Below are 56,281 nucleotides of genomic sequence, written 5' to 3'. Positions count from 1 at the left end.
CGCTGCAATCGACCGTCAGCACGCGGTTCACGCGCGTTTTCCAGTTGCCCGACTCCACCAGCAGCGGTACGACCACGATCACGTATGGCCCTTGCGCTTCACGCTGTTCGCGTTCGGTCTCCGCACGGATCAACGGATGCGTAATGCCTTCGAGGCGTTTGCGGGCACCGTCGTCGCTGAACACCAGCGTGCGCATGCGGGCGCGGTCGAGCGAGCCATCCGCGGCAACGAACGAATCGCCGAACTCCGCGGCGATCTGGGGCATTGCGATGCCGTGCGGCGCCGTAATGCGGTGCGCAATCACGTCGGTGTCGACAAGCGGTACGCCGTGCGCAGCGAACAGGTCGGCCACAGTGGATTTACCGCTGCCGATGCCGCCGGTCAGTCCCACAACAAACATGCTTCAGCCTCCCAAGGCCAGATAAAGCGGTGTGCCGAGAAACAGCGTAACAGCACCGCCCGCTGCGAGAAATGGCCCGAACGGCAGCGGCTCTTCAAAGCGCATGCGACCGCGCCATGTCGCCGCGAGGCCGACCACGGCACCGGTTACCGCCGCGATCAGGATGATCTGCGGAAGCGCTGCCCAGCCAAGCCATGCGCCGAGCGCAGCCAGCAGTTTGAAGTCACCATAACCCATCCCTTCAATGCCGCGCACCAGCCGGAACAGCCAATGCACGGCCCACAGCACGAGATAGCCGAAGATCGCGCCCAGCACGGCATCGTGGAGGCTTGCGAACACACCGTTGAAATTCACGATCAGGCCGGCCCACAGGAGCGGCAGCGTCATCGAGTCCGGCAGCAGATGCGTGTCGATGTCGATCGCGCTCATTGCCAGCAGCGCGGCGCATAGTCCGAAGGCCGCGAGTGCCGTGCCGGTCGGCCCATACAGTGCGAGCGCCCCTGCCGCGAAGGCTGCGGTGGCGATTTCGAGCAGCGGGTAGCGCAGGCTGATGCGAGTTTTGCACGCGGAGCAGCGTCCGCGTAACAACAGGTAGCTCAGCACCGGCAGGTTTTCCCATGCGTTGAGCACATGGCCGCAGTGGGGGCATGCGCTGCGTGGCACCCACAGGTTGTAGCGGGCGGGTAGGCCGTCGTTTTCAAGCGGTTGTTCGGTGGCCTCGCTGACCTCTTCGCGCCACGCGCGCTCCAGCATGATCGGCACGCGGTGCACCACCACGTTCAGGAAGCTGCCGATCACCAGGCCGAATACGATTGCGAATGCAATTTGCAGGCCTTCGGGCAAGCTGCCGAACGCGAGTTCGAGCCTCGTTGCCAAGTGGCCGGACAACAGACCCGAAAGCAGGCTGGAAGAGGTATCTGACACGAGCGGAATGGTGGCCTGCATATAAAAAGGGTGGGATTCGGCTGCGATGCTACACCACGTTGCCGAGTTGAATAATGGGAAGATACATCGCGATCACGAGGCCACCGACCAGCGTACCCAGCACGATGATGACGAGAGGCTCGCACAGACCCGAGAGCGTGCCGATCTTTTCGTCTACCTGACGATCGGCGAGCGACGCCACATCGATCAGCATGGTGTCGAGCGCTCCGGACTCCTCGGCAACCGCGACCGGTTGCACGACCTCAGGTGGAAAGCAGTGCGCTGCTCGCATTGCCGCGGCCAGCCGCTCGCCGCGCCGCAACCGCGCGGCAATCTCCACCGTGGCACGGTCGAAGAAAGCGTTGCCGGTGGCGTGAGTGAGTGAGTCGAACGCGTCCGCGAGTGGTGTGCCGGCTGAGAGCAAAGTGCCCAGCGCGCGACTCCAGCGCGCCGCGCACAAGGTCCGAAGCAATGGACCGGCGATCGGGATTGTCAGCGATGTGCGCGCGAACCGGATGCGCGCCGCTTCGGAACGTCGTAACAGAAATGTCACAGCCGACCCTGTTGCGAAGGTCACGGCGACCAGAGGAATGCTCCAACGCGCGGCGCCTGCGGACAAAGCCAGCACGAACTGTGTTGGTGCGGGCAGCTTCGCCCCGAAGCCATCGAAGATCTGCTTGAAGGTGGGGACGACCCAGATCAGCAGCGCCGCGGTAATCGCTATAGCGAGTAACAGGATGGCCACCGGATACGTCAGCGCCGCGCGCACCTTGGCCCGCTGCGCGGCGGCGCGTTCGCGGTCGTCGGCGAGCCGGGCGAGGATCGTTGCCAATGCGCCGGCCGCTTCGCCAACCTCGACGAGCTGACAGTACAAGGCATTGAACTGCGCCGGATGCCGCTGCAATGCCGCTGAGAACCGCAGGCCGCTGGTGATATCGCGCGCCAGCGCGCCGACGATTCGGGGCATGCCTTGCCGGGGCGAACCTTGCGCTTGCGCGAGCAGTTCCAGCGAGGGGGCGAGCGGCAGACCGGCGCGCAACAGGCTGGCAAGCTGACGAGTGAATATCGTCACGTCGTTGGCGCGAGTTTTGGGGCGTGGTGCAGGCCCGTGGGCCGCCAGTTCGACGATGAACAGATTGTCGCGCTTGAGCATCGCGCGCGCGGCGCCGGCATCTGGCGCCACGAGCGCGCCACTTTGTTGCATGCCGTTGACGTCGACACCGCGCCATCTGAAGCGCAAATCGGCGGCTGACTGAGTAGGCGCGGCGGTGCTCATGCGACCTCGGTGGCGGCCAGCGCTTCAGAAAGGCTCGTCGTGCCGTCGCGCACACGCGCCAAGGCCGCGTCGCGCAAGGTGGCGACGTGCTCAGCTTGTGCGAGCCGAGCCAACTCCAGGGTGCCCGCGCGTGCCACGATCAGCTCGCGCATCGCATCCGAGACAGGCATCACCTGGTGAACCCCGACGCGGCCGCGGTAGCCGATACCGTGGCAAGCGGCGCATCCGGCGGCGCCGAATGGTTGCCAGCCGTCGAGGTGCTCGTCGGCGAAGCCCGCTGCTCGCAGCGCCGCCGCCGATTGCGGCGCGGGTGCGCGGCACGCCACGCACAGCCGCCGCACCAGCCGCTGGGCCGTCACCATCTTTAGCGCGGCGGCCAGGTTGTACGGCTCGACGCCGATGTCGATCAGACGCGCGACGGCAGCAGGCGCGTCGTTCGTGTGCAAGGTGGACAGAACGAGGTGGCCGGTTTGCGCCGCCTTGACGGCGACGTCGGCGGTTTCGTCGTCGCGGATTTCGCCCACCATGATCACATCGGGGTCCTGACGGAGGAACGCGCGCAGCGCCAGCGCGAATGTCAGGCCGGCCTTTTCCCGCACACTCACCTGGTTGATCCCTGCCAATTGAATTTCCGCCGGATCTTCTACTGAGCACAGATTGCGTGCCTCGTCGTTGAGCATATGCAGGAAGCAGTACAACGACAGCGTCTTGCCGCTGCCGGTGGGCCCGGTGACGAGCACGAGGCCGTGCGGCGCGCGAATCGCCGCATCGACTGCTGCACGTTGCTGTGGATCGAGGCCCAATGAGTCGAGCGAAAGATCCGTGGGCAACGCGTCGAGTCTGCGCAGCACCAGCTTTTCTCCGAACAGGGTAGGCAGCGAGTTGACGCGGTAGTCTTCGACGCGGCCTGGCGAGGTGGCAAGACGCAGCCGCCCGTCCTGCGGTACGCGCCGCTCGGCGATGTCCATGCGCGCCAGTACTTTCACCCGCGTGATGAATGCGTCGCGCAGATGCGCAGGGGGTGGGGGGGATTTCGTGCAGCACGCCGTCGATGCGCAAACGCATGCGCCAGCCACGCTCGGCCGGTTCGATGTGCAGGTCCGATGCATTACGGCGGGTTGCCTCCTGCAACGTATCGGTTAGCAGGCGTACCGCAGGCGCGCTGTCGGAATCGGTGGGGCTGGGCTCAAGCCTCGTGCCGACAGCGGCGTTCGCCGAAAAGCCGTTGGCCCTGGGTTTGAGTGAGCCTTCGCTATCGGCGGCAATCGCCCGCAGCGACGCCGCTTGTTGAAAAGAATCTTGCATGAGAGACCGGTGACAAGCCGCCTGTAGAACACGACGACCCCATCATCCGGGAAGGCCGCGGGCGCCACCATTCAGCCAATCGGCTAATGGTGCGCACCGCGTCCATGTGCAATGCTGCGGTCTGCCGTGCTTAGCCGCGCAGAGCCTTGACGGCTTTCGCACCCGCGCGAACAGGTGGTTTGAACAGCTTGACGGTACGGATCGCCTGGTCGTCGCTGCGCATTACCTCGAGTTTCACCTCGCCGATCTGAACGCACACGTCGCCATCGGGAATGTCTTCGAGTATTTCGAGAATCAGCCCGTTGAGCGTTTTGGGTCCGTCGGTCGGCAGGGTGAGATGCAGCCAGCGGTTCAGTTCGCGCAGGGGCATGCTGCCGGCAACGATACATTCGCCGTTCTCGTTCCAGCCGCCACGCGAATTGGCGCCACGCGGAATCGAGGTCGTGAACTCACCGATCAGTTCTTCGATGATGTCTTCCGGCGTGACCAGCCCCTGCAACTCGCCGTATTCGTTCACGACCAGCGCCGTGCGGTGACGGCTCTCCTGGAAGTACTGCAGTTGCTGGAATACCGGTGTACCGGACGGCACGAAATACGGTTCGGCCAGCAACTCGCGCAGCGTCTCGCGCTCCAGTTCCTGGTTGTGCAAGGCGGCCAGTGTTTTTCTCACGTGCAGCACACCAAGCACACGGTCGATGTCGCCCTGATAGACGATCAGCTTGTTGTGGTAGCAGGTTTCCAACTGGTGCAGGATCTGTTCGAACGGTGCGTCGAAGTCGAGCGCCTCGATACGGCGGCGCGGGATCATCACGTCGTCGACGGAGATGTTCTCGAGATCGAACAGGTTCAACAGAATGCTGCGGTGCTTGGTCGGCATGAAGCTGCCCGATTCGAGCACGATGGTGCGCAGTTCTTCGGTGGAAAGCCGTTGGTCGTGCGCGCCTTTGGTGTTGATATGCAGGACGCGTAAGATCGTGTTCGCGAACAGATTGACGAACCAGACGAGCGGTTTGCCGATGCGCATCATCGGTGCGATCAGCAGGCTGGCCGGCAGCGCGATCTTCTCGGGGAACGTAGCGCCGACGATTTTCGGCGTGATTTCCGCGAACACGATAATCAGAAACGCGACGATGCCGGTCGCGATCGACAGCACCACGTTGTTACGGCCGAACGTATGCAGCGCGATCGAGGTGGTGAGCACCGGGATGATGGTGTTGAACAGATTGTTGCCGATCAGGACTACGCTCAACAACTGGTCGGTATGCGCCAGCAGACCCTGAGTGGTCTTCGCGCCGAGCGCATTCTTGTTGGCAAGGTGTTTCAGGCGATGGCGGTTGATCGCCATCATCGCCGTTTCGGAAATCGAAAAGAAGCTGGAGCAGATAAGCAGCAGAAAGACGGCGCCGATCTGCGCCCATAAGGGAAGTTGTTCCACGCGTCGTGAAGGGTAGGGAAGGGATGGAGAGAATATAGCAGAGGGGGCCGGGCGAACCGGTGGGCGGATGAAGCAGCAATGCCGCGGTAGCCGATCGCCCGCAAACGCAAGGTATCGATCGGCAGCGCGAAATTGCGACTCAAAAACAAAAAACCGCCAAGCAAGCTGGGCGGTTTTTCGGGCCTTGAACTAACAAGGCAAATCTGGTCGGGGTGAGAGGATTCGAACCTCCGGCCTCTACGTCCCGAAGAATGCGCACAGCGCGAATCAACGTTGTTTTTAAAGGAATTTCTCACAAAGTACTACACAAAGTACTAAAGTGAGGAATCTACATAACTAAACGTTATCAAGTCAACCCCCTCACCCGTGCATTCGGCGCGCCCAGTGTTGTGTACAGCGTACACGCAGAAAATCATCGATTCGGCACCTTTTAATGAGACGCGCTGACCGGTAGATCAGACCGGTTTTGCGTTGAGATCGGAAAGCTGCTTTTGCAGCTTCTGCATCTTATGTTGGATGTCGGCGCGCTTGGCAGCGACTGTCTGGCGCTTGGCCGCTTGTTTTTGTGCCTTGATTCGCTGCTGTTCAAGGTCTGCGATCTCGTTTAGAACGGGGCGGGTCAGAATGTCTCGGTATCTCATGAGCAGTGTCTCCATCGTGAGTGCGTAGGTATTTATACCGATGCAGACTACATAGAAAGCTTTCGATGTGTGAGAGCCGACGTGATTTTCGGAGATAGGTTTGAACTAATCGGCAGCGGACGACGCAGGCCCAGCACACGGTGACCGTCGTCTGACCTACTGGGTGCGAGCTGAACTACGACGAGATCGCCACGCGTCCGGCTAGATCTGGCGCACTAAATTTCCGCTTTTCAACCCTCGACTTGAGGTACAATTTCCGGAAATCGAAAAGGAGCTCCTGTGGCTAAACCCAAGTTCAAGCTGTCTTATTCCGACGCCTTCGCCCCGCGCGCCAAGACTATCGTTGAGCCGTCGCTTGTCGACGCTCGGCTGCAAGAGCTTTCCCGGGACCTAGCCGTCAGCCTTTTTACCAACGTTATTCAGAGCGGCCTTGGCGCACGTAACGACACTACGCGCGCTTCTGCCGTTACCGCGGCGGGTGTACAGCAATGGTTGAAGACGGTGGAAGACCTGCGTACCCAACTGGGCGATAAGCAATGGCGCATTCACAACGAAAAGAATTGCCCGTTCATCAGTTCGCAAGATCATTCCATCTCCATTGTGGTAATGACCGGTAACAGCGAGACGGGCAAGCAGGGCTCCGAAGATCCCGCCAATCAGGCAGAAAAAGGTGTGGTCGTTGAGGGTTTCGTTCACTCCAATCGTCAGCTTGAACTGTTCAACCAGGATGCGTTCAAGCTGGTTAAGGAAAAATGCAAGGAAACGCAGGTCTGGGCTTTCCTTTACCACTACGACAAAGCATTAAATGAAGTGCGGTTCGAGCTCTCCTACCCGACGGGATTCGGGAAGAAAAAAATCACTAAGTGGGGGGAGCGTCTGATTCTGGGCAGCATCCCGAACAACCCCGCGGAGTTTACGATTCGCAAGGACACCCCCAATGCTCCGGCTACGGTGGAAGTCGAGCCCAAGACAGGCACTTTTTGATTAACAATCATGTCAGAAATCAACCCTTCGCAAATCACGTTTGCCCGGGTTAGAAGGCGGCTCACAAAAGCTCAATTGGCCAAAGAGCTGGGCGTCACCAGTCGTAGCATTCAAAACTACGAGACTGGGACTTCAGCTCCTGATTCGGAAACCTTGGCAAAAATGGCAAAACTGCTGAACTTCCCTCAGCAGTTTTTTTCCATTGAGGAAAAGATGCCTACCATCGGAGAGCATGCGGCTAGTTTCCGCTCGCTCTCCAAGATGACGGAGGCCATGAAAAATTGTGCCCTTGGCGCAGGTGCCATCGCCTTCAAAATCAACGAATGGATGGAGGATAGGTTTAACCTACCGCAAGCCGATCTCCCTGACCTCAGTGACCTCGGTGCGGAAGAAGCCGCCGCCACGGTGCGCCGTATGTGGGGTCTGGGCAATGCACCCATTCCGAACATGATTCACCTGCTGGAGTCAAAAGGCATTCGCGTCTTTTCCTTGGCTGAAGAGGCGCGCGAGGTCGACGCATTTTGCACGTGGTATGACAGCAAGCCGTTCGTTTTTCTCAATACGATGAAATCAGCCGAACGTAGCCGCTTCGACGCAGCTCATGAATTAGGTCATTTGGTGCGCGATGTCTACAGCATGCGGCACGGTGAGGCACATGGCCCGGAGATGGAACGTCAGGCGGACGCATTTGCTGCGGCTTTTCTTATGCCAAAGGAAAGTGTAGTCGCTAACAGGCCACCAGCGTTCACCATCAAATATCTCCTAAAGCTCAAGCGCTACTGGGGCGTATCACTGGCTGCGCTGGCCTACCGTTACAACACATTGGGTCAAGTTACGGAGTGGACCTATCGTAATCTGTGCATTGAAATTGCCAAAAACGGTTATCGCACAAACGAACCAGAGCCGATGGAGCGTGAAAGCTCCCAACTGCTGACCAAAGTTTTGGACTTTCTGCAGAGCCATAAGCTGGGTCGAGGTGAAATCGCCAGAAATCTGTGCATTAGCGTGGATGAGATCAATGCGCTGACGTTCAAGCTAACTCGGCTGTCAGTGGTTTCGGGGGACGCGCCCGCTGAAGCACTTTCACGACACCCGCCTAAGCTCCGATTGATATAAGCACGCCGTTTATCGAGACTAATCGAGGCGGCAATGGCTGATCTGGCGGCAAAGCTGTCGTTGATGCGTCCTTGCCCACTAAGCGCGCACATGAATCAAGGCATGATCCGATGACCGACGCATTTCACTACCCGCCAGAATTATTTGAGCTACTTGTAGAGACCATTCCCCGTCTCAGTCGGGCCAAGAAGGGAGTCGTGCTATTCCTGCGCGGCGCGGGCGTTGCCAATGAAGACCTCGCTGAGGTCGAGCACACTGTAGCAACGGCCCCGAACTCCATCAACAAATTTGAAATTGTTCGCAAGGTTCTCGCAAAGGTCAACGCGCGCGGTGATAGTGGCTTGCGCCCACGACGTGAGATTATCAAGCGTGTGGTGGAGTTCGAGAGCTTTGCAACCTGCTGGCCGGAAGACCAGCTAAAGGCGAAAGGGCTCGTCGCAAGCGTCCGCGAGGCAGTCAACGCAAAGGACTCGTTCACACGGATGAAGCGAGAGCGAGATGACGAGCGTGAAGTTACGCGAGCCCGTCAGCAAGCAGAGCAGGCAGCAGCAGCGAAGAGGCGCTCGCAAATTGATGACGTAAATACTCGACTTGCGACCCTGTTCGGCATGGACGACAAGCCCAATGAACGCGGCAAGCTACTTGAAGGTGTTCTCAACGACTTGTTTAGAGCATACGGAGTCCTCGTGCGGGAAGACTTCCGCCGAAAAGATCCGGACACGTCAGTAGTGCTTGAACAGATAGATGGTGTGATCGAGCTCGACGGCGCAGTGTACCTGGTGGAGATGAAGTGGCTCAAATCGCCAGTCGGCACCGGTGAGTTCTTTCCCCACCTTAGTCGCTTGTTCCTCCGCGCGAATGCGCGCGGCATTTTCATTTCTTCTGCAGGTTTCACAGAACCTGTGGTCAAGGAATGTGCCATGGCCCTCGCTCAAAAAACAATGCTGCTCTGCTCACTGCATGAAATCGTTATGCTGTTACAGCGACGGGATGATTTGATCGCGTTCCTGAAGAAAAAATCGCAGGCGGCCATTGTTGACAAGAACCCTTTCCTTGAAATTCTTTCGTAGCCAGAAAACTCGATGACAGCAGCGGCACAGGTTGCACGGTGCGTGATCGCAGCAGCCTCGTTGCGCCGCGCTTGCTGCCGACGGAGTTTGAAGCGAGGCCTCTTTGTTTTATATCACACGCATTTGTCACAATACTGCGAACTGGACGCATCCCACAGGTAGCGCGGTAGAAGGAGAGAAATCATTTTTCTCAGCGAATGGCTATGGCCATGAAGAATGGCTATTTCGCGCAGAGTGGGGGATAGGCGGCTGGCAGTATGGATTTCTTCAAGGGATCAACGACAAGAGCAGACGGCATTCTCTGCTTGATCGTGGGGTCCACGTCGCAGATGTCATTCTCTATGAGATACCGGGTAAAAATACGCGGCGGTATGTTGCGCGCATTCGCCACGTCGAAATTCTAACCGACGAGCAAGCTGCCGATGCGTTGGCTGAATACAAGAAGCGAGGTTGGTATGAAAAGATGCTCGGAGAAATTGATGCTGTGGACGGCAACAAGGATGCTTTCGGTCATGCCGTGTGGGCACCGCATGTCTTAAATATCCGATTCCGCATGGAAGACGTCGAATGGTATCCGCCAGACACGTTCGCACAGCAGGGTGATCCAGTGTTGCAATACAGACGTTACACGTTCATCCAGCGCGATACAGACACCCACTTCCCGGAGACAATCAATAGACGACGGACACGGGCGGGCCAGCTCACGCCACCAGTCCAGGATGCTCATTTCAGAGGCGGTGGGGTATCACGCGAATGTTCGCCTGAACATGGGAAGATACAACAGGCGCTTCACGAAGAGCTTAAACGAGAGTATCCCGATGCTGAGATTGTTTTTGAACAAGATTTTGTCGATGCCACCGTTCGGACTGACACAGAAATCATCTTGTACGAAATCAAGTCGGATTTGAGCACTCGAAAGGTTCTACGCCTAGCGCTTGGTCAACTGCTCGAATACGCGTATTACTGGGATGCTGAACCCGAGCGAAACATCAGGTTAGTTGCCGTCGGTCGTACTGAACTGAGCCCCGACGACGCGCGATACCTTCGCTATCTCACAGACAAATTCAAACTGCCATTCGAATACAGGCAAGTCAAGATGCTATCGACCGACAGCCTAGTAGCAGGCGCCAACTCGTGAACGGCGGTCTGCTGATGGCAAGTCCGATAATCGGACTCGCCATGCGCGTCACTTTTTGCCGACGAACCCCGACCGCATCTCGCCGCTGACGGCTTCGATTTGTGCGTCGAGTTCACCGGCAGCAACTGCTGCCTTGAGCATGTCCAGCATCGGTATCAGATCCGCGAGCGTGCCGACTTCGATGGCCGGCTTGCCTTTCGCAAGCTCGAGCGTTTTCGTGCCGTAGCGCACGGACATGCAGACCTTGCCGTTTTCGGAGGTCCACCACCATGCACGGACACGCTTTTGCACTTCCACGCTCCGGCGCTCGCCGGTTTCTGCATCCTTTACCGAACGGAACTTCGTCGGCGCGAACGTTGTTCCGGCCTGCTGGGCCTTGAAGAGTTCGACCTGTTCCCAGATTTTCGCGATCAGGCGATTCCGGCGCAGGACGATTTGCGGTTGTGCGCTCGGGCGCTTCGTTGCGACAAGCTTCAGGCTGTTCAGTGTATTCATGTTGGGCTCCTTATCGTTATCTGGTAGTTCCAGGATGTAGCCGCCGTCGAATGAAATCAACAGGTTCCTGTCGCTGAAAAATCCGGGTGTTGTAGCCATGCTAAATACGGCTATGACAAAAAACACGGATATAAAGAGCGCAACACGAGACTGGATGCTAGCTCATAGCTGGTGCCTGACGCATGCCGCTACGCTCACGATGAAGCAGTACAGGAACATCGAAACAGATAAAGGTCGGACAACGCAGGCGTTGACTGTGGAGGAGGCGAGAAAGAACTTCCGTCACTTCATGAGCCGCCTGAATCGCAGCATGTACGGGAACGGACCGAAGCGCCTGTATGTGATTCCCGTAATCGAAGGTATTGAGACGGGCAAACTGCTTCACTATCACTGCGCCCTCGGAAATTTCCGCGAGGAAAAGAGCCTGGTGGAAATACGCGAGGCGATTCTCGACGCATGGCAGAAGACCAGCTTCGGCTACGAGCAGATTGACGTCAAGCCGATGTACAGCGACGACTGGTTGTCATACATCACAAAGGAAGTCGGCATGGGCAACGCCGACAACGTGGACTACGGGAATGCGAACGTTCCCGAAGCCCGATAACAGAAAGTAACACCCCATCGAATAGCCCGCGCTGCGTTGCTGACGTAATCGTCCTCGCAGCTTTCATTGCGAAGAGCGGCATGTGAGACTCTTTAATGAATTCCTATGGCTATAGATTCCGTGAAGAACTACACGAAGAAATTACGGAACATAGCTAATGAAGCGGTCGTGACAGGAAGGAAGTCAGACGAGGACCGGACGAAGCTAGTAGAGGAAGAACGAGGACGGAAGTCACACACGAGGAACGACCACCTAGCAACACGCCGATCAGTTCGCAGCAGCAGGCCTGCTGCGTCACCCCTTGGTTAAACCTATCCCGCGCAGCGACCACAGGTCGAAACCAAAGAAAATTACAAAAACCTTTGGTTGTCGTGCAAGTGCTTGTTTTCTCTGACATCTGCGCGACGTCACTCTTCTGTTGATCCCTATAACTAAAGAATACATCCTCTGGACATGGATTTTGTTTGTTCAGGGGAAATTCGTGAAGCAGGCCAAGACGTTCACCGAAAAGGAACTCAAGCAAGTACTGACCTACATTTCGCTGCGTCGGCATGCGCTGCGTAATCGAGCGATGGTGCTGCTGACTCATTGGGCCGGCATGCGTGTCGGCGAAGTCGCCGCGCTGCGGGTTGGGGATGTGGTCAACGCGGACGGCTCGATCAAGTCGGAAATTCGACTTGCGCCAGAGCAGACCAAAGGGCGACATGCCCGGACCGTGTTCTTGGGGCAGAAGCTACGGCGCGAGCTGGCCACGTACGCCGCGAGCTTGAAGAATCCGAAACTCGACAGGCCGCTTTTCTATACACAGAAGCGGGCGGGGTTTACGGCCAACACGTTATGCCAGTACTTCCATTGGCTATACAAGGAAGCGGGCATTCAAGGTGCGAGCAGCCATTCGGGCCGACGCTCGTTCATCACGAATTTGGCGAGCAAAGGCGTCGGTGTTCGTGTGCTGATGTCGCTCGCAGGGCATCGGGACATTTCAACTACGCAGCGATACATCGACGTCAACGATGAGATGCAACGCAAGGCTGTCGATCTCGTGTAACTGGTATCCGCGCGCCGACGTTGCCTTTCTCTCAGGTGGGCATCGTTGCACCGCTTAAATCGATGCCGTACAGTTGTCGTGCAGCGACGATGAATTCGATATCGGAGTCAGCAGATAGTTTCTGGCATCCAGCGGGATCGCCGGGTAAGAAGACGAAGCCAAGTTTCCCCGCATAGAAGTAGATTGCCATAGCACGCGGATCATTGTTGGCAGCCAATAGCGTGTATCCGGTGTAGCCTTCTTCAACTGAGCGGCCTGCGCAGGCCGCTTGCATGTATTCCAGTTCGCCCGAGATACGAGCATCGACAACGCGCGTGATTGCATCCGTGATGGCGCCGACCGTCTCAACAGATCGGCTGTGACAAAGGGACTCCAGCGCATCAGATGCTCTGAGAAACCACTGCTCTTCATCTGTTGGTTGAAAATGCTCGGTGCGGAACGACCCGTCAGGTAACTGAATATTACGGATGGTGGGGCCTTCGTATGGACCGACCAGTCTCATAAGCGCTCTATATCCTTCGGCGTCTCCAATGTAACCTCTTTCCACCCTTTGTACGCCGTTCTCCAGCGTGACCTTGTCGAGCGCTTTTCCCTCGGGAACCAGACGTAGAACCATGAAATCCGCCTGCCTGCCGTCTTCAATGCCGACAGCGAGTTGCACATATCGGTCGAACAATCGCTGTGGTACGTCAAGTTGAGGGGTGGCGTCCAGGTCGCCCTTAATCTCCGCGATAAGACCGCACGCCAGGCCGGGGTCACCAGCGAATGCAATGGCTACTTGACCGGATAGCACATGTATCTTGAGGGCATGGCTACTTCCATTTACTGGGCGCTCCTCGCCCCTCAAAGGCACCGGCGAACTCAGTAGCGTATCCGCGATCATGAATCCGATGTCCCTGCTGGCGTGGGCGATTACTAGAGTCATCTATATCCCCGTTATTGGTGGCTCATGCGATCTTGGGATTCGAGCCTGTTCTCAAACCGTCGCTCGGAGTGTGGCGCACCAACAGCAAGCATAGCCGACGTGCGCGATCAGCTGCGTGGAGGCGATGTGATTGGAACTCCCTCATGAACCAACTGGAGCGCTAGGCTGCTCAAGTTTGAGCCGGCGGATGCAATGCAGATGTTTTTCCGCCAGCCGTACAAAATGAACGCCGATATCGCGGGTCTTTGGTGAAAAGACGAGCGCTGTCATGTGGCCTTCGCGCTTTTCCATGGAGATTAGTGCGCCCGCGAATGCTTCGCCACTTGGGATTTGATCAATGACGCAGTAAAGCGACTTGTCACTGATGCGCTGCCATTGAAGGTACCCGTTGATCGTGAGCAGGTCGATTTGACAGACACCTTTCCCTGTCTCTACATAGACGTCATCGCTGCGAACATCTAGCGTATGTGTGTGTGGCCATGCTGGCCCAGCAGGGACATTACCGTCTGGAGCGGTATGCGGAATAGGGAACGTGCGTGAGATCGTTACAGCAGGCTCCAACGAAAACAGTATCTCAGTCGACCGCAGAAGCAACTCGCGTTGAAAATCGGCGAACGTTTTGTACTTCGGGTGCGCATTGCCCGATGCGTTATGAAGTTTGTCGTCAGGTTGAACCGAGAATGGTCCCTTCGCTTCCCGCGCGACTATTGCGTATTGCGGATTAACCCAACAAAGGAGCACTTGGCTCATCGGAAAGCATTCTTCGGCCGTGCCCTGCATCGTGAGCGCGGGGAACTGCTCTTGCAGCGGTCGGGTCCACGGGCGCAGTTCGTATAGGGCGATCCCATGTCGGGCTGCCTTGGACTGAGCACCCGAAGTAAACCCTGACGCCGACACAATCGCCCGGTGGGTTACCGACGGCATGTCCAACAGCTTGAGGCATAGCTGCTCAACGTCCGCAACGTCAAGAGGCGCGGTCTCGTGTTTTACCTCGTAAGCTTTGAAAGCATGGGTCACATTCCCAGACTCTGTAATCGTAACCGTGATATCGACATCTCGCTCCTTGCCGGCGGCTGGATCGAGCACCATGTCTCCTATCGTAACGTCAACGGCATCAGGGTCCCATTTCAGGCAGCATAGGCCGACAAGGTACTGGACGAGCATCGGCGAAAGAGAAAGCTTGGGCATTATCGACGACTCCAAGGGCCGGAGAAACCGGCAGTCTGGTTGATTATGCGTGCCGACCGGGATCCCTAATTATGCCAACGTCCGTGTCCAACGACGCCTTCTGTTACTGAGCATCAAAGTCCGGACGGCCCACCTTATCGAATTCGTTTCACCCGACCAACAGGCGTGTTTGACAATCCGAGATTGCCACGCGATCTAGATCGCAACTCGCCGCACCTTTGCTTTCAATTTTGTGACGGCGAGAGCTTTCAGCTCCGAGCAAGCCGAGACCCTTCGCGTCATGCCGTCCCGCTGCACCCTGCTGTCCAGCGAGTGCGCCTAGTCTGCATCAAGCTTGGTGTTTTCGTCCTCAGCATCACGAAACGCACACATCTTTTTCGCACATTGCGTCAAATCGGCGACAATTCTGCATTCGTCCTTGATTCTTGAGACCGCCAAGGACTGTACATATTCCATGTGCATAAAGAGCGATTCATACGGGCTGCAAATACATAACAAGGAAAAGCAAAGATGAAGGAAGTGACGCTGACCATTCGCTTTGAAGGCGGGGAGGCCGATAACGGTCGCTTGCCGATACATGATGCGGCTACGGCGGAAATGGGGCTTGCCCGAGCGGTAAATATCGTTACCCATTCGTTCGCCAATGACGAGCAGATGCGAAAGCGCGGCGATTCGGCAACAGGAGCGGCGGTGTACGCGAGTGCTCCTAAAAAAGGATGCTACGAAGTTGAAGTGGATGTTGTATTCGATCAAGCAACGTGCGAGAAAATGGGGGCGAGCGTTATTGCAGCACGGTACTGGGATTACCTGACTTGGTGCTGGTCGTTTGCAGTTGGTAAGAACTATGACCCAGTGACGCCTTATGTGCAACGTCTTGTAGAAAGTGAAGATGCAAAAATCGATGAAATCGCGGACACTTTAGAAAGTGCGATGGCAAGCCTGCATAAGCCAATCGCGGAAGATCCTGATCATATTAGTTTGGTGTTATCGCGAAAGCATGTAGGCGATATCCTTACATTCGACGCTACAACGAACGAATACGTTAATGTACGCGGAGAGTCGGATGACGACGAATACGTGATTGGCAATGTCACAAAATTCAACATTCTCACCAATTACGGGCGAGTGTACGACGATAAGCTTCGGCGTGTTGTGTCTTTTAAATTAATTGAAGATCCGAGCCATCGTCTGAGGTCACTTATCACCAAATCTATGCATGAAAGAGTCAAAGGAGAAGAAGGTAAATTGCATTTTCTGGTGCGACGAGTCGAAAATGCCATGGGGACAGTAAAGCGATACGTCGTTTCTGATGTGGTAGAGGTTCGATAAATGGAATCGACGGCTATACAGTACTGCACCTATTTGGGAGATATTTGCGGAACGTTGGGCGACTGGAAAGACTGGACGTCAATTTCTGGAACAATTACAGCCATTGGCATTGGCCTGATTGGAATCGTAAAGGTGTTCTATGAAATTCCGCGATTGCATGCCCAAAAACAAAAAGAAATCGACGAACGTGAACGAGCCGCGACCCTTAAAAGAACAGAATTTTTCTTAGGTCAGCATAGGCGACTTTTTGACACTCCAGATCTATTTGAAGTGCTTTGCTTGATCGATAGCATTGAAATGGGGAAGTTGGCATCACCGGAAATGTGGGATAAGAAGAGAAAATTTCTTACATTTTTTGAGGAAATGGCGCTTCTTGTGAACAACAACATGATCGACGCCGATGTCGCTGATTATATGTTCAGTTACTACGCAAGTACGGCATGGAATAATGAACATTTCCGAGAAGGGATAGATCCCTCGGCAGAGCATTGGGGCCTATTGTTCGATTATATAAAGGAATCTGAACGCCGCCGGCGCGCGGCATCGTGTCCGGTGCCACAAAAATTGCGGTTATAAAAATTGGTAATGCGGGATGTTGCGGGCAGCGCGCGGCGGTGATGTTCAGCAACGCGACGGCGGTCATAAGCACGCAGCGTAGCGCGTCGAGCATTCGCCAGTTTGTGCACAGCCGGATGGCGGCGCAACACGCGGTGCCGGTCGAACTTCCTGCTCCCTTCGCGGGTGATGGTCGCCTCTGCCGCGTTGGCACAGTCGCCCGAATTGCGATAGACGCCAGCTATTCGAGCCATGCAGAAGTCGCGGGCTGGTCGTCGCATGGCGGCAGATAATCGACGTTGAGTGCGGTAAGCGACCGAAACGCGTCGATTTTCGGCCATGCGTGTCGTTGAGCGAGCGTCGCTTTATGGGCGATCTGCAGGCAGATAATCAATGTCCGATCTGCTTCGACTCCAAGGCGGAGAGTGCTTCCATAAAGATCGTCTGCAGGGGCGGCAACGTACATTCAAGAACATCGTACAGGCCCATGTCGCGGCTACAGCGCTCCAGCTTCGCTCTATAAAGTCGGGCAGCTTCGCATCGAGCATCGATCGGCACGAGGAAGTATTCGCCGTTCTGGCGTTTCGTGGAATCGGTGGCCATTGCCAATCCCTGCTCCTGCAAATCGAACACGGCGCCGATTGCCTGACCGCGACTGCAACCGAGCAGCAGGTGCAGTTTGTCGAGCGAGATTTCACCGGTAGACAGACTGATATCGAGTGCCTTCGCTGCGAAAACCGACGTGTTGAGCGTTTTGGCGAGGGCAGTTGCATATCGGCCTTGGTACAGCGACATGAAATTGTGAAAGCGCGTGATCGCGAACATGTGACCCCGAAGAAGGATGCATTGCAGATGCAAGGAGGGTAGCGAGGGGTTAGTGGCCCATCAACAAAAGGTTGATGCGCCGAGATTCATCCAGCGCTAGGTCTAACCTAGTGCTGCTGACGCCCGGCGGGTCACAGAATTTACGCGTGTGCTGAATACTTTTTAACCGACCGCATGCCGTTGGCGAGTGCGATGGCCGCGGCTTTCACGTCCGAGCCGCTGAGGGCGCACAAGCTCTCAAGCTCGTGCCGCAACGCGCGTCTGACCGCATCCTGACTGGTAATCATTGCGCCGCTACCCTTGGCAAACTGGGATTTGGAGTTGATCAGTCGCGGGACGTCCTCCTGGTTCGGATTGATTTCCGGATCGAAAGGGCGGTCGAGGTAGGCTGCAAGCGAGGGGTGAGCCTCAAGCACTTGCTCAAGCTCTTCGAGCGCTTGTTCATAACGCCAATCATTCGATTTTTCGCTGTTGGTGTTGGCAACGAAATCGGCGGTCTTCAGCAGGCTGACGTAATGCTGGAGTTCGGACGGGATGGCGTTTGCATCTTCACGCATCCGTCTCGCTTGGCTGACGGCGTCTGCGGCTCGATCGGCGATCTCATTGCCAAGCGAGCTGCGGATCTTGGAAATCGTGATGTCGTCAGGATCGTCGAGCATTTCTGCGATTGTTGCCTGTTGGTCTGCTGCATTGATCTGCTTCGTATCTGTGCCAAGCTCGTCTGTGTGGGCCACTTCGATTGCTTCATTACCCGCAACGTTTGTAGGTTCGTCGGTCGACGGCTTTTCCAGAGGCGCGGCAGTCTGCTGCGTCTCGTTTCCGTTTTGTTCCAGGGCATGCTCCAGATAGGCAGATTCGAGCACGGCTTTCTTCGAAACGAATCCCTTGATACCGATGCTGCCGTCCGGGTTCCGCACAACGATGGCGACGCACTCGGTCGGTTCTTTGACTGGCTCAAAGCTCGCATTGGCGAGTGCGGATGCCGCAATGATGCAGCGCGTCGCCTGAAGGGCGTTGCGTGCGCTGGCGATCTTGTCCGCGCGATTCTTTTCGCGCTTGGAACCGGATTCGTAGTTGAGGTTGGGCTTCCCGTCTGCGAGAAACTTCTTGCGAACGGCTTCGATGCCGCCTGCCGCACTGAGCCAGCTCAGGAATTCATCGGGGGTCTTCTGCAATGCGCTGGCGACGGAGAAGATATGCACGTAACCCGACGTGAGTTGCGAGCTGGCCTTGACGACCAGTTTGACGAGCCTATGCAGATCCGTTGTCTTGCCGTTGGTGCCGATGTCTTCGGCCTTGCACCTCTCGTCCAGCACTGAGCGGTTTTTCTCGCGCTCCGCCGGCGTGGCGTCAACGATATACGCGTGGTACGTCGCGTAGATGTCCTGCAAGGTTTCGTACAGCGCCTTGTGCGCGCCATTGAAGTGCGTTTGCAGCGCCGTGATCGCTTGCGTGAGCGATGCGAATGCGGTCGGGCCTGCGAACGAGATGGCGTGCGGCGCGTGGTTCTTGTTAGTCATGGAAATGCTCCCGATAAAGTTGATGAAATCGCCGATCAGTGAATCGACGAAATGCACTTTAATTACGGGCGTGGCGGGGCGGTATCCCGCGCACTACATGACGTACGCTGTTTGCCTGTAAGTGGTTTACCGCTTGCGGGCAAACGTCATACCGTCGAGCCACTTGGTGATGGTGCGCTCGGCCTGTGCTTCGGACAGGTTGATGCCGCGTGACTGCGATTCCGCGACAATCCGATCCTTGATCGACAAGGCGGCGTTTCGTTTGCTCAGATATTTGCCTGACGCTGCAAGTTCGCGGGCAAGCTGTCGAAGCGGTTCATACTTGGCATCGCGCTGTGTTGAACCGGACTTGCCTCTTGCCGAAATGACGCCAGCCAACGCGGGCTCAAGCACAAAGATGCCTTCTGCGAAGCCCAGCAGATAATGTGCGTTGGCGATATACGACCATCCGGCGCTTTCCCGGCCTTCACGGTGAGCATCTTGCGCGGCCTGGACATAGGCGTAGGCGAGGCATATCTTCCGCATGTAGATCACGAACGATTGTCGCGAATGATTCGCGAACGTGCGGATTTCGATCTGCGCGGGATCGTCGACTGTGGACTGGGCGATAGGGGCAAGGATTTCGCTCGCAAAATCGCCCGCTGACTTATCCGGGTTCATCACGATGTAGAGCCGGAATAAGGCGGTGATGATCGCGTCGGCTGCGTCTTCGATCGAATCGAAGGTCGCCAGAGGTTCTCCGAGCTTGCGGAGATGTGCGGGGCTGTCGGTCATGGTGTGGCGGAGAAATGCAAAAGGCTGGGGGCAGCACTGTTTTAACGGCGTCGTGGCGCTTTGCTTGAGCGTGAGGCTGCATGGGTATCGAATTGACCCCGAAGGTGCATCGCGGCTCGTTGGGCCAGCCTTAGGGGAGTTCGGCGGAGGGTCGGAAAGGCAGATTTGCGAAAGCCCGGCCCGTGTCGTGGTTACGATAGAGACAGTGTGGGGGCGGGGCCGGTCGGGAGGTTTAGCGGCTCGCTGCCGCTTCCGGGTACAACGGCCAAGCGCGCAGACGTGGCCTTTGCTGGGCTCGTAGCCTTCGGATTGTCGACCCCGTCATTGTCAGACGCCAAATCAATGCCCACCCGCTTTCTCTTGTTCTTACGCTGCGACTGGATGACGTCGATGTTCATCTCTCCCGTCAGTTCGCTGGCATAGAAGCGCTCGATCATTTCAACGGACGTGCGCGCATTCCGTGCGAGCGTCAGCATGTCCATGCCGTCGGCGTTGAGCAAACGGAACATGATGCAGGTATGACGCAAGCTGTAGATGGTGCGCTCATTGCCGCGCACATCGGTTTTCATGCCGAGGTCTTCGAGCAGAAAATTGAACTGCAGTTGCAGGCGCTTGAGCGCGGTATCCCGGTTCGCATATTGGGGCATGAACACATAGTCCTCTGGCTTGGCCAGACCTTCCGGTTCATAGAGCTTGCATTGGCGCTCGTACACATCGACAGCGCGCTGCATCGTGGCAATCGGCTTGCTGTGCTTCTTGCTTTCCGGCAGCGTCAGACGCAGGTAAGTGTGCTCGTCGCGAACGATAGCGACATGCTTGTGCTGCATGTTTTTCAGGTCGGTCGGCCGGATAAAGCCGTTGACCATAAACACGATCATGTTCGGCAGATCGGCCGTGATCTTGATCTTGCGCGTCTCATTTCTTCGACCGCTACCGTTGGGCGATGCGATCACATGCTCGGTGCCGATCAGCGCCTTGGCCCGTGTATGCAGTTTCCGGTATTCGGGTAGGTTAAACCAAGCACGCGGCTTATCCTGCGTCTTGATCTTCGGAAAGTGGGGCAGGGCAGCGATTGCCCCTCGATTCGCCGCGTACTGAAGCACCTTATGGATGATGCCGAGGTATCGCTTGATGGTCGAAGGGTCGAGTTTTTCCGCGCTCAACTTGACCACGAACTGATCGAGCAGTTCGAACGACACGTCCTTGATATTCCGGCTACGGAAGTCCGGCAGGATTTTCGCGTCGAGCATGTATTGGTCGTTACGGTGCGACTCTTCCGTGAACTCGTCACGATCGACGCGACCTTGCTGCGATTCGAGCATCTGCCGCGACCAATACTCGAAACTGGCCTGATTGGCCGTTGATGCGCTCGTGAAGCTGCCTGCAATGATCTGGTGGTACATCGCTTTGGCAAACTCGATGGCTTCACGCTTGTCCGATGTCTTCGAACTGCGCTTGTGCATCTTGAAGCCGTCGAAATAGCGGGCCTGCCAGTACGAACTGGCGCGCATCATGTAGATCTTGAGCTTGTCTGGATAGCCCTTGATGCTCTCAAGGGTGTGCGGGAAGGGCACTGTCCGACCGGTGGACTGTGCCTGAGGTGTCGTATTTGTAGTTGTTATCGACATGATCGGGCCGTGGAAATGAAAAAAGCCTTGCGAACCAAAGGTTTTCGCAAGGCTTTATCAAAGGTTAGTACTACACAGATTACTGTAGTACTGCAACGACTGCAAAACTCTTTAAGTCGTTGATTTTTAACCAAATTCTGGTCGGGGTGAGAGGATTCGAACCTCCGGCCTCTACGTCCCGAACGTAGCGCTCTACCAGGCTAAGCTACACCCCGATCTGTACTGCTGGACTCTTACGGTGTTTCAGTCTCGTTCAAGACTGTCTTGCCGTCGAGTAAGAACATAATTCTAGCAGGCTATCTTTGAAAATGGAATCGGGAAACGAAGAAATTGCTGCAGCCGCGGCAAGCGCTTCCTGCTTCGCGCACTCCAGCGTGTGGTCGAGCGCGCCGGAACGCGTGATCGCTTCGAAAATGGTGTCGAAACGGGCCGTGCCGCCCTGCTCGATGGCTTCTCGTGCAAGCGCCGACTGTTCAGGTGTGCCGCGCTCGATCAGATAAATCAACGGGAGTGTGGGTTTGCCTTCGCGCAGATCGTCGCCGGCGTTCTTGCCCATTGACTCGGCCGTGCCAGTGTAATCGAGCCAATCGTCCATGATCTGGAAGGCCGTGCCGATGCGGCGGCCGAATTCCGCCGCCGCGGCTTCGGTTTTTGCATCCGAACCGGCCAGCACAGCGCCAAGCTGGGCGGCGGCTTCGAACAACTTGGCAGTCTTGTAGCGGATCACCTGCATGTAGCGCGCTTCGTCGACGTCGGCGTCATGCATGTTCAGCAACTGCAGCACTTCCCCTTCGGAAATGATGTTGGTCGCCTCCGACAGGATTTCCATCACCCGCATCTTGCCCACGCCAACCATCATCTGGAACGAGCGCGAGTACAGGAAGTCGCCAACCAGCACGCTTGCCGCGTTGCCGAACAGCGCATTGGCGGTCTGGCGGCCGCGCCGCAGATCGGATTCGTCGACCACGTCGTCGTGCAGCAGCGTGGCCGTGTGGATGAACTCCACCACGGCGGCCAGTTCGTGCCGATGCCCGGTGGTCTCGCCCAGCGCGCCCGCCACCAGCAGCAGCAGGGCGGGCCGCAGCCGTTTGCCGCCGGCACTGATGATGTACTCGGAGATCTGATTGATCAGCATCACGTCGGACGCCAGACGGTGCCGTATGACGCGATTGACCTGCTGCATGTCTTCGGCGATCGGAGCGAGCAGGCTGGCGGCGTTGGAGGAGGGGGTGGCAGTCGACGACATGATGGCTGAATTGGGTAGTGCCGCGAATTATAAGGCGAATCGCGGCAGTTCCGGGTCGCCCGCTGCGGCTCGGCACGACGCAGACCGCGGATGGGCCGCTGCCGGGGCTGCCCGGCAGCGACGCCGGGCGTCGCGCGCGGTGACTCTCAATGAGTTTTGACCGAGCAGCTAACTCTATGTATAATCACGGGTTTCCGCGCGCGGTGCGTGGGAAAAATGAACACAGAGTGAGGTTCTCAATGTACGCGGTCATAAAAACCGGTGGCAAGCAGTATAAAGTTGCCGTCGGCGAAAAACTTAAAGTAGAACAGATACCGGCAGACATTGACGCTGAAATCACGCTCGACCAGGTTCTCGCAGTGGGCGAAGGCGAATCGATTAAGTTCGGTACGCCGCTGGTCAGTGGGGCTTCCGTCAAGGCTACCGTCGTGTCGCAAGGTCGTCACGCAAAAGTGACCATCTTCAAGATGCGTCGCCGGAAGCACTACCAGAAGCATGGCGGCCACCGCCAGAACTATACCGAACTGCGCATCGACGCGATCAACGCGTAAGCGCAACGGTTAAGGAGCAAATCAAATGGCACACAAAAAGGCAGGCGGATCATCCCGCAACGGCCGCGACTCTGAATCGAAGCGTCTCGGCGTTAAGGTCTACGGCGGTCAGGCTATCAACGCTGGCGGCATCATCGTTCGCCAGCGTGGCACGCGTATGCACCCGGGCGAAAACGTCGGTATCGGCAAGGATCACACCTTGTTCGCGCTGACGGACGGCCACGTCAATTTCTCGACGAAGGGCGCAGCGAAGAAGCACATGGTCAACGTCGTCCCGGCAGCAGTCTGAGCTTACTCAGGCACGGGCTTCAGGACCGGAAAAAGGCCCCGCGAAGTTCGCGGGGCTTTTTTTATTGCAGCGCTTTTTGTCCGAAGAATTAGTGGATTGCATGGCCATATCGGCGCGGTTAGCCGATCGGCCGATTGCCCACCGCACGGCGGGCGCGGCAAAATAGCAGCATCCGAAAGCATCAACCCAGCAGCACCATCTAGCAGCACACCACGGGACGGAGTTACGCATGAAGTTCATTGACGAAGCGAGGATTGAAGTCATCGCCGGCGACGGAGGGGATGGCAGCGCGTCGATGCGCCGCGAGAAATTCGTTCCGTTCGGCGGCCCGGATGGCGGCGACGGCGGCCGGGGCGGCAGCGTGATCGCAGTCGCAGACCGCAACATCAACACGCTGATCGATTACCGCTACGCGAAAAAACATTTGGCGCGCAACGGCGAAAACGGCCGCGGCGCGGACTGCTACGGCAAGGGCGGCGACGATATCACGCTGCGTATGCCGGTCGGCACGACCATTACCGATATGGAAACCGGCGAGCTGATCGCCGACCTGACCGAGCACAACCAGAGCGTGCAGATCGCGCAAGGGGGCGCGGGTGGTCTTGGTAACCTGCATTTCAAATCCAGTACGAACCGCGCGCCGCGTCAGAAAACTGACGGCAAGCCCGGCGAGCGCCGCATGGTACGCCTCGAGCTGAAGGTGCTGGCCGACGTCGGTCTGCTCGGCATGCCGAACGCCGGTAAGTCGACCTTCATCGCGTCGGTGTCGAACGCGCGGCCGAAGATCGCGGATTACCCGTTCACCACGCTCGCGCCGAATCTCGGCGTGGTGCGTGTCGGGCCGAGCCGCAGCTTCGTGATTGCGGACATTCCCGGCCTGATCGAAGGCGCGGCGGAAGGTGCCGGCCTCGGCCACCAGTTCCTGCGTCACCTGCAGCGTACGGGCCTGTTGTTGCATATCGTCGACCTTGCACCGTTTGACGAGTCTGTCGATCCGGTGGCGGAAGCCAAGGCGATCGTCAACGAACTGCGCAAGTATGACGAACTGCTCTATGAAAAACCACGCTGGCTCGTGCTCAACAAGCTCGACATGGTGCCCGAGGACGAGCGCGAAGCGCGGGTGTCGGCGTTCCTCGAAGGCTTCGGCTGGGACGGCCCGGTGTTCGAAATCTCGGCGCTCACCGGCCAAGGCTGCGAGAGCCTTTGCTATGCGATATATGACCACATCGCCGCGCATTCGGACGCACAGCGCGCGGCCGAAGCAGAAGATCTCGCAGCCGACGTGCGCTTCCGCGAGAAGCCAGAAGCGCCGGCCGCTGCTGCGGACGACGTCGGCAGCGACCCGCAGTAATAAGTACAAGCCTGAGCGCCGGCGCCTGCAAGGGCTGCCGGCATGCAATGCATCACGCGTCATCCCGGGAGACCGCGCACAATGCGTTCAGTCATCGCAGATTCACGGCGATTGGTAGTGAAAGTCGGCTCGAGCCTCGTCACCAATGACGGGCGCGGCCTCGATCATGCTGCAATCGGCCGCTGGGCCGCTCAGATTGCCGCACTGCGCGCGCAGGGCAAGGAAGTGGTGCTGGTCAGTTCGGGCGCCATTGCGGAAGGCATGCAGCGCCTTGGCTGGACCAAACGGCCGCGCGAAATCGACGAATTGCAGGCGGCTGCCGCTGTCGGCCAAATGGGTCTCGCGCAAGTCTACGAAAGCCGCTTTGCCGAGCATTCGATCCAAACTGCGCAAATCCTGCTGACCCACGCCGATCTGGCCGATCGCGAACGCTATCTGAACGCCCGGTCCACGTTGCTGACGTTGCTGCGCTTGGGCGTTGTGCCGATCATCAACGAGAACGACACGGTCGTTACCGACGAAATCAAGTTCGGCGACAACGACACCTTGGGCGCACTGGTTGCGAACCTGATCGAAGGCGATGCGCTCGTTATCCTCACCGATCAGCAAGGGCTTTTTACCGCCGATCCGCGTAAGGATCCGCGCGCGACGCTTGTGCAGCAAGCCGATGCCGGTGCGCCGGAGCTCGAAGCAATGGCGGGCGGCGCGGGTTCGAGCCTGGGCCGCGGCGGCATGCTGACCAAGATTCTTGCCGCCAAACGCGCGGCGCACAGCGGCGCCAATACGGTGATCGCGAGCGGTCGCGAAGCTGACGTGTTGTCACGGCTGGCTTCGGGCGAGGCGATCGGCACGCAGTTGATCGCGCGCACCGCACGCATGGCAGCGCGCAAGCAATGGATGGCCGATCACTTGCAAGTGCGCGGCCACGTAGTGATCGACGACGGTGCCGTCGAAAAGCTGATCGAAGGCGGCAAGAGCTTGCTGCCGATCGGCATCGTCGGTGTGCAGGGCGCGTTTGCGCGTGGCGAGGTGATCGCCTGTTTGAGCGCGGCCGGACGTGAAGTCGCGCGGGGCCTGACCAACTACAGTAGTACGGAAACCAAGCTGATCCAGCGGCGTCCGAGCGGCGAGATTGAATCGGTGCTCGGCTATATGCTGGAGCCTGAGGTGATCCACCGCGACAATCTTGTGCTGGTCTGAATCCCCGGCAAGACCCACACCGGAGCCGAACGACAGACAAAAAAGCCGTTCCAGCGTGAGCTGGAACGGCTTTTTTACGTCAGCGGCGGCTTCCGGAGATATTGGAAACCATGCGCGAAAACTGTCTTAATGAATCAGCGAGGTCTGCGTGCGTTTGTAGCGGATGTTCTCGACGATCTGCTTTGCGGAGCCCGTGGGCATCTTGTTCGCGCAGAAGTAATCCTGATACAGCGTTGCCTGATAGGCATTCAGCGCACCATTCTCGATGCGCCTGAAGTCGTTAGCGACGGTTTCATCCCAGCCGTCGTGATCGGCGTTCAGCCCCGCATATTGGCGCCATTCATACGTGTCGCACCGAATTCCTTCGTAGTTCACGTTGCGCGCGCCGCTCGGGCTGGTGACGACGACGGTGTAACGCACCACGCCGTCGGTGCCGACGCTAAGCGAATTTTTATCGACCGCGAAGTGCAGCGGCGTGTTACCGGAAACCTCGAAAGGCAGCAGATTGGAGTCTTGCGGTAGCGGCGGCAAGGTGTCCACCTTGTTTTCAACCCAGTTGCTCGGCCGGTCCAGCAGATAGGCAAACGCGCTGTCGTCTTTATTCGTGGGTTTGCTGGCGCAACCAGCCAGCAGGGCGCCGGTGGCGACGCACGCCACGACGAGAGCAAGTGCTTTCAATATGATTTCCTCGAAAGACGGGTGCGGCTCGTTGATGAGCCACACCCGCGGAGGCGGCGTGGACGGCCGCACAGAGTTGTTAATTGCGTACGCCGGGGCGAAACAGCGAGCCGGCGGCCGTTTCGCGATCCGATTCGTCTTCGTGTGCCGACGCGGAGCCCAGTTCGGCTACCGACCCGGAACCCGGACCGCAATCAGACGCGATCGTCGTGTGAATCGACGTTTCGATGCTGAGGGTGGTCACCGAGGTGGTGACCGTCATCATCGTCGAATCCGGCGGACTTTCCATTGACGGCGCTATCCGGGGATAGCGAGGTCCATGGTGTCCGCCAGGTTTTTCCGCACGCGGCGCAGCCCGGCGCATGAAACGGGATAGCTCCGTCAGCGCCAACTGATACACATCCCGCTTGAACTCGATCACACAGTCGAGTGGCACCCAGTACTCGTTCCAGCGCCACGCATCGAACTCCGGGTGGTCGGTGGCGCGCAAGCATATGTCGCAATCGCGTCCAACCATCCGAAGCAAAAACCAGATTTGCTTCTGGCCGCGGTAATGACCGCGTACTTCGCGCTTGATGAACTTGTCAGGCACCTCATAACGCAACCAGTCGCGCGTGCGACCGATCACCTTGACGTGCTCAGGAAGCAGCCCGGTTTCTTCGTGTAACTCCCGATACATCGCTTGCACGGGGGTCTCTCCGTACTTGATGCCCCCTTGCGGAAACTGCCAGGAATGTTCACGGAGCCGTTTGCCCCAAAACACCTCGTTGTGCGCGTTCAAGAGGATGATGCCGACGTTCGGGCGAAAGCCTTCACGATCCAGCATACAACCACCTTCGAATCCTTTAAAATTGCTTTGATTATAAACAGATAACGGACCCGACGCACCGATTCGCACCAGATTGGAACGATTCGCCGCAAAAGGCCCGCGTTTGCGGTAGCCTGTCAGTCTTTCCGTGCCTTATCCCTTGCTGCAAAGGCTTTGCGCGGCAGCTTCAATGCTGCGATCGGGCCGGTTTTGCCGGGGTTTTGCCTGGTATGCGCAGAACGTTTGCCGCATCTGAGCCGGGTTTTGGCCGGGTCCTGGCGAGCCGTTGGCCGGGCGTTCGGCGAGTCCGAGCCGGCCTCAAGCCGGGTCTGTAAAGATTTCCCCACCGTTTTCACCTTTCGGGCGGTCCCTCCGGAGCCGCCGCTTTTGGAAAATCTGAATGAAAGCTTCCCGTTTCTTTATCGGCACGCTGAAAGAAGCGCCCGCCGACGCCGAGATCGTCAGCCACAAGCTCATGGTGCGTGCGGGCATGATCCGCCGTGTCGCTGGCGGTATTTACAACTACCTGCCGGTCGGCCTGCGTTCGATCCGCAAGGTGGAAGCCATCGTGCGCGAAGAAATGAATCGGGCAGGCGCGATCGAACTGTTGATGCCGGCAGTGCAGCCGGCCGAGCTGTGGCAGGAATCGGGCCGTTGGGAAAAATACGGCCCCGAACTGCTGCGCTTCAAGGATCGCAAGCAATCCGATTTCGTGATCGGACCGACTCACGAAGAAGTGGTCACGGATATCGCGCGCGGCCAGATCAAGAGCTATCGCCAGTTGCCCGTGAACTTCTATCAGATCCAGACGAAGTTCCGTGACGAGATCCGCCCGCGTTTTGGCGTGATGCGCGGCCGCGAGTTCATCATGAAAGACGCGTACTCGTTCGACAAGGACGCGGAAGGCCTGCGCGAGTCGTATCGCAAGATGTACGACGCGTACGTGCGGATCTTCACGCGCCTTGGTCTGGATTTCCGCGCAGTGGCGGCGGACAACGGTTCGATCGGCGGCAGCGGTTCGCATGAATTCCACGTGATCGCCGACACCGGTGAAGACGCGATCGCCTATTGCCCGACCTCGGATTTCGCAGCGAACGTTGAGGCGGCCGAAGCGTTGCCGCTGTACGCGCAACGCGCGGCGCCGACCGAGGAAATGAAGAAGACCGCAACGCCGGGCAAAGCAAAATGCGAGGCCGTGGCCGAGCTGCTGAACATCCCGCTCGAGCGCACGATCAAGTCGATCGTCCTCGCCACGGAGAACGAGGGCGCCGAGCCGACCATCTGGTTGCTGATGCTGCGCGGCGATCATGAACTCAACGAGATCAAGGCAAGCAAGCTGCCCGGTCTGGCGGATTTCCGCATGGCGACCGAAGCCGAGATCATTGAGACCTTCGGCACGCCGCCGGGTTACCTCGGCCCGCTCAACACGAAGAAGCCGATCAAGGTCGTTGCGGATCGCACGGTCGCGAACATGAGCGACTTCGTGGTGGGCTCGAACGAAGTGGATTTCCACACCACCGGCGTGAACTGGGGCCGCGATCTGCCGGAGCCGGTTGTTGCCGATATCCGCAATGTGAAGAAGGGCGACCCGTCGCCGGACGGCAAGGGCGTGATCGACATCTGCCGCGGTATCGAAGTCGGCCACGTGTTCCAGCTCGGCAAGAAGTATTCGGAAGCGATGAACGCGACCTGCCTCGACGAGACCGGCAAACCGCAGCCGATGGAAATGGGCTGCTACGGCATCGGCGTTACGCGTATTCTGGGCGCGGCGATCGAACAGAATTTCGACGACAAGGGCATCATCTGGCCGGAATCGATCGCGCCGTTCGAAGTCGTGCTGTGCCCGATGGGTTACGACCGTAGCGAAGCCGTGCGCGAGCAGGCCGACAAGCTGTACGCGGAGTTGCTCGAAGCAGGTGTCGACGTGATCCTCGACGATCGCGGCGAACGCCCGGGCGTGATGTTCGCCGACTGGGAGCTGATTGGCGTGCCGCATCGTCTGGTGATTGGCGACCGTGGTCTCAAGGACGGCAAGCTCGAGTATCAAGGCCGCCGCGACGCTGAAGCGACGCTGCTGCCGGTCGAAGACGCCGCCCAAACGGTGATCGGCAAGGTTCGCGCCGCGTTGGCACGCTAGGCGGACTCGAGGTGGAATACACCTTTCTGTCCGCCACAGTCCTGCTGATTCTGATCACCGACCCGCTCGGCAACATCCCGCTCTTCATTAGCTGTTTGCGTGGGGTGGCGCCGAAGCGGCGCACGGTCGTCATCCTCCGTGAGGTGGCGATCGCCTTCGCGATCCTGCTGGTGTTCATGGTGGTCGGCGATCGCTTCCTGCGCATGATGAGTCTGACTGACCAGTCGTTGCGCATCGGCGGTGGAATCGTGCTGTTTCTGATCGCGCTCAGGATGGTGTTTCCGCATCCAGACGGTCCGTTCGGCGGCGACACGCGCGGTGGTGAGCCGCTCATCGTGCCGCTCGCCATTCCGGCGCTGGCGGGCCCGTCGGCGCTTGCAACGGTGATGCTGCTGACGTCGCAGGCGCCGGGCAAGATGTTCGAGTGGATCGGCGCGCTGACCGTCACGATGCTTGTCTGTGCGGTCGTGCTGATGCTGGCGGAGCGGATTCAGGCGTGGCTCGGCGAGCGCGCAATGATGGCTTTCGAGCGCTTGATGGGGCTGGTGCTGGTGGCCATCTCAGTGGAGATGATGCTCGGCGGTATCCGGTCGTTCGTGCATCAGCTTTGAGTCGGCCGAGAGGGTGCGGTGCGGGTAGAGCCGCGCTTTGCATCGATCCCAGCAAACAAAAAAGCGGCCGCTGGCCGCTTTTTTGCACGCTTTTTGCACTTAACCGCGTCATCAAACGCGGCTCCTGTTGCATGCGCCGCTCAGGCGCCTTCGGTCAACGCCCGGATAGTCGGGAGGTTGCGCCAGTAGCCTTTGGCATCCATCCCGCAGCCGAACACATAGCGGTCCGGCACTTCGAAACCGCAGTAATCCGGGCGCAGCGGCTTGGCCTTCGGAATGATCTTCTCGCACAACACCGCGCTCAGGAAGCGCTTCGCGCCCATCGCGAGAATGCGGTCGCGGATCGCGGCCATTGTCTCGCCTTCGTCGAGGATGTCGTCGAGCACCAGCACGACACGATCCTTCACCGACTCAGCCGGCGCCACGCGCCACTGCATCTCGTTGCCGCCCTTGGTGGTGTTGCGATAGCGGGTCAGATGGATGTAGTCGAATTCGAGCGGAAAATCGAGGTGCGGCAGCAGCATGCCGGTGAACACCGCCGCGCCACCCATGACCGACAGCACGAGCGGGAAGTCCTCGCTCATCTCGTTGCGGATGGCGGCAGCCATGCCGCTGATCGACGCGTTGACGTCGTCGGCCGAAACGATTTCTTCGGAGTGGCTGAAAATATGGAGAGCTTCTTCGCGGTTCATGACGTCTGACGGGCGGTAACTGTATACATAGTGTGGGTGAGAACGACGGCCGGCGGTACAGAATAAACCCGCACAAATCCGGAGTCAGCCGCGCGTGCCGTGGTTCTTGTACGAAAGCACGCGCGCCGCCGTCTTGCTAAAGCTTAGCGCATGCCGGGCATCATGCCCTTCATGCCGCGCATCATCTTTTGCAGATTGCCGCCCTTCAGCTTTTTCATCATCGTGCGCATCTGGTCGTACTGATTCAGCATGCGGTTGACTTCCTGCACCTGCACGCCCGCGCCCGCGGCGATGCGGCGCTTGCGGGTGGCCTTGATCAGGTCGGGCTTCGCGCGCTCCAGCGGCGTCATTGAATTGATGATGCCTTCCATGCGGCGCATCTGCTTCTCGGCCTGACCCATGTCGGCACCGGCCGCGGCTTGCTGGAACTGGGCCGGCAGTTTGTCCATCAGCGACGACAGGCCGCCCATGCCCTTCATCTGGGTCAGCTGTGCGCGGAAATCGTTGAGGTCGAAGTCGCCGCCTTTCTTGACCTTGTCGGCGAGCTTCTGCGCGGCCTGAACGTCCACGCCGCGTTGCGCTTCTTCGACGAGGGCGAGAATGTCGCCCATGCCGAGAATCCGGTTCGCCATCCGATCCGGATAGAAGATTTCGAGGCCGTCGAGCTTTTCGGCGACGCCGACGAACTTGATCGGCTTGCCCGTCACGTGACGCACGGAGAGTGCTGCGCCGCCGCGTGAGTCGCCGTCGAGCTTGGTGAGGACCACGCCGGTGAGCGGCAAGGCGTCGCTAAATGCCTTCGCGGTGTTGACCGCGTCCTGGCCGAGCATCGCGTCGACTACGAACAGCGTTTCCGCCGGTTTCAGCTCGCTGTGCAGTGCGGCGATTTCCTGCATCATCGCCTCGTCGATACCCAGACGGCCGGCCGTGTCGACCAGCAGCACGTCGTGGTAGTGGCGCTTGGCCCAGTCCACCGCGGCGCGCGCGATATCTACCGGCTTCTGATCCGGTTCCGACGGGAAGAAATCCGCACCGACCTGTTCCGTCACCATCTTCAACTGCGCGATAGCAGCCGGACGGTAAACGTCGCACGAGACCGTCAGGACTTTCTTCTTGTACTTTTCGCGCAGGAGCTTGGCGAGCTTGCCGACCGTGGTCGTTTTACCGGCGCCCTGCAGACCTGCCATCAAAATGACGGCCGGCGGCGTGACGGCGAGGTTCAGTTCGACCGCCTTGCCTTCATAGTCGCCGCCGATCACCGCGGTCAGCTCGCGCTGCACCACGCCGACCAGCGCCTGACCTGGCGACAGGCTGCTGATGACTTCCTCGCCGAGCGCCTTTTCCTTCACCTTGGCGATGAACTCGCGCACGACGGGCAGCGCCACGTCCGCCTCGAGAAGTGCCAGGCGCACTTCGCGCAGCATTTCCTGGGTGTTCGCCTCGGTGAGCCGGGCTTCGCCGCGCAGCGTCTTGACGACGCGCGCCATCCGTTGAGTCAGATTGTCGAGCATGGGGAGCGATGAACAGTGCGGCCGGAGCAGGGCGCGATGCGGGAGACGTCGCGGAGCAGGGGCCTAGTGTAAACTTCGAATATGGATATTGTACTGTATGCCCTCACTGCGCTCCTGTACGGCGGTCTCGCCGTGGCCGGCTGGCGCTCGCACCGGCACGCCGCCCTGCGCCCCATGCTCGAGAGCGTGCCGCCGGTGCCGGCCACGGCAAGCGTCTCGGCGGCTTCGGGCATGAGCGGCTCGGGCCGCGCGCTACTGTTCGTCGCGCTGCTCGCCCACGGTGTGCTGCTGCATGCCACCATCTTTCCCCAGAACGCGATGGTGTTCGGTTTCGCGTTCGCGCTGTCAGCAATGTTCTGGCTCGGCGCCGGCATCTACTGGATCGAGAGCTTCTTCTTCCCGCTCGACGGCCTGCGCCTGCTTGTGCTCCCGCTCGCCTGCGTCGCTTCGTTATTGCCGCTGGCGTTCAATGGTGTGCGCGTGTTGCCGTATTCGGCCGCGCCCATGTTCAAGCTGCATTTCCTGATCGCCAATATCGCGTACGGTCTGTTCGCGATCGCGGCACTGCACGCGGTTCTGATGCTGCTGGTCGAGCGGCGTCTGCACGCAATGCGCGGCGGCATGTCGCAACGCAATGCGGCTGCTGCGGGTAACGGCTGGCTGTCGAGCTGGCTCGACACGCTGCCGCCGTTGCTGACTCTGGAAAAGCTGCTGTTCCGTCTGATCGGCGCGGGCTTCGTGCTGCTCACGCTGACGCTGCTCTCGGGCATCATTTTTAGCGAGCAACTGGTTGACCGTGCATTGCGGCTCGATCACAAAACCGTGTTCGCGATTCTTTCCTGGGTGATGTTCGGCGCGCTGCTGACCGCGCGCAAGGTGTCCGGCTGGCGCGGCCGTGCGGCATTGCGCTGGGTGCTGGCGTCGTTCGTCGCGCTGCTGCTGGCGTACGTCGGCAGCCGTTTCGTATTCGAGGTGCTGTTGCACCGTGCTGTAGTGTGAGTGTCCTGCTATGCGACAAATTTTTCTGCTGATCCTGTTGTTCATCGTCGGCCAATGGCTGGTCAAGGCGCTGCGTCGTCATGACGCGCAAGCGTCGCAACGCGCGGGGGGCGCCGGTGCGAATGGCGCCGGTGGGGCAAATCGCCAAGGCGGCCAGAATGGTCCGAACGGCGGCGCGCGTGGACCCGCTTCCGCACAGCCGCAGCTCGCCGAGCCGATGATCCGTTGCGCCGAGTGCGGCGTGCACGCGCCGAAGAGCGACTCCGTGGTGGTCGCGGGGCAGGCGTTCTGCAGCGCCTCGCACGCTCAGCGCCATGGCGCGCGTCCCACGGGCCGCGACGCTCGATGAATCTCGCGTTCGCCGTCGACGCCGACGGTTGGGTCTCTGCCGCACGCAAACTTCCCTCGCCGAATTTCGAAGCGCGACCCGAAGGGGCCGTGCCCACGCTGATCGTCGTGCACAACATCAGCTTGCCGCCCGATGAGTTCGGCGGCACGGCGATTGCCGAACTTTTCCAGAACACGCTCGACTGCGACGCCCACCCCTACTACGACACGCATCTGCGCGGCGTGCGGGTGTCGGCGCACTTCGTGATCCATCGCGACGGCGCCCTCGAGCAATTCGTCTCCTGCAACGAGCGCGCATGGCACGCCGGGCCGTCGAATTTTTTCGGCCGCGAGCGCTGCAACGATTTCTCGATTGGCATCGAGCTGGAGGGCAGTGACACGACTGCCTTCGAAGCGGCGCAATACCGCACGCTCGCCGCGCTTGTGACGGCGCTCAAGGCTCGCTATCCGGTCGAGGGACTGGCCGGTCACTCTGACATCGCGCCCGGCCGCAAGACCGATCCGGGGCCCCATTTCGAGTGGCAGCGTCTGCAGCGCGACACCGCGCTGGCGGATCAGTATTTCCCCTATCTCAAGTTTTCCAAAACGCGATAACGACCCTTCGCGCGAGTTCGCGTGATGCGAGGAGAACAAGGCGCTGCCTTGTTCTCCGGGGAGTCGGCTTCGCGCCGCGCTATGCAAAAGTCAAGACTTCGAAAGCAAATAAAACGATTTGACCTGTCTCGAATCTCCACTATACTTGGTGCCAGAAATTCGGTTTTGCACTATATCTTGTGGTGGGCTGTGCATAACCGTGTGAATAACTGAGTGCATAACCGAGTGAACAAGTCAGCGGCGCCCCGCTTCCGAGCATGGCGCCGCAAGCATTCCAGGCATTGAAAAAATTCCTGCGGCGCGCCCGGTAACAAGTCGGCAGCGTCCAGAAAAATTCAGGGAAAGGGCACAGCAAGTGATCGCGACTTTTAGCGTGAAGACCGTCATCAATTCGAACCAGGCTTCATCGCTGTCGCATCCCGCCACCCGGCTCAGCCGGCCTTTTTCCTGCGCCCCATCGCTTGCGCACGCGGCGGCGCAGCGTTCGTTTTAATCCGCGGCTTTCTCCGCACCATTTCCAGGACCAGGAGCTTTGCACATGCAAACCACCGACAACGCGACGACCCGGTACGAGGGTTCACAGACTGGCCAGACCTTCGGCCAGGCACAAGGCGCGCAGCCGCTCGCGCCGCAAACGACCTACGCCGACTATAAGGTGATCCGCCGTAACGGCAGCGTGGTGTCGTTCGAACCGTCGAAAATCGCCATCGCCGTGACGAAGGCATTCCTGGCAGTCAACGGTGGTCAAGGCGCAGCCTCCGCGCGCGTGCGCGAACTGGTCGAGCAACTCACGCAGGACGTGGTGCGCGCGCTCGTGCGCAGCCGCCCGAACGGCGGCACGTTCCATATTGAAGACATCCAGGATCAGGTCGAACTTGCGCTGATGCGCGGCGGCGAACACAACGTCGCGCGTGCGTACGTGCTGTATCGCGAGAAGCGCACTCAGGCGCGCGGCCATGACGAGCAGATCGTCGCCAACACGCCGGGTCTGAACGTCACCGACAACGGGGTGACGCGTCCGCTCGACATGGCAGCGCTGCGCGGCATTATCGAATCCGCCTGCGCGAACTTGGGCGACGCCGTGAACGCCGATCCGATCATCGCGGAAACGGTGAAGAATCTGTACGACGGCGTGCCGATGAGCCAGGTCTACGACTCGGCGATTCTGGCTGCCCGCACGATGATCGAAAAGGACCCGGCTTATAGCCAGGTCACTGCACGCATCCTGCTGCACACGATCCGCCGCGAGATCCTCGAAGAGGAAGTCACGCAGACGGAAATGGGCGAGCGCTACGCGGAGTACTTCCCGCAGTTCATCAAGCGCGGCGTGCAAGCCGAGCTGCTCGACGACAAGCTGCTGCAGTTCGACCTGAAGCGCCTGGGCGCGGCGCTCGACAACAACCGCGACCTGCAATTCGGCTACCTCGGTCTGCAAACGCTGTACGACCGTTACTTCCTGCATCACGACGGCGTGCGCATCGAAATGCCCCAGGCATTCTTTATGCGTGTGGCGATGGGCCTGTCGCTGAACGAGATCGACCGCGAAGCGCGCGCGATCGAGTTTTACAACGTGCTGTCGAGCTTCGACTTCATGTCGTCCACGCCCACGCTGTTCAACTCGGGTACCCGCCGCTCGCAACTGTCGTCGTGCTACCTGACCACGGTCGACGACGACCTCGACGGCATCTACGAAGCGCTGAAGGAAAACGCGCTGCTGTCGAAATTCGCCGGCGGCCTGGGCAACGACTGGACCCGCGTGCGTGCGCTCGGTTCGCACATCAAGGGCACCAACGGCAAGTCGCAAGGCGTGGTGCCGTTCCTGAAGGTCGTCAACGACACCGCAGTGGCGGTCAACCAGGGCGGCAAGCGCAAGGGCGCGGTCTGCGCGTACCTGGAAACGTGGCACCTGGACATCGAGGAATTCCTCGAGCTGCGTAAGAACACCGGCGACGACCGTCGCCGCACCCACGACATGAACACGGCGAACTGGATTCCCGACCTGTTCATGAAGCGCGTGCACGAAGGCGGTGACTGGACGCTGTTCTCGCCGTCCACCTGCCCGGATCTGCACGACAAGTTTGGCGCGGAATTCGAAGCGGCTTACACGGCTTACGAAGACAAGGTCGCGCGCGGCGAGATCAAGCTGTTCAAGAAGCTGCCGGCGGCACAACTGTGGCGCAAGATGCTGGGCATGCTGTTCGAAACCGGCCACCCGTGGATCACGTTCAAGGATCCGTGCAATGTGCGCTCGCCGCAACAGCACGTCGGCGTCGTCCACTCGTCGAATCTGTGCACGGAAATCACGCTGAACACCAGCGACTCGGAAATCGCCGTCTGCAACCTGGGCTCGGTGAACCTCGTCGCTCACCTGAAGGAGCAGGCTGACGGCACCCTGGCGCTCGACCACGACAAGCTCAAGCGCACCGTCAGCGTGGCGATGCGCATGCTCGACAACGTAATCGACATCAATTACTACGCGGTTGCCAAGGCACGTAACTCGAACCTGAAGCACCGTCCGGTCGGCATGGGCATCATGGGCTTCCAGGACTGCCTGCACCTGCTGCGCACGCCGTACGCGTCGCAAGAGGCGGTGGAGTTCGCCGATACGTCGATGGAAGCGGTCTGCTACTACGCTTACTACGCGTCGACCGAACTGGCGCAGGAACGCGGCCGTTACTCCAGCTACCGCGGCTCGCTGTGGGACCGCGGCATCCTCCCGCAAGACTCGGTGAAGCTGCTGGCCGAAGCGCGCGGCGGTTACGTCGAAGTCGATTCGAGCGAATCGATGGACTGGACCGAACTGCGTTCGCGCATCGCCACCTACGGCATGCGCAACTCGAACTGCATCGCGATCGCGCCGACGGCGACGATCTCGAACATCATCGGCGTGTCGGCCTGTATCGAACCGACCTTCCAGAACCTGTATGTGAAGTCGAATCTGTCGGGCGAATTCACGGTGGTCAACGACTACCTGGTGCGCGACCTGAAGGCGCGCGGCCTGTGGGACGAAGTGATGGTCGCCGACCTGAAATACTTCGACGGCACGCTCTCGCGCATCGACCGCATCCCGGCCGACCTGCGCGCGATCTACGCGACCGCGTTTGAAGTCGATCCGAAGTGGCTGGTCGAAGCGGCTTCGCGCCGTCAGAAGTGGATCGACCAGGCGCAGTCGCTGAACATCTACATGGGCGGCGCGTCGGGTAAGAAGCTCGACGAGATCTACAAGCTCGCATGGGTGCGCGGCCTGAAGACCACCTACTACCTCCGCACGATGGCGGCAACGCACGTCGAGAAGTCGACGGTGGCACACGGCGCGCTGAACGCGGTGAGCTCGGGTGGCGGCGAAGGGTCGGGCGGCGCGGGCGGTGTCGGCGGTGGCGCGGCAGGCAGCTTCGGCGCGAACGGCGGTGCGGCTTCGGGCGGCATCCAGGTAGCGGCGGCAGCGCCGGCCGTTGCAGTCGAAGCAGCGCCGGAAGCGGACGGTCCGGTGTGCATGATGCGTCCGGGCGACCCGGGTTTCGACGAGTGCGAGGCTTGCCAGTAAGCGTCTGGCAACTGCGAGGCGAGCACGAAGCAGGCGGCAGGATCGCTGCGTGGCGGATGGGGTAGGTAAAGACCCGCATGCAGCGATCGGCAAGCCTGATAGAAGCAGTACAGAAGTGAAGTAGACGAGCGGCGCGGCGAAACAGAATCGACGTCACACCGCTCGTCGAACAGCAGCGAAGCATGGCAAGCGGTAAGCAGGCAGTAGATGAAGCAGTCGGCAGCACAGACGAAGCGCTCGACATGAAGCGCTCAGCAAACGCTCCGGTCAAAGGTCGAACGACACAGCCGGCCAGAAGCATCGCTCGATGTTGCATTGAACTTCACCTCGCCAGCGCTGACGAACAGGCAATCCGCCGCGTCAGCGAGGCAGCAGGAAGCAATCGCAAAACGCTGCAAGCACGCTCCGCAATACAGATAGATAGAGCAGCGAAACGTCGCTTCGACACGTTGCTCTTCGAGCTCGCGAAGCACTTCGACGACACGCGTTCAACACGCTTCACATGAGGCGACACACACAGTCTGTTGAACAAAGTGTTGTATGAACGTAGCAACGCGAATCGAAAACAGGATTTTTCATCAGCGAACTCTTTTATCGCTCGTGAAAAGATGGTACAAACCGTTCTAAATTGATGGTGACATTTATGCTCAACTGGGATGACGAGATCACTGCCGTAACTCCCTCGAGCGCTACGCAACTGAATGTGTTGCGCAACGCTGCGGGATCGGCTGTCGGTTCGCAAGTCGGAACGCGTTCCGCTCCTCATGCTCCCTCGGACCGAAACGTCTTCGCGTCTCAAGACGTTTTCGAAAAAGGCATTGCCGCTGCTCACGCTGCCGGAACGGCTGCGATTTCCGAAGCGCGGGTCAATGTCGCCGACAAGCGCATCATCAACGGCCAGACCGACGTCAACCAGTTGGTGCCGTTCAAATACAAGTGGGCCTGGGAAAAGTATCTGGCGGGTTGTGCCAACCACTGGATGCCGCAAGAAGTGAACATGTCGCGCGACATCGCCCTCTGGAAAGACCCGAACGGGCTGACCGAAGACGAGCGCCGCATCGTCAAGCGCAACCTGGGCTTCTTCGTGACGGCTGACTCGCTCGCCGCCAACAACATCGTGCTGGGCACCTACCGCCACATCACGGCGCCCGAATGCCGCCAGTTCCTGCTGCGTCAGGCGTTCGAAGAGGCGATCCACACGCACGCTTACCAGTACATCGTCGAATCGCTGGGCCTCGACGAAGGCGAAATCTTCAACGCGTATCACGAGGTTGCCTCGATCCGCGCGAAAGACGAATTCCTGATTCCGTACATCAATGTGCTGACCGATCCGGGCTTCAAGACCGGCACGCTCGAGACCGACCAGACGCTGCTGCGCTCGCTGATCGTGTTCGCCTGCGTGATGGAAGGCCTGTTCTTCTACGTCGGCTTTACGCAAATCCTGGCGCTTGGCCGTCAGAACAAGATGACCGGCGCGGCGGAACAGTACCAGTACATCCTGCGCGACGAGTCGATGCACTGCAATTTCGGCATCGACCTGATCAACCAGATCAAACTCGAAAACCCGCAACTCTGGACGGCTGAGTTCCGCGCGGACATCCGCGAGATCTTCCAGCAAGCGGTCGAACTTGAGTATCGTTACGCGGAAGACACGATGCCGCGCGGCGTGCTCGGCCTCAATGCGTCGATGTTCAAGAGCTATCTGCGCTTCATCTGCAACCGCCGTTGCCAGCAGATCGGTCTCGATCCGCTGTACCCGAACGAGGAAAACCCGTTCCCGTGGATGAGCGAGATGATCGACCTGAAGAAGGAACGCAACTTCTTCGAGACGCGAGTGATCGAATATCAGACTGGCGGCGCGTTGACCTGGGAGTGATCCGGGTCCGAGTCGCAGATGCATTTCATTTTGGGGATGCCGGCAGGCCTCGGCCGCGGCAATTTAGTTAGGAGCAGAACCGCCTGATGCAAATCGTGCCCGGTGCGCCGCGTGCCTTCGCGGCCCACAAACATGGCTGGCACTTTGCGAACCCTTCAGTGGGATGGGCAAACTTCCCCCCGGAAAAAGCCGCTGGCGTTCGCGCCGGCGGCCCGATCAAGCAATTGCCGATGCTGATATCCAGCATCGACCAGATCTGGCGCGCGGTGCCCATTGGCACCGCGCGCCTTACCGCATTCATTAGCGTAAGCGCGCGGCACCTGCGTACGCCGATGAATAGCCCGCTTCGTAGCGCGCGCCCTGAGAAGCGTCCGCGGGAAACGGGTTTTGACGAAGGGTGTAGTTTGAACTGACTCTCATCTGAAAACCTGAAGGAGAAAATGATGGCAACTGCAAAGAAAGCGGCAGCTAAGAAACCCGCAGCCAAGAAGGCCGCACCGGCCAAGAAGGCTGCTCCGGCGAAAAAAGTCGCTGCAAAGAAAGTCGCAGTGAAGAAGGTTGCAGCGAAGAAGGCAGCACCGGCTAAGAAGGTTGCAGCGAAGAAAGCTGCTCCGGCCAAGAAGGTTGCAGCCAAGAAAGTCGCCGTGAAGAAGGTTGCAGCGAAGAAGGCGCCGGCCAAGAAGGCAGCACCGGCGAAGAAAGCTGCAGTGAAGAAGGTTGCAGCGAAGAAGGCAGCACCGGCGAAGAAGGCCGCAGCAAAGAAGGCAGCACCGGCTAAGAAGGCTGCTGCGAAGAAGGCTGCGCCTGCGAAAAAGGCTGCTGCCAAGAAAGCTGCGCCTGCGAAGAAGGCTGCTGCCAAAAAGGCTGCGCCTGCCAAGAAGGCTGCCGCGAAGAAGGCCGCTGCTCCTGCCAAGAAGGCTGCGCCTGCGAAGAAGGCTGTCGCCAAGAAGGCGGCTCCTGCACCCGCTGCGACTTCTGTCTCGAGCGCACCGGCAGCAACGGTGAAGACCGCGCTGAACCCGGCAGCGGCATGGCCGTTCCCGACGGGCAGCCGTCCGTAATCTGGACGACAAGCGGAAGAAGTACTTCGACACGCCGTACCTGTGTCGATGATCGAGTAGCGCTTAAGTAGCATGACCGAGCGCTACTCGGTCAGGGTCCCGTTGCCGGGTTTCTGGCGACGGGATTTTTTTTTGCCCTGGCGAACGCGGCCGCTACCAGAAACGCTTTAAAAGCGGCAGGCGAAAAAAAACGCATGCACAGGGGAGGGCATGCGTTTGAGGTCGTCGCGGAAGCCCGTGAAGCGCGACCGCACGAGAGGGGAAACCTAGTGTGTGACGCGCGTGACGCCGCCGCTGGAGAGCAGCCGGACGCGGTCGCCGGCGCGGAAGATTTCGCCGGTGGCGCTTTGCGTGATTGCGCGCATGTCGCCGTTATCGAGTCGCACGGTGATCTCGAGGCCGTCGTGCACCGCGACGCCGTTCTCGACCGCATTGCCTGCCACCGCACCGGCCAGGCCGCCGATGATGCCGGTCACGATCGAGCCGCGGCCGCCGCCGATCGCGCTGCCGGCTACCGCGCCCAGTGCGCCGCCGCCGATCGCGCCCAGGCCGCTCGGCTGGCCGTTGTTCGAACTGATCTTCACTGCGCGCACGCTGTCGACCGTGCCCATGCGAACCGTTTCTTCCCGCTGTGCCTGCGATGCCGTGTAGACGTCGGCGGAACTGCTGTTGTATGCACACCCCGACATGGCCAGCGAACCGGCGATCAAGGCGGCCACGACCAGACGACTCGTTGTTCTCATTCCCTAACTCCAGTAGCTTGCGGTATTACGGCAGGTCGTATGCGAACGCCTGCTTGAACCGTTCGTTGATCTCCGCCCGGCTGGGCGCGTAGTTTTGCGGGCCCTGGTGTTCGATCTTCAGCGCGCCCATCAGGCTCGCCAGACGCCCCGTGGTCGCCCAGCCAAGCTTGTTCTCGATGCCGTACAACAAGCCGCCGCGGAACGCGTCGCCGCAGCCCGTAGGATCGAGCACCTGCTGTGCCTTGACCGCCGGAATCTCTTCGATCCCGCCAGCGTGATAAATTTGCGCGCCTTGCTCGCCGAGCGTGACAATCAGCGCCTCGACCTTGCCGGCGATTTCTTCGATCGACCAACCCGTTTTGTTGCTCACCAGTTTGGCTTCGTAATCGTTGACAGCTACGTAAGTAGCAAGTTCAATCATGCGGCGCAGCGACTCGCCGTCGAACAGCGGCAAACCTTGGCCCGGATCGAAGATAAACGGCACGCCGGCCGCTGCCAGATGCTCGGAATGCTGGATCATGGCGTCGTAACCGTCCGGCCCGACGATGCCCAGCGTGATGCCTTTCGCTTCGTCGGCGCGGTTCAGATGCGCCTGCATCATTGCGCCAGGATGGAACGCGGCAATCTGATTGTTTTCCAGATCGGTGGTGATCATCGCCTGGGCCGAATAGGTATCCGGCACCACCAGCACGTTCTCCGTCGACAGGCCGAGTTGCGCGAAACGGTCCATGTAGCGCTGCGCGTCGATCGCGCCGAGCGCGCCCATGATGCGCGCATTGCCGCCCAGCAGATGCAGCGAGTAGGCAATGTTGCCCGCACAGCCACCGAATTCACGGCGCATCGTCGGCACAAGGAAGCTCACATTCAGGATGTGAACCTGCTCCGGCAGGATGTGCTCCCGAAAGCGGCCTTCGAAGGTCATGATGTTGTCGTAGGCGAGCGAACCGCAAATCAGCGTAGCCAAGGTGAGCGTCCTGTAAAAATCGATAAAGAAAATGGGCGCGACGACGTGACAGCGCCGCGCATGAAGCGCGGCGCCGGGGTCCGTGCGCGAAGGTTTTACTTCAGCGCGGCGAGTGCTGCGTCGTAGTTCGGTTCGTTCTTGATTTCGCCGACCAGTTCAGCGTGCACGACCTTGTCGTTCTCGTCGAGGACCACCACGGCGCGTGCCGTCAGACCCGTCAGCGGGCCGCTCGTCACATCGACGCCATAGGCTTGCGCGAACTCATGGCCGCGGAACGTGGAAGCCGTCACGACGTTCTCGATGCCTTCAGTCGTGCAGAAGCGCGATGCGGCGAACGGCAGGTCGCCCGACACGACGATCACGGCCGTGTTGCTCAGCTTGGCCGCGGCTTCGTTGAACTTGCGGGTCGACGTGGCGCAAGTCGGCGTGTCGAGGCTCGGGACGATGTTCAGCACCTTGCGCTTGCCGGCGAAGTCGGCCAGCGACAGCGGCTTCAGATCCTTGCCCACGAGCGAGAAGGCGGGGGCATTCTGGCCCACGGTCGGGAACGTGCCGGCTACTTCGATCGGGTTGCCACCCAGCGTTACTTGACTCATGTTGTTGTGCTCCGAAAATTCGTCAGTGATGACGGTGAATACGCCCGGTCAGTACCGGGCGCGCGAGGTTGCGTTACGGATAAAAAATCTGCACGCGGAAATTGGATGCGACCGCATTGCCCGTGTCGAGGTGCACGATCATGGTCTGAGTCGTATGCGCCGGCAGGCCGGCTGCGATCGGCGTGCCCGGCGGGACGTAGTCTTGCGGCCACAGTACGCGGCGCACGGCGACATTGTTCTGGTCATCGAGCAGCGTGAGTTCGATGGCCGGATAGGCCAGCGCAATACTGAAGCGGTTGCGCAACGGCATCTTCAGTTCGAGCTTGTGGGGGCCGTCGATCTGACGCAGATCGGACGGCTCGACCAGCAAACCGTCGATGTCGTGCGGCGGCGTGAGCTGGCAGCCGAGTTGCGCGCAGGCCTTTGCATACAGCACCTGTGAACGTGGCAAGAAGACCTGAACGGCTTCGCGCTGCCACCAGGCGAGTTGCGCGAGCAGCGCGATGGCCAGCAGCGCCGCGACCACCGAGCCGAAGACGATCCAGCCGAGGCGGCGCGGTTCGGGCGGGCGCGTTTCACGCACTACCGGGAAGGGATCGACGCCGTCGTCATTTACCGGCTGGACCGAGAAGGGCTCGCCGCTCGATCCGAATGCGGCTGTGCCGGGGCCATCCGTGCCGGCAGTACCCAAGCCGGCTGTCGCGGCTGAACCAGCGGGGGAGCCTGAGCCTGCGGCCGCACCTGAGGCGGCCGCACCTGAGCCGGCCGCACCTAAGGCGGCCCCACCTAAGCCGGCCGCACCGAAATGCGGTTCGTTGTCGGGAATGCCATGTAAGCCGGCCGGCTCGTTCAGAACCGGTTCGTCAGCATCCCCAGGATATTCGGAAGGGCGTTCGGTCTTGTGCCAGACCCGCGGCGCCGCCTCAACAGACGGGTTGGCCGCATGAGCGAAAGGCTCGGCCGGGACATCGGCGGGCACCTCTTCCGTGTAAGCGGAGGCTTCGCCGGGCGTCTGCCCGAGCGTAGGTTCGTTGTCGGCGGGAATCGGCGCGGTGAAGGCGCTCGCCGGCAATTCCGGCTCGGTAGCATGACGCGGCGTGACCGCAACGCCGGCCCCGGTGGAGACCGGCGAAAGAGGCAGATTGCGGGCGTTGTGAAGCAGGCGATTGTCGATCGTGGCGTCGGCGACCGGCGCCCACGGATCCCATGCTTCGGCGCTGAAATCGGGTTCCTTCGGGCGCACGCCGGACAAAGCCTCGATCGCCGCGGCGGCGGCAACCGGCCTGGCGGTGGAGAAGTCGCCGCCCTCGTTCAGTTCGAACAGGCTGCTCGAGGCGTCGAATGCTTCATTGCAATGCCCGCAGCGCACAAGACCGCGGCGCAGCGCGAGCTGCGCCGGTTGCAGGCGGAAGACGGTTTCGCAGAAGGGGCAACGCGTTGCCAGGAGCATATTGAGCCGGTAAGCCGAAAGGCCGTTGGTTGGGCAATACGCCTTATTCTAATGGCTTTCGCGGCGGGTTCCCGTCAGACATACCCAACCTTCGTGTTCGCGCCATATGCCGATGTCGATCCATCGTGCGTAGACCTGCGCCACTTCGTCCGCCTGGCGCGCCAGGATGCCTGACAGCGCGATCCGGCCGCCCGACTTGACCTTCGACGACAGCATCGAGGCCATCAGCTTGAGCGGATTGGACAGAATATTGGCGACCACGATATCGAATTCGCCGGTGGGGCAGGCGTCGGGCAAACCGTAGGTGACTTCCGCCCGGTTGCGCTCGCTGTTGTGGCGTGCCGATTCGACCGCCTGCGGGTCGATATCGATGCCGTACACCGGGTTGGCGCCGCACTTTTTGGCGAGGATCGCGAGGATGCCTGAGCCGCAGCCGTAGTCGAGCACGGATTGCTCCGCTTTGACCGATTGCTCCAGCCATTCCATGCACAGACGCGTGGTGGGATGGCTGCCGGTTCCGAACGCAAGGCCCGGATCGAGTTCCAGCACGAGGGCGTCGGGGTCCGGTGCATCGTGCCATGAGGGCACGACCCAGATGCGCTCGCCGATGGGGATCGGGTCGAATTGCGATTGCGTGAGCCGCACCCAATCCTGGTCCTCGACTTCACGCACGGTAAACGAGGGGGCGGTTTCCAGCCCCACTTCATTGGCCGCGGCGGTGAGCAGCACGGCCGGCTCGTGTTCCGGCGCGAGCAGGGCGATCACCCGCGAACGCTGCCACGCCGTGCGGTCCGGTGTGAGACCGGGCTCGCCGAACAGCGGCTGCTCGTCGGGCGTGTCGGCGTCCGCATCTTCAACCGATACGGACAGCGCGCCCAACTCGAGCAGCGCGTCGGAGAACTCCTCCGCGTGCTCGCGTGCCAGCTCGGCGATCAGTTCCCGGTAGCTCATGACTTACGCTTCTTCCGGCGCGGCCTGCTGCTTCGCGGCCAACCGGTTTTCGAGGTAATGAATGCTGGTGCCGCCTTCGACGAACTTCGCGTCCAGCATCAATTCGCGGTGCAGCGGGATGTTGGTCTGAATGCCTTCCACCACCATTTCCGACAGCGCGATGCGCATCCGCTTGATCGCCTGCTCGCGCGTCGCGCCGTAAGCGATCAGCTTGCCGATCATGGAATCATAGTTCGGCGGCACGAAATAGCCATTGTAGGCGTGCGAATCGACGCGGATGCCGGGGCCGCCCGGCATATGCCACGACGTCAACCGGCCCGGCGACGGAATGAACTTGAACGGATCTTCCGCGTTGATCCGGCATTCGATCGCATGGCCCTTGAACACGATGTCGCGCTGACGGAAGGCGAGCTTCTCGCCCGCCGCGATGCGGATCTGTTCCTGCACGATGTCGACGCCGGTGATCAGCTCGGTCACCGGATGCTCGACCTGCACGCGCGTGTTCATTTCGATGAAATAGAACTCGCCGTTTTCGTACAGGAATTCGAACGTGCCCGCGCCGAGGTAGCCCATCTTCTTGCAGGCGTCCGCGCAGCGATCGCCGATACGGTCGATCAGGCGGCGCGCGATGCCCGGCGCCGGCGCTTCTTCGATCACTTTCTGGTGGCGGCGCTGCATCGAGCAATCGCGCTCGCCCAACCAGACCGCGTTCTTGAACGAATCGGCCAGCACCTGAATTTCGATGTGCCGCGGGTTCTCCAGGAATTTCTCCATGTAGACCTGCGGATTGCCGAAGGCACGGCCGGCTTCTTCGCGGGTCATATTGACCGCGTTGACCAGCGCCGCTTCCGTATGCACCACGCGCATGCCGCGGCCACCGCCGCCGCCGGCGGCCTTGATGATGACCGGGTAGCCGACCTGGCGGGCAATTTTCACGATCTCTTTCGGATCTTCCGGCAACGCGCCTTCGGAACCCGGCACGCAGGGCACGCCGGTTTTGATCATGGTCTGCTTGGCCGTGACCTTGTCGCCCATCATCCGGATGGTTTCCGGGCGTGGGCCGATGAAGGTGAAGCCGGACTGCTCGACGCGCTCGGCGAAGTCGGCGTTTTCCGACAGGAAGCCGTAGCCCGGATGGATCGCTTCGGCGTCCGTCACTTCTGCCGCGCTGATCAGCGCCGGCATGTTCAGGTAGCTCAGATTCGAAGGTGCCGGGCCGATACAGACGGCCTCGTCGGCGAGCTTCACGTACTTGGCTTCCTTGTCGGCTTCCGAATAGACGACGACGGTCTTGACGCCAAGTTCGCGGCACGCGCGCTGAATACGGAGCGCGATCTCGCCACGATTGGCAATGAGGATTTTTTCAAACATAGCGGGTTTTCGACTCATCAATAGGCGCCCGGTTGATCACAACACAGGCTGCCTCAGAGGATCGGCCGCGCGCCGCGGGAGGGCAGGCGCGCGGGCGGCAGGCGCAAAAAAAGCGCAACGCGTGCCGCGTTAGCCGACCACGAACAGCGGTTGGCCGTACTCGACCGCCTGGCCGTTGTCGACGAGGATTTCCTTGACCACACCGGACTTGTCCGACTCGATTTCATTGAGCAGCTTCATCGCTTCGATGATGCAGATCGTCTGGCCTTCCTTGACCGTATCGCCCACCTGGACGAACGGCTCGGCGCCCGGCGACGGCGCACGGTAGAAGGTGCCGACCATCGGCGAGGTCACCACGTGGCCTTGCGGCGCGGCGGCGGCCGGCGTAGCGGGGGCGCCCGCTGCTGCAGCCGGCGCTTCGCCGGCCGGCATCGGCGCCGGCTGCGCATATTGCGGGGCATACGAAGCGGACGGTTGCACGTAAACCGGCGGCGCATTCTTGACGATGCGGACCTTGCCTTCGCCTTCGGTCACTTCGAGTTCGGAAATACCGGACTCCGAGACGAGGTCGATCAGAGTTTTCAGTTTACGTAGATCCATCAGGAAGCCCCTTTCAATGCGTAAAGTGCCGGCGCGTACGCAGCCGGCGCAAATTAGACGTGTTTGGAATCAGCCGCGCGACGAACCGGCGGACAGCCGGTCGAGCGCGAATTCGAGCGCGTACATATAGCCCTTCCAGCCGAGGCCGCAAATCACGCCCTCTGCCTGGTCGGAGAAATACGAGTGATGCCGGAACGGTTCGCGGCGATGTACGTTCGACAGATGAATCTCGACGAACGGGATGCCGACCCCCGCCAGTGCGTCCCGAATGGCCACGCTGGTGTGCGTGTACGCGGCGGGATTGATCAGTATGAAATCGGTTTCTTCAGTCCGTGCGGATTGGATGCGATCGACCAGCGCGCCTTCATGATTGCTCTGGAACGACGCGAGTTCGACACCGGCGTCTGCTGCGCGGTCCGCCAGCGCCTGATCGATCTGCGGCAACGTCACGCGGCCGTAGACCTCGGGTTCCCGGGTGCCGAGAAGGTTGAGGTTGGGGCCGTGCAGTACCAGCAGTCGCGTCATGGTCGCTTCTTTTTCCGTGGAATTGGGCGCACTTTAGCGCTGATTAGAGAAACTTGTCTAGTTTCCCGCGCGTTCGAAACGCCGCCGGCGACCTTTCGCCGCTTCCCCGCACGCCCATCTTCTCTCAAATTCGGCCGATTTGCGCCTAATTTCGCGCCTTTTACCCCGATCTGATCGTCAAAAGAATGTGAAATTTAGAGCGCGTCGAGGGTCTGTTTCAGCGCTTGCGGGTCGATTTGCCCTAATTTTGTCGAGCGGATATTGCCCTTGGCGTCGATAACGACGGTAAAGGGCAGGCCGCCGGCGTTATTGCCGAACGCGCGGGCGAGATCGGCGCCGCCGAAGCCGGTCACGTAGACCGGGTAGGCTACTTTCACCTTTTGCAGGAACGCCTGGACGTTTTTATCCGAATCGACGCCAAGTCCGACGAACTGGATGCCTTTCTTTGCATATTCGCGCTGAAGTTGCGAGAGAGCGGGCATCTCTTCGACGCACGGGCCGCACCACGACGCCCAGAAATTGACGACGATTGGGTGGCCTTTAAGCAAACTTAGCGATTGCGGCTTGCCGTCGACACTGGTAACGGGCGCGCTCCAGAGTTGCTCGACCGCGCTTTGCGCGGAGCCGGGTTGCGCCGCGAGGGCGACTTCCGGGTCGCTGTTGAGCCAATGGTTGGCCAGCATTCCGCCGCCCGCGGCGGCGATCGCGACCAGCGCGCCTGCCAGAATCCGTCTCGTATTCATTCCAGGTCTGTCTAATTAGTTGAAGAGGTGACGTTGCTGCTGTCGAGCAGCGCCTGAACCGCCTGCTGATTCGCCCGGGCCGTACGGCCGCGCGCGTCGGCGCGGACCGCGCCGCGCAAGTCGTCTGTTTCGTACAGCGCGACGTGGATGCCGGCCGGCTCCGCGTCGCGCCCTTCGTTCGTGGGGCGCCAGAGGAAGCTCAGCGTCTCGACATAGCCGCGGCCGCCAAAATGCCGCGTCTCCGACACGTCGTACTGGATGTTGGCGTTCAGAAAGTAGATCGCGACTTCTTTCGGGTTGTCGCAAAACACCTGAAGGTGAATATCCGAGTGCTCGCCAGCGGTACCGCCGAGCACCGCGCCGGTCAAATACGGATTGAACGGCGCGAGCCGCTCCATCCAGTCGATTGCAATGTGACGCAGTCGCCGCAGCAACGCCGGTTGGCTGTCACCCTGGAAGAGCGACTGGTACTCGCGGATTTCTTCTTCGATCTGGTCATTATCCGGCAGCCATTCGCCGGCAACACGGCTCTCGCCGACTACCTGCCGTGCCGCTTTACGCTTGGCCGTTGCGTAGTCCAGACCGTCTTCAGCGATCATCCGGGCAGCCGCGGTGGCGATTTCCTCGCGCACCCGCTGCGGATCGAAATGTGATTTGCGAACCATCTCTCAATCATACTAGAGATTGATGACAGCCCTTTCCGGGCGGGCCGCGCCGGGTACCTGGCACGGGCCGGGCGGACGGCCGCGCTGCCGGTCCCGTTCGTAGGGCGATTCGGAGGCGTCGGTTACAATAGCGTCCTTTGCAGACGGTCGTTTCGGCCGCTTCTCTGCACTCCCCTTCCTTGCAAAAAAATACGCCCGCGCGGCACGACAGGCTTATGCACATCCACATCCTCGGCATCTGCGGCACGTTCATGGGCGGACTCGCGGTCCTCGCGCGCGGCGCGGGCCATACCGTGACGGGCTGCGACGCCGGCGTCTACCCGCCAATGAGCACGCAACTCGAGGCGCAAGGCATTCGTCTGATCGAAGGTTATGGCGCTGAGCAGCTGGACGGCCTCAATGCCGATCTGTTCGTGATCGGCAACGTCGTGACGCGCGGCAACCCGCTGATGGAAGCGATCCTCGATCGCGGCCTGCCGTACGTGTCCGGCCCGCAGTGGCTCGGCGAACATGTGCTGAACGGCAAGTGGGTGCTGGCGGTAGCCGGCACGCACGGCAAGACCACCACCAGTTCGATGCTGACCTGGCTGCTTGAAGACGCGGGGCTCAATCCGGGCTTCCTGATCGGCGGCGTGCCGCTGAATTTCGGGGTGTCGGCGCGGCTGACCGATTCAAGCTTCTTCGTGATCGAAGCCGACGAATACGACACCGCATTCTTCGACAAGCGTTCCAAGTTCGTTCACTACCGGCCGAAAACCGCGATCCTGAACAACCTCGAGTTCGATCATGCCGACATTTTCCCGGATCTGGCCGCGATCGAAACGCAATTCCATCACCTGATCCGCACTGTGCCGGGCATCGGCCGTATTGTGACTAACGGTCGTGAAGACGCGCTCGAGCGTGTGCTGACGCGCGGTTGCTGGAGCGAAGTCGAGCGCTGCGGCGTGCAAGGCGGCTGGGAAACCCTTCCGGCGGAAGACGGCGAGCCGGTCGACGAGCGCTTTGCCGTGTATCACAACAGCGAGCGTGTCGGGGTCGTCGAGTGGCAGGTTCAGGGTGAGCACAACCGCATGAACGCACTGGCCGCGATCGCCGCCGCGCGCCATGTCGGCGTGCCGCCGGCACAGGCCGCGAAGTCGCTCGCGAGCTTCCGCAACGTGAAGCGCCGCATGGAAGTGCGCGGCAGCGTCGACGGCGTGACCGTATACGACGATTTCGCCCATCACCCCACGGCGATCGAGACCACGGTGGCCGGCTTGCGCGCCCGTGTCGGCCACGAAAACACGCGAATCCTGGCCGTGCTGGAACCGCGCTCAAACACCATGAAGCTCGGCGTGATGAAAGCTCAACTGCCGGCGAGCCTCGCCGACGCCGACCTGGTGTTCGGCTACGGCGCGCCGTCCGGCCGAGACGCGCTCGGCTGGAATCTCGCCGAAGCGCTCGCGCCGCTCGGCGGCAAGGCGCAGGCTTTCGACAATCTCGACGCGCTGGTCAAAGCGGTGGCGCATGCCGCGCGCCCCGGCGACCAGGTTCTGGTGATGAGCAACGGTGGCTTTGGCGGCGTGCATCAGAAGCTGCTCGACGCACTTTCCGCGCGAGGCGCGTCGTGATCCTCTACCTGCACGGTTTTCGTTCATCGCCCAACTCGTTCAAGGCGCGCGTGCTGGCGGCACGCCTCGTCGAACTCGGGCGCAGCGACGAATGGTGCTGCCCGATGCTGCCGGTCTCGCCGCTCGAGACCGTGGCGCTGGTTGAATCGCTGGTGGCGGCCGCGAGGCCGGCGAACGTCACCGTGATAGGCAGTTCGCTCGGCGGCTACTTTGCTACGCATCTTGCCGAGAAACACGGCTGGCCGGCGGTGCTGCTAAATCCGGCGGTGGTGCCGCAGCGTGACCTGAGCGCCTATCTCGGCGAGCAGCCGTTGTGGCACGGCGGCGGCAGCATTACCGTCGAGCCGCATCATCTGGACGAACTGCGCGCGCTCGGCGTCGCGTCGATCACGCGGCCAGAACGCTATTATTTGATAGCCGCTACCGGCGACGAAGTGCTCGATTACCGTGAAATGCTTGCGCACTATCCGGGCGCACGGACTACGCTGATCGAAGGGAGCGACCACGCGATCAGCGAATTCGGCCAATACGTCGACGAGGTGCTGGCCTTTTGCGACGCCGAGGATATCGAGCCGCCGGCGCCGCGCGAAGCGGCCTGACAGTACCGACGATCCCGCGGCGAGGCTGTTGCGGATCACCAGATTCATACCGCCGGCGCGCGTGTCGCGCCGCGGATCCACTACCACGAACACGTTGCCGTGCCGCGCACGCAGTGACCGATAGCTGAACCCAATCGGGCGCGCCGGCAGATGCAAGTCAGAACGAGAGTATTGAGTGAACGTTTTCTTCGAGGAATCGGGCAGTTTCAAGGCGGGCAGCGTGCTGTCGCGCCAGGGCGATGCTTTTCAGGTCGAGTTGCCGGGCGGCCGGCGCACCAAGGTGCGCGCGAAAGACGTGCTGATCGAATTCGAAAAGCCGAGCGCCGCTGAGTTGATGCAGCAGGCTGACGCGGCCGCGCAGGACATCGATCTGGATTTCCTGTGGGAATGCGCGCCGGAAGACGAATTCCCGTTTGCCACGCTGGGCGCCGAGTACTTCGGCGATTCGTTTGGCGCGATCGAACGCGCGGCGCTGGTGCTGCGCATGCATGGCTCACCGGTGTATTTCCGCCGCAAGGGCCGCGGCATGTACCAACGCGCGCCGCAGGAGCAGCTCAAGATGGCGCTTGCCGGGCTGGAGCGCAAGCGCCAGCAGGCGCTGGTACAGGCCGGCTACGAGGAGGAGCTGAAGGCGGGCCGCCTGCCGGAAGGCTTCAGCGGCAGCAAGGCGCTGGCCTTGCTCACCAAGCCGGACAAGAACACGATCGAGTACAAGGCGCTCGAAGCCGCGGCGGCGGCGCGCGGCATTTCGCAGGCGCGGCTGATGCTCGAATGCGGCGGGATTGCGTCGGCTCGCGCGTTGCACGAGGCGAAATTCCTCTCCGAGTTTTTCCCGCACGGCACCGGTTTCCCGCCGGTCACGGTCGGCGCGTTGCCGGAGGACCTGCCGGAAGCCGAAGTCGAAGCGTTCTCGATCGACGACATCACCACCACGGAAATCGACGATGCGTTCTCGGTCGAGCACCTGGCGGACGGCCGCGTGCGGATCGGCGTGCACATTGCCGCGCCGGCGCTCGGCATTACGCGTGGCGACGATATCGATGCGATCGCGCGCACGCGTTTGTCGACCGTTTATATGCCGGGCGACAAGATCACGATGCTGCCCGACAGCGTTGTCGAAGCTTTTACGCTGGCTGAGGGCGGCTTGCGGCCGGCGTTGTCGCTGTATGTGATCATCAACCGCGAGACGCAGGAAATCGTGGCGAGCGAAACGCGTGCCGAGCGTGTGTTCGTGAAGAATAATTTGCGCCACAACACGCTGGACGAACTGGTCACCGAAGAAGCGCTGGCCGCCGGCACGGGCGACTATCCGCATAAGGAAGACATCGCCGTGCTGTGGCCGTTCGCGCAGGCGCTGTTCGAAAAGCGTCAGACCGCGCGCGCCGGTTACGGCCTGCGGCGTGAAGTGCAGCGCAACACCGATTTCAATTTCTACGTTGAAGGCGAGCACATCACGATCACGCCGCGCCGGCGCGGTTCGCCGCTCGATACGATCGTCGCGGAGCTCGCGATTCTCGCCAACTCGTCGTGGGGCGCGTTCCTGCACGACCATGGCGTGCCGGGCATCTACCGCACTCAACGCGCGTTCGGCGCGCCGACCGGCCCGAAGCGCACCCGCATGCAGACCAATGCCGCGCCGCACGAAGGCTTGGGGGTCACGCAATATGCGTGGAGCACCTCGCCGCTGCGGCGCTATGTCGACCTCGTGAATCAGTGGCAGTTGCTTGCCTGTGTGCAGCACGGCGTCACCGCGAAACTGGCTGCGCCGTTCAAGCCGAAGGACGCCGATCTGTTTGCCGTCGTGCAAGGTTTTGATGACACCTACACCGCGTACGCCGATCACCAGCGCCGCATGGAGTACTTCTGGTGTCTGCGCTGGCTGAAGCAGGAGAACCGCAAGCAGGTGGTGGCGTCGGTGGTGAAGGGCGATCTTGTGCGCCTTGAAGAAATTCCGCTATTGCTGCACGTGCCCGGCCTCGGCGTGCATGCGCGCGGCACGCGCTTGCAGATGGAAGTGATGTCGATCGATGAACTGACCGTTGAAGCGTCCGTGCGCCTGTTGCATGTGCTCGACGCGCCGACCGTGACGAGCGGCAGCGAGGCTGAAGAAGCCGACGAGGGCGAAGAGGAAATCATCGACGTGGCGGATGAGAGTGCCGAAGGCGAAGCCGAGGTTCAGGCGGAAGCCGACCTCGACGGTGCTGCGGGAGAAGCGGGCGACGCCGAAAACGGCACCGACACCGGCACCGGCGATGCGGCCGCCGATCAGCAGCACGTCGCGGAGCCCGGACGATGAGCGCGGATCAGTCGCGTGAGCGCTACGCCGTGATCGGCAACCCGGTCGGGCATAGCAAGTCGCCGTTCATCCATGGCCGTTTTGCCGCGCAGACAGGCGAGCCGATCGAGTACGGCCCCCTGCTGGCGCCGGTCGATGCATTCGTGCCGCACGTGCGGGCTTTTATCGAAGCAGGCGGCCGCGGCATGAACGTGACTGTGCCGTTCAAGCTCGACGCACATGCCTTCGCCGATACCTTGTCGCCGCGCGCGGCGGCAGCGGGTGCGGTGAACACGCTGAAGTTCGACGCGAGCGGTGTTTACGGCGACAACACGGACGGTTTTGGCCTTGTGCGCGATATCGAGGTGAATCTCGGTGTGTCGTTGAAGGGCGCGCGGATTTTGTTGCTGGGTGCAGGGGGCGCCGCGCGCGGCGTTGTGCTGCCGATGCTGGAGCGCGCGCCGCACACGTTGACTATTGTCAACCGGACGGCGGCGAAGGCCGACGCGCTCGTCGACCAGTTTGCGCAGGCCGCGCGCGACGCCGCTTGCCATCTGAGTGGCGGTAGTGCGCGGGCGATCGAAGCAGGCGCATACGACGTGATCGTCAACGCGACGGCGGGCAGTCTGGATGCCTCGTTGCCCGAATGCGACGACCGCGCGTTCGGCAACGGCACGCTTGCTTACGACATGATGTACGGCGCGCATCCGACGGTGTTCATGGAACACGCGCGGAAGTTCGGCGCACGCGCAGCCGATGGTCTCGGCATGCTGGTCGAGCAGGCGGCTGAATCGTTTTACGTGTGGCGAGGCGTGCGGCCTGACGGCGCGCCGGTGCTGGCTGAATTGCGGGCGTTATTGACGGCGCCGTCGCACGCTTAGGCGCTTTTTTTACCCGGAACTCACCGGCTCACTCACTCGAGGACTCCAGTCACGATGACAGCAACGCGGCGCGCGAGCCGGCCAGGCCCGGTGCGATGGGTGTTTTATCTGGGCGTGGTGGTGGCGATTGCGTGGCTTGCGACGCAGGCGTTTTACTTCGCGCAGATCGCGGTGTGGAATTACGTGAATCCTCAGTCGACGGCTTTCATGCGCTCGGATGCGTGGCGTTTGTCGCAGGATCGGCCTGATCTTTCGGTGCAGCATACGTGGGTACCGTATGAGCAGATTTCGCACAATCTGAAGCGCGCGATTATCGCGTCTGAAGACGCGAACTTCGTGAATAACAATGGCTACGAGACGGATGCCATTTTGCAGGCCTGGGAGCGCAATAAGGCCAAGGGCAGGATTGTTCGAGGCGGTTCGACGATTACTCAGCAGTTGGCGCGGAATCTGTTTTTGTCGCGGGAGAAGAGTTATATCCGCAAGGGTCAGGAGTTGATTATCACGTGGATGCTCGAGACCTTGATGGACAAGCAGCGGATCTTCGAGATTTATCTCAACTCCGTTGAGTGGGGGAATGGGGTTTATGGCGCGGAGGCGGCCGCGCATTATTACTACAAGGCTTCGGCTGCGAAGTTGACTGCTGCGCAGTCGGCTAGGTTGGCGGTGATGCTGCCGCAGCCTAAGTACTTTGATGAGCACAGGGGCTCGGGGTATCTGGCGCAACGTTCGCGGGTTATTGCGCGGCGGATGGGGGCGGCGGAATTGCCTGATTGATGGGTAAGGTTTGGGGCTGTTCGGCGGCGGGTCTGGGTTTTTTGGTGTTGCCTTGTTGTCGTAGTGGTCTGTTTTGGTGTTGGTCTTTTGGCCTTTCCTTGCTGTGTTAGTGGTTTATTAGCGTTGCCCCTGTGCGGGGCGGCACTTACTTTCTTTGCCGCCGCAAAGAAAGATAAGCAAAGAAAGCGGCTTCACCCCGCCAGCTCATAAGCGGGTCCCCCGCACAGTAGCGGTAGTGGTGCATCTGGAATCTGTCGCCTCGCACACTTCGCCTTAGTGACAAGGCAGTCATACCTCCGGCGGCGCTGCGCGCGCCGATACCCCGTTCCCATCCCCACCCGCTACGACTTCCCCCCTCGATCCGCTCGCCGCGGTTTCGCGCCTCGATTCGCCCGCTGCGGTTTTCACGCCTCGATTTATCCAGATACTGACTCGTCGGCAGCATCGCTGTCACCAGGCTGCGGCCTCCCGCTGCCGTTTGCCTCGGTTCCCTGCTCGCCGTTGCCGAGCCTCTGCCCCGCTGCTGCGAGCGCAACCGCGGCAGCGAAAGCGAAAGCAACACACCGACATTTCCGAAGTGGGGTTGGCCAATCAGAGCGGGGGCATCTCGCCGAGGCGGAGCCGACGGCTCCCGCTGCGCGAAGCGAAGCCGCTGGTTTCCCAGGCAGACCCGTCCGCGACGCACGTAGTGCGGAGTGGGAGCTGATGAGCGCCTTGTCGCTGACGCAGAGTGCGCGAGGCGACAGATTCCAGATGCACCACTACCCCCTCCAAGCCAGGGGACCCGCTTAAGAATTAGCGGTTTGAGCCGCTTTCTTTTGCCTACTTTTCTTTGCGGCCGGCAAAGAAAAGTAG

Annotated in this window: 54 protein-coding genes, 1 tRNA gene and 1 pseudogene (1 of these 56 cut by a window edge); 27 read left to right on the top strand and 29 right to left on the bottom strand. The window is 60.3% G+C overall.

Features of this window, described 5'->3' with window-relative positions:
- The 6 genes and pseudogenes from coaE to AC57B6_RS08435 all read right to left on the bottom strand — a co-directional run.
- A protein-coding gene (gene coaE, locus AC57B6_RS08460) for a dephospho-CoA kinase (RefSeq protein WP_496420983.1) crosses the window boundary here: on the bottom strand, window positions 1–400 show its 5' portion. It extends 203 nt beyond the left edge of the window; only the first 400 of its 603 coding nucleotides appear in the window; it begins with the start codon at window positions 398–400; its stop codon lies beyond the left edge, outside the window.
- 3 nt (window positions 401–403) lie between these two features.
- On the bottom strand, window positions 404–1,345 hold the full coding sequence (locus AC57B6_RS08455) for a prepilin peptidase (RefSeq protein WP_106354127.1): 942 nt from the start codon (window positions 1,343–1,345) through the stop codon (window positions 404–406).
- A 28-nt stretch (window positions 1,346–1,373) separates the two neighbouring features.
- Window positions 1,374–2,600, bottom strand: a complete 1,227-nt coding sequence (locus AC57B6_RS08450) for a type II secretion system F family protein (RefSeq protein ID WP_183796278.1) — start codon at window positions 2,598–2,600, stop codon at window positions 1,374–1,376.
- A pseudogene (locus AC57B6_RS08445) lies at window positions 2,597–3,905 on the bottom strand (GspE/PulE family protein). Before AC57B6_RS08445 ends, AC57B6_RS08450 begins: the two are co-directional and overlap by 4 nt.
- Before the next feature lie 130 nt (window positions 3,906–4,035).
- The gene (locus AC57B6_RS08440) at window positions 4,036–5,340 is read right to left on the bottom strand and encodes an HlyC/CorC family transporter (protein WP_028196475.1); all 1,305 of its coding nucleotides are present in this window, start codon (window positions 5,338–5,340) and stop codon (window positions 4,036–4,038) included.
- Window positions 5,341–5,795: 455 nt separating this feature from the next.
- Window positions 5,796–5,981 carry a hypothetical protein gene (locus AC57B6_RS08435; RefSeq protein ID WP_496420982.1) on the bottom strand — a complete coding sequence of 62 codons (186 nt, stop codon included), beginning with the start codon at window positions 5,979–5,981 and terminating at the stop codon, window positions 5,796–5,798.
- A 279-nt stretch (window positions 5,982–6,260) separates the two neighbouring features.
- On the opposite strand from AC57B6_RS08435, the gene AC57B6_RS08430 reads away from it, so the two are divergent.
- From AC57B6_RS08430 to AC57B6_RS08415, 4 genes are all read left to right on the top strand, one after another.
- Window positions 6,261–6,965 (top strand): hypothetical protein, encoded by a 705-nt coding sequence (locus AC57B6_RS08430; RefSeq protein WP_496420981.1) that lies wholly within the window; start codon window positions 6,261–6,263, stop codon window positions 6,963–6,965.
- 9 nt (window positions 6,966–6,974) lie between these two features.
- On the top strand, window positions 6,975–8,081 hold the full coding sequence (locus tag AC57B6_RS08425) for an ImmA/IrrE family metallo-endopeptidase (protein ID WP_496420980.1): 1,107 nt from the start codon (window positions 6,975–6,977) through the stop codon (window positions 8,079–8,081).
- 110 nt (window positions 8,082–8,191) lie between these two features.
- On the top strand, window positions 8,192–9,151 hold the full coding sequence (locus AC57B6_RS08420; protein WP_496420979.1) for a restriction endonuclease: 960 nt from the start codon (window positions 8,192–8,194) through the stop codon (window positions 9,149–9,151).
- A 103-nt stretch (window positions 9,152–9,254) separates the two neighbouring features.
- The gene (locus AC57B6_RS08415) at window positions 9,255–10,289 is read left to right on the top strand and encodes a hypothetical protein (RefSeq protein ID WP_496420978.1); all 1,035 of its coding nucleotides are present in this window, start codon (window positions 9,255–9,257) and stop codon (window positions 10,287–10,289) included.
- A gap of 48 nt (window positions 10,290–10,337) precedes the next feature.
- On the opposite strand, the gene AC57B6_RS08410 is transcribed toward AC57B6_RS08415, so the two are convergent.
- Complete coding sequence (locus tag AC57B6_RS08410; RefSeq protein WP_496420977.1) at window positions 10,338–10,784, bottom strand: DUF6641 family protein; 447 nt, start codon at window positions 10,782–10,784, stop codon at window positions 10,338–10,340.
- Between the two features lie 154 nt (window positions 10,785–10,938).
- Here AC57B6_RS08410 and AC57B6_RS08405 point away from each other — a divergent pair, with 154 nt between their 5' ends.
- Both AC57B6_RS08405 and AC57B6_RS08400 read left to right on the top strand, forming a co-directional pair.
- Entirely contained in the window at window positions 10,939–11,388 is a 450-nt protein-coding gene (locus AC57B6_RS08405) for a hypothetical protein (protein WP_496420976.1), read from the top strand.
- Between the two features lie 481 nt (window positions 11,389–11,869).
- Complete coding sequence (locus AC57B6_RS08400) at window positions 11,870–12,436, top strand: tyrosine-type recombinase/integrase (protein WP_496420975.1); 567 nt, start codon at window positions 11,870–11,872, stop codon at window positions 12,434–12,436.
- Between the two features lie 31 nt (window positions 12,437–12,467).
- Here the strand turns inward: AC57B6_RS08400 and AC57B6_RS08395 are convergent, their stop codons facing one another.
- Entirely contained in the window at window positions 12,468–13,361 is an 894-nt protein-coding gene (locus AC57B6_RS08395; RefSeq protein WP_496420974.1) for a hypothetical protein, read from the bottom strand.
- 141 nt (window positions 13,362–13,502) lie between these two features.
- Window positions 13,503–14,549, bottom strand: a complete 1,047-nt coding sequence (locus tag AC57B6_RS08390; RefSeq protein ID WP_496420973.1) for a hypothetical protein — start codon at window positions 14,547–14,549, stop codon at window positions 13,503–13,505.
- Window positions 14,550–15,059: 510 nt separating this feature from the next.
- On the opposite strand from AC57B6_RS08390, the gene AC57B6_RS08385 reads away from it, so the two are divergent.
- Complete coding sequence (locus AC57B6_RS08385; RefSeq protein WP_496420972.1) at window positions 15,060–15,878, top strand: DUF7946 domain-containing protein; 819 nt, start codon at window positions 15,060–15,062, stop codon at window positions 15,876–15,878.
- Window positions 15,879–16,454 carry a hypothetical protein gene (locus AC57B6_RS08380; RefSeq protein ID WP_496420971.1) on the top strand — a complete coding sequence of 192 codons (576 nt, stop codon included), beginning with the start codon at window positions 15,879–15,881 and terminating at the stop codon, window positions 16,452–16,454. It abuts the gene before it with no gap.
- A gap of 369 nt (window positions 16,455–16,823) precedes the next feature.
- Here the strand turns inward: AC57B6_RS08380 and AC57B6_RS08375 are convergent, their stop codons facing one another.
- The 6 genes from AC57B6_RS08375 to AC57B6_RS08350 all read right to left on the bottom strand — a co-directional run bounded on the left by AC57B6_RS08375 (window position 16,824) and on the right by AC57B6_RS08350 (window position 22,426).
- Window positions 16,824–17,258, bottom strand: a complete 435-nt coding sequence (locus tag AC57B6_RS08375; RefSeq protein ID WP_496420970.1) for a hypothetical protein — start codon at window positions 17,256–17,258, stop codon at window positions 16,824–16,826.
- Window positions 17,259–17,398: 140 nt separating this feature from the next.
- The gene (locus tag AC57B6_RS08370) at window positions 17,399–18,778 is read right to left on the bottom strand and encodes a hypothetical protein (RefSeq protein WP_496420969.1); all 1,380 of its coding nucleotides are present in this window, start codon (window positions 18,776–18,778) and stop codon (window positions 17,399–17,401) included.
- Window positions 18,779–18,904: 126 nt separating this feature from the next.
- Window positions 18,905–19,552: a hypothetical protein gene (locus AC57B6_RS08365; protein WP_496420968.1), complete on the bottom strand. Its 648-nt coding sequence runs from the start codon at window positions 19,550–19,552 to the stop codon at window positions 18,905–18,907.
- Window positions 19,553–19,743: 191 nt separating this feature from the next.
- Window positions 19,744–20,874 (bottom strand): site-specific integrase, encoded by a 1,131-nt coding sequence (locus tag AC57B6_RS08360; RefSeq protein ID WP_496420967.1) that lies wholly within the window; start codon window positions 20,872–20,874, stop codon window positions 19,744–19,746.
- A 444-nt stretch (window positions 20,875–21,318) separates the two neighbouring features.
- A tRNA-Pro gene (locus AC57B6_RS08355) sits at window positions 21,319–21,395 on the bottom strand.
- 38 nt (window positions 21,396–21,433) lie between these two features.
- Complete coding sequence (locus AC57B6_RS08350) at window positions 21,434–22,426, bottom strand: polyprenyl synthetase family protein (RefSeq protein ID WP_028196474.1); 993 nt, start codon at window positions 22,424–22,426, stop codon at window positions 21,434–21,436.
- 239 nt (window positions 22,427–22,665) lie between these two features.
- Here AC57B6_RS08350 and rplU point away from each other — a divergent pair, with 239 nt between their 5' ends.
- The 4 genes from rplU to proB all read left to right on the top strand — a co-directional run bounded on the left by rplU (window position 22,666) and on the right by proB (window position 25,817).
- A complete protein-coding gene (gene rplU, locus AC57B6_RS08345; RefSeq protein ID WP_007180329.1) occupies window positions 22,666–22,977 on the top strand; it encodes a 50S ribosomal protein L21 in 312 nt (103 codons plus the stop codon).
- A gap of 25 nt (window positions 22,978–23,002) precedes the next feature.
- Window positions 23,003–23,266 (top strand): 50S ribosomal protein L27, encoded by a 264-nt coding sequence (gene rpmA / locus AC57B6_RS08340; RefSeq protein ID WP_007180330.1) that lies wholly within the window; start codon window positions 23,003–23,005, stop codon window positions 23,264–23,266.
- Between the two features lie 229 nt (window positions 23,267–23,495).
- Window positions 23,496–24,617, top strand: a complete 1,122-nt coding sequence (gene cgtA / locus AC57B6_RS08335; RefSeq protein ID WP_028196473.1) for an Obg family GTPase CgtA — start codon at window positions 23,496–23,498, stop codon at window positions 24,615–24,617.
- Between the two features lie 81 nt (window positions 24,618–24,698).
- The gene (gene proB, locus AC57B6_RS08330) at window positions 24,699–25,817 is read left to right on the top strand and encodes a glutamate 5-kinase (protein ID WP_028196472.1); all 1,119 of its coding nucleotides are present in this window, start codon (window positions 24,699–24,701) and stop codon (window positions 25,815–25,817) included.
- Window positions 25,818–25,943: 126 nt separating this feature from the next.
- On the opposite strand, the gene AC57B6_RS08325 is transcribed toward proB, so the two are convergent.
- Both AC57B6_RS08325 and AC57B6_RS08320 read right to left on the bottom strand, forming a co-directional pair.
- Window positions 25,944–26,495 carry a CNP1-like family protein gene (locus tag AC57B6_RS08325; RefSeq protein ID WP_028196471.1) on the bottom strand — a complete coding sequence of 184 codons (552 nt, stop codon included), beginning with the start codon at window positions 26,493–26,495 and terminating at the stop codon, window positions 25,944–25,946.
- A gap of 79 nt (window positions 26,496–26,574) precedes the next feature.
- Complete coding sequence (locus AC57B6_RS08320; protein WP_029673762.1) at window positions 26,575–27,321, bottom strand: RNA pyrophosphohydrolase; 747 nt, start codon at window positions 27,319–27,321, stop codon at window positions 26,575–26,577.
- Between the two features lie 382 nt (window positions 27,322–27,703).
- Here AC57B6_RS08320 and AC57B6_RS08315 point away from each other — a divergent pair, with 382 nt between their 5' ends.
- Window positions 27,704–29,440: a proline--tRNA ligase gene (locus AC57B6_RS08315; protein ID WP_028196469.1), complete on the top strand. Its 1,737-nt coding sequence runs from the start codon at window positions 27,704–27,706 to the stop codon at window positions 29,438–29,440.
- Between the two features lie 11 nt (window positions 29,441–29,451).
- Window positions 29,452–30,051, top strand: coding sequence for a MarC family protein (locus AC57B6_RS08310; protein ID WP_028196468.1), 600 nt, complete (start codon window positions 29,452–29,454; stop codon window positions 30,049–30,051).
- Window positions 30,052–30,191: 140 nt separating this feature from the next.
- Here the strand turns inward: AC57B6_RS08310 and AC57B6_RS08305 are convergent, their stop codons facing one another.
- Together AC57B6_RS08305 and ffh are read right to left on the bottom strand one after the other, a co-directional pair.
- On the bottom strand, window positions 30,192–30,743 hold the full coding sequence (locus tag AC57B6_RS08305; protein ID WP_012434394.1) for a hypoxanthine-guanine phosphoribosyltransferase: 552 nt from the start codon (window positions 30,741–30,743) through the stop codon (window positions 30,192–30,194).
- A 143-nt stretch (window positions 30,744–30,886) separates the two neighbouring features.
- The gene (gene ffh / locus AC57B6_RS08300; RefSeq protein ID WP_028196467.1) at window positions 30,887–32,254 is read right to left on the bottom strand and encodes a signal recognition particle protein; all 1,368 of its coding nucleotides are present in this window, start codon (window positions 32,252–32,254) and stop codon (window positions 30,887–30,889) included.
- Between the two features lie 81 nt (window positions 32,255–32,335).
- Between ffh and AC57B6_RS08295 the strand changes: the two genes are divergently transcribed.
- From AC57B6_RS08295 to AC57B6_RS08260, 8 genes are all read left to right on the top strand, one after another.
- On the top strand, window positions 32,336–33,253 hold the full coding sequence (locus AC57B6_RS08295; RefSeq protein WP_028196466.1) for a cytochrome C assembly family protein: 918 nt from the start codon (window positions 32,336–32,338) through the stop codon (window positions 33,251–33,253).
- 10 nt (window positions 33,254–33,263) lie between these two features.
- On the top strand, window positions 33,264–33,602 hold the full coding sequence (locus tag AC57B6_RS08290) for a PP0621 family protein (RefSeq protein ID WP_028196465.1): 339 nt from the start codon (window positions 33,264–33,266) through the stop codon (window positions 33,600–33,602).
- Window positions 33,599–34,195: a 1,6-anhydro-N-acetylmuramyl-L-alanine amidase AmpD gene (gene ampD / locus AC57B6_RS08285; RefSeq protein ID WP_474633453.1), complete on the top strand. Its 597-nt coding sequence runs from the start codon at window positions 33,599–33,601 to the stop codon at window positions 34,193–34,195. Before AC57B6_RS08290 ends, ampD begins: the two co-directional genes overlap by 4 nt.
- A 538-nt stretch (window positions 34,196–34,733) precedes the next feature.
- Window positions 34,734–37,739: a ribonucleoside-diphosphate reductase subunit alpha gene (locus AC57B6_RS08280; protein WP_496420966.1), complete on the top strand. Its 3,006-nt coding sequence runs from the start codon at window positions 34,734–34,736 to the stop codon at window positions 37,737–37,739.
- Between the two features lie 182 nt (window positions 37,740–37,921).
- Window positions 37,922–38,245: a hypothetical protein gene (locus AC57B6_RS08275; protein ID WP_028359520.1), complete on the top strand. Its 324-nt coding sequence runs from the start codon at window positions 37,922–37,924 to the stop codon at window positions 38,243–38,245.
- Window positions 38,246–38,382: 137 nt separating this feature from the next.
- Complete coding sequence (locus AC57B6_RS08270; RefSeq protein ID WP_028196461.1) at window positions 38,383–39,615, top strand: ribonucleotide-diphosphate reductase subunit beta; 1,233 nt, start codon at window positions 38,383–38,385, stop codon at window positions 39,613–39,615.
- An 86-nt stretch (window positions 39,616–39,701) separates the two neighbouring features.
- On the top strand, window positions 39,702–40,028 hold the full coding sequence (locus AC57B6_RS08265; RefSeq protein ID WP_028196460.1) for a hypothetical protein: 327 nt from the start codon (window positions 39,702–39,704) through the stop codon (window positions 40,026–40,028).
- Window positions 40,029–40,058: 30 nt separating this feature from the next.
- Window positions 40,059–40,676 carry a histone H1-like DNA-binding protein gene (locus tag AC57B6_RS08260; protein ID WP_028196459.1) on the top strand — a complete coding sequence of 206 codons (618 nt, stop codon included), beginning with the start codon at window positions 40,059–40,061 and terminating at the stop codon, window positions 40,674–40,676.
- A gap of 266 nt (window positions 40,677–40,942) precedes the next feature.
- Here the strand turns inward: AC57B6_RS08260 and AC57B6_RS08255 are convergent, their stop codons facing one another.
- The 10 genes from AC57B6_RS08255 to AC57B6_RS08210 all read right to left on the bottom strand — a co-directional run bounded on the left by AC57B6_RS08255 (window position 40,943) and on the right by AC57B6_RS08210 (window position 49,284).
- Window positions 40,943–41,419 carry an outer membrane lipoprotein gene (locus tag AC57B6_RS08255; protein WP_028196458.1) on the bottom strand — a complete coding sequence of 159 codons (477 nt, stop codon included), beginning with the start codon at window positions 41,417–41,419 and terminating at the stop codon, window positions 40,943–40,945.
- Window positions 41,420–41,444: 25 nt separating this feature from the next.
- Window positions 41,445–42,383, bottom strand: coding sequence for a PfkB family carbohydrate kinase (locus AC57B6_RS08250; protein ID WP_279228814.1), 939 nt, complete (start codon window positions 42,381–42,383; stop codon window positions 41,445–41,447).
- Window positions 42,384–42,478: 95 nt separating this feature from the next.
- The gene (gene tpx, locus AC57B6_RS08245) at window positions 42,479–42,979 is read right to left on the bottom strand and encodes a thiol peroxidase (RefSeq protein ID WP_153137384.1); all 501 of its coding nucleotides are present in this window, start codon (window positions 42,977–42,979) and stop codon (window positions 42,479–42,481) included.
- 73 nt (window positions 42,980–43,052) lie between these two features.
- The gene (locus AC57B6_RS08240; protein ID WP_496420965.1) at window positions 43,053–44,429 is read right to left on the bottom strand and encodes a zinc-ribbon and DUF3426 domain-containing protein; all 1,377 of its coding nucleotides are present in this window, start codon (window positions 44,427–44,429) and stop codon (window positions 43,053–43,055) included.
- A gap of 48 nt (window positions 44,430–44,477) precedes the next feature.
- Window positions 44,478–45,380 (bottom strand): 50S ribosomal protein L11 methyltransferase, encoded by a 903-nt coding sequence (gene prmA, locus AC57B6_RS08235; RefSeq protein WP_028196454.1) that lies wholly within the window; start codon window positions 45,378–45,380, stop codon window positions 44,478–44,480.
- Window positions 45,381–45,383: 3 nt separating this feature from the next.
- A complete protein-coding gene (gene accC, locus AC57B6_RS08230; protein WP_007180351.1) occupies window positions 45,384–46,751 on the bottom strand; it encodes an acetyl-CoA carboxylase biotin carboxylase subunit in 1,368 nt (455 codons plus the stop codon).
- Between the two features lie 129 nt (window positions 46,752–46,880).
- Window positions 46,881–47,351: an acetyl-CoA carboxylase biotin carboxyl carrier protein gene (gene accB / locus AC57B6_RS08225; RefSeq protein WP_028196453.1), complete on the bottom strand. Its 471-nt coding sequence runs from the start codon at window positions 47,349–47,351 to the stop codon at window positions 46,881–46,883.
- A gap of 69 nt (window positions 47,352–47,420) precedes the next feature.
- On the bottom strand, window positions 47,421–47,876 hold the full coding sequence (aroQ, locus tag AC57B6_RS08220) for a type II 3-dehydroquinate dehydratase (RefSeq protein WP_028196452.1): 456 nt from the start codon (window positions 47,874–47,876) through the stop codon (window positions 47,421–47,423).
- Between the two features lie 194 nt (window positions 47,877–48,070).
- A complete protein-coding gene (locus tag AC57B6_RS08215; protein ID WP_028196451.1) occupies window positions 48,071–48,619 on the bottom strand; it encodes a TlpA family protein disulfide reductase in 549 nt (182 codons plus the stop codon).
- A gap of 11 nt (window positions 48,620–48,630) precedes the next feature.
- Window positions 48,631–49,284: a hypothetical protein gene (locus AC57B6_RS08210; protein WP_028196450.1), complete on the bottom strand. Its 654-nt coding sequence runs from the start codon at window positions 49,282–49,284 to the stop codon at window positions 48,631–48,633.
- Window positions 49,285–49,499: 215 nt separating this feature from the next.
- Between AC57B6_RS08210 and mpl the strand changes: the two genes are divergently transcribed.
- From mpl to mtgA, 5 genes are all read left to right on the top strand, one after another.
- Window positions 49,500–50,894 carry a UDP-N-acetylmuramate:L-alanyl-gamma-D-glutamyl-meso-diaminopimelate ligase gene (gene mpl, locus AC57B6_RS08205; RefSeq protein ID WP_496420964.1) on the top strand — a complete coding sequence of 465 codons (1,395 nt, stop codon included), beginning with the start codon at window positions 49,500–49,502 and terminating at the stop codon, window positions 50,892–50,894.
- Window positions 50,891–51,493 carry a YqiA/YcfP family alpha/beta fold hydrolase gene (locus tag AC57B6_RS08200; RefSeq protein ID WP_496420963.1) on the top strand — a complete coding sequence of 201 codons (603 nt, stop codon included), beginning with the start codon at window positions 50,891–50,893 and terminating at the stop codon, window positions 51,491–51,493. Before mpl ends, AC57B6_RS08200 begins: the two co-directional genes overlap by 4 nt.
- Window positions 51,494–51,668: 175 nt before the next feature.
- Complete coding sequence (locus tag AC57B6_RS08195; RefSeq protein WP_278498868.1) at window positions 51,669–53,789, top strand: ribonuclease catalytic domain-containing protein; 2,121 nt, start codon at window positions 51,669–51,671, stop codon at window positions 53,787–53,789.
- Window positions 53,786–54,649, top strand: coding sequence for a shikimate dehydrogenase (gene aroE / locus AC57B6_RS08190; RefSeq protein ID WP_496420962.1), 864 nt, complete (start codon window positions 53,786–53,788; stop codon window positions 54,647–54,649). The genes AC57B6_RS08195 and aroE overlap by 4 nt, the downstream gene beginning before the upstream one ends.
- Before the next feature lie 54 nt (window positions 54,650–54,703).
- The gene (gene mtgA, locus AC57B6_RS08185; RefSeq protein ID WP_491564251.1) at window positions 54,704–55,426 is read left to right on the top strand and encodes a monofunctional biosynthetic peptidoglycan transglycosylase; all 723 of its coding nucleotides are present in this window, start codon (window positions 54,704–54,706) and stop codon (window positions 55,424–55,426) included.
- Window positions 55,427–56,281: the final 855 nt, after the last annotated feature.

It is taken from the genome of Paraburkholderia sp. BGA-UO-ETr-F12, from assembly GCF_059567945.1.
This window is presented reverse-complemented; position numbering and strand designations above follow the sequence as displayed.

Bases quoted from the DNA above. Each gene is read 5' to 3' on its own strand.
- AC57B6_RS08455 (WP_106354127.1), bottom strand. From the start codon at position 1,345: ATGCAGGCCACCATTCCGCTCGTGTCAGATACCTCTTCCAGCCTGCTT.
- AC57B6_RS08450 (WP_183796278.1), bottom strand. From the start codon at position 2,600: ATGAGCACCGCCGCGCCTACTCAGTCAGCCGCCGATTTGCGCTTCAGA.
- AC57B6_RS08435 (WP_496420982.1), bottom strand. From the start codon at position 5,981: ATGAGATACCGAGACATTCTGACCCGCCCCGTTCTAAACGAGATCGCA.
- AC57B6_RS08425 (WP_496420980.1), top strand. From the start codon at position 6,975: ATGTCAGAAATCAACCCTTCGCAAATCACGTTTGCCCGGGTTAGAAGG.
- AC57B6_RS08420 (WP_496420979.1), top strand. From the start codon at position 8,192: ATGACCGACGCATTTCACTACCCGCCAGAATTATTTGAGCTACTTGTA.
- AC57B6_RS08410 (WP_496420977.1), bottom strand. From the start codon at position 10,784: ATGAATACACTGAACAGCCTGAAGCTTGTCGCAACGAAGCGCCCGAGC.
- AC57B6_RS08405 (WP_496420976.1), top strand. From the start codon at position 10,939: ATGCTAGCTCATAGCTGGTGCCTGACGCATGCCGCTACGCTCACGATG.
- AC57B6_RS08395 (WP_496420974.1), bottom strand. From the start codon at position 13,361: ATGACTCTAGTAATCGCCCACGCCAGCAGGGACATCGGATTCATGATC.
- AC57B6_RS08390 (WP_496420973.1), bottom strand. From the start codon at position 14,549: ATGCCCAAGCTTTCTCTTTCGCCGATGCTCGTCCAGTACCTTGTCGGC.
- AC57B6_RS08385 (WP_496420972.1), top strand. From the start codon at position 15,060: ATGAAGGAAGTGACGCTGACCATTCGCTTTGAAGGCGGGGAGGCCGAT.
- AC57B6_RS08380 (WP_496420971.1), top strand. From the start codon at position 15,879: ATGGAATCGACGGCTATACAGTACTGCACCTATTTGGGAGATATTTGC.
- AC57B6_RS08375 (WP_496420970.1), bottom strand. From the start codon at position 17,258: ATGTTCGCGATCACGCGCTTTCACAATTTCATGTCGCTGTACCAAGGC.
- AC57B6_RS08370 (WP_496420969.1), bottom strand. From the start codon at position 18,778: ATGACTAACAAGAACCACGCGCCGCACGCCATCTCGTTCGCAGGCCCG.
- AC57B6_RS08365 (WP_496420968.1), bottom strand. From the start codon at position 19,552: ATGACCGACAGCCCCGCACATCTCCGCAAGCTCGGAGAACCTCTGGCG.
- AC57B6_RS08360 (WP_496420967.1), bottom strand. From the start codon at position 20,874: ATGCTCGAATCGCAGCAAGGTCGCGTCGATCGTGACGAGTTCACGGAA.
- AC57B6_RS08350 (WP_028196474.1), bottom strand. From the start codon at position 22,426: ATGTCGTCGACTGCCACCCCCTCCTCCAACGCCGCCAGCCTGCTCGCT.
- rplU (WP_007180329.1), top strand. From the start codon at position 22,666: ATGTACGCGGTCATAAAAACCGGTGGCAAGCAGTATAAAGTTGCCGTC.
- rpmA (WP_007180330.1), top strand. From the start codon at position 23,003: ATGGCACACAAAAAGGCAGGCGGATCATCCCGCAACGGCCGCGACTCT.
- cgtA (WP_028196473.1), top strand. From the start codon at position 23,496: ATGAAGTTCATTGACGAAGCGAGGATTGAAGTCATCGCCGGCGACGGA.
- proB (WP_028196472.1), top strand. From the start codon at position 24,699: ATGCGTTCAGTCATCGCAGATTCACGGCGATTGGTAGTGAAAGTCGGC.
- AC57B6_RS08320 (WP_029673762.1), bottom strand. From the start codon at position 27,321: ATGCTGGATCGTGAAGGCTTTCGCCCGAACGTCGGCATCATCCTCTTG.
- AC57B6_RS08315 (WP_028196469.1), top strand. From the start codon at position 27,704: ATGAAAGCTTCCCGTTTCTTTATCGGCACGCTGAAAGAAGCGCCCGCC.
- AC57B6_RS08305 (WP_012434394.1), bottom strand. From the start codon at position 30,743: ATGAACCGCGAAGAAGCTCTCCATATTTTCAGCCACTCCGAAGAAATC.
- ffh (WP_028196467.1), bottom strand. From the start codon at position 32,254: ATGCTCGACAATCTGACTCAACGGATGGCGCGCGTCGTCAAGACGCTG.
- AC57B6_RS08295 (WP_028196466.1), top strand. From the start codon at position 32,336: ATGGATATTGTACTGTATGCCCTCACTGCGCTCCTGTACGGCGGTCTC.
- AC57B6_RS08290 (WP_028196465.1), top strand. From the start codon at position 33,264: ATGCGACAAATTTTTCTGCTGATCCTGTTGTTCATCGTCGGCCAATGG.
- ampD (WP_474633453.1), top strand. From the start codon at position 33,599: ATGAATCTCGCGTTCGCCGTCGACGCCGACGGTTGGGTCTCTGCCGCA.
- AC57B6_RS08280 (WP_496420966.1), top strand. From the start codon at position 34,734: ATGCAAACCACCGACAACGCGACGACCCGGTACGAGGGTTCACAGACT.
- AC57B6_RS08275 (WP_028359520.1), top strand. From the start codon at position 37,922: ATGGCAAGCGGTAAGCAGGCAGTAGATGAAGCAGTCGGCAGCACAGAC.
- AC57B6_RS08270 (WP_028196461.1), top strand. From the start codon at position 38,383: ATGCTCAACTGGGATGACGAGATCACTGCCGTAACTCCCTCGAGCGCT.
- AC57B6_RS08265 (WP_028196460.1), top strand. From the start codon at position 39,702: ATGCAAATCGTGCCCGGTGCGCCGCGTGCCTTCGCGGCCCACAAACAT.
- AC57B6_RS08260 (WP_028196459.1), top strand. From the start codon at position 40,059: ATGGCAACTGCAAAGAAAGCGGCAGCTAAGAAACCCGCAGCCAAGAAG.
- AC57B6_RS08255 (WP_028196458.1), bottom strand. From the start codon at position 41,419: ATGAGAACAACGAGTCGTCTGGTCGTGGCCGCCTTGATCGCCGGTTCG.
- tpx (WP_153137384.1), bottom strand. From the start codon at position 42,979: ATGAGTCAAGTAACGCTGGGTGGCAACCCGATCGAAGTAGCCGGCACG.
- AC57B6_RS08240 (WP_496420965.1), bottom strand. From the start codon at position 44,429: ATGCTCCTGGCAACGCGTTGCCCCTTCTGCGAAACCGTCTTCCGCCTG.
- prmA (WP_028196454.1), bottom strand. From the start codon at position 45,380: ATGAGCTACCGGGAACTGATCGCCGAGCTGGCACGCGAGCACGCGGAG.
- accC (WP_007180351.1), bottom strand. From the start codon at position 46,751: ATGTTTGAAAAAATCCTCATTGCCAATCGTGGCGAGATCGCGCTCCGT.
- accB (WP_028196453.1), bottom strand. From the start codon at position 47,351: ATGGATCTACGTAAACTGAAAACTCTGATCGACCTCGTCTCGGAGTCC.
- aroQ (WP_028196452.1), bottom strand. From the start codon at position 47,876: ATGACGCGACTGCTGGTACTGCACGGCCCCAACCTCAACCTTCTCGGC.
- AC57B6_RS08215 (WP_028196451.1), bottom strand. From the start codon at position 48,619: ATGAATACGAGACGGATTCTGGCAGGCGCGCTGGTCGCGATCGCCGCC.
- AC57B6_RS08210 (WP_028196450.1), bottom strand. From the start codon at position 49,284: ATGGTTCGCAAATCACATTTCGATCCGCAGCGGGTGCGCGAGGAAATC.
- mpl (WP_496420964.1), top strand. From the start codon at position 49,500: ATGCACATCCACATCCTCGGCATCTGCGGCACGTTCATGGGCGGACTC.
- aroE (WP_496420962.1), top strand. From the start codon at position 53,786: ATGAGCGCGGATCAGTCGCGTGAGCGCTACGCCGTGATCGGCAACCCG.
- mtgA (WP_491564251.1), top strand. From the start codon at position 54,704: ATGACAGCAACGCGGCGCGCGAGCCGGCCAGGCCCGGTGCGATGGGTG.